Below are 44,411 nucleotides of genomic sequence, written 5' to 3'. Positions count from 1 at the left end.
GTTCCATCACCCGCCCCCTCCCTACCCTTGCAACCCGGCCCAGCCGGTCCGGTCGGGGGCTGATTGTCGGAGCCAGTGTCGCATTTCTAACGGGCCAGCGGCGTCGCAGCTCTAACCAGCTTTGACATTGTGTGTGGGCGGGTGGGTTCAAGAATGACGTGCGACAGTCTCGCCTTTCTATGTGTCCATCGACGTCGCAGGTACTCAGGAGTCATTCTCTGAACCGCCCCGATAAGTAAAGCAGGTCTGCCCTCTGTCGGCTTGCCCTGAAACTTGATGGATGTTCAATGGCTGTCCGAGCATGCCGCACAATGGCATCGTGCGAACAGCCAAAGCCGCAGGCATCGACCCCAATGATCGGCCTGAATGAGCAGCAGTCTCAAGCGGCGATCGCTGGCGGCCCTAATCAAAACTTCTTATGAGAAATCAATTATCTCTATATATTTCAATGTTCTAAGATCGATATTTCATCTTAATTCGATCTGACATATCACTCATTAGTCCAGCAATTGCGACGGGTCTTGAGCCGCACAGGACCCATCAGGACTTGCGGGCGGCGGCGATGAGGCCGTCCAGCCAGTCCTGATGACCGTTGATCATCGGGTTTGGTCTAGCTCTGGCGAGATCTTCCGCTGGCTTGCCCTTCTGGGTTTCCTGGGTGAGGATGCGCACGCGGCCGCCATCGAGATCTTCGACGAGCCAGGCGTGATGGACGTCAAGGCGTGTGTCGCCCTCACCGGCCCAGCCATGCCAGGCAATGCGACCCGGATTGCCTTTTACCGGCGCGACATATTCGACGACTTCTGCTTCGACGGGAAAGCCGAAGGTTTCGAAATAGAAACGGCGACCGGTTTCAAGCTGTGGCCCCATTTCGTCGTAGAAGCGCACATTGGCCGAGTTGCTGTAATATGTCGGCCATGCCGTGGCGACACTCAGCAGTGGCCATATGGTCGCGGCAGTCAAACCGGCGACAATGACTTCGTTCGAGCAAAAGTTGTCCGTGAAGCCGGGAATGTAGTCTTCGGGCCATTCAATCGCGCTCATGCTGGTCAAATCTCTCTCCTCGTCTCAGGTGCGTGCAGAACCGTTGCGGTTCGGTTGCCTCCTGATGCCAGATGTGCAGAAATAAGAATAATCGTGATTTGTGATTACGGATATAAGTATGCGCGATATCAAATCTCTCGACATCAATCTTCTGAAGGCATTTGACGCGCTTTTTGACGAACGAAGCGTCACACGCGCAGCCGATCGGCTTGGCCTGACGCAGCCCGCCGTCAGCGGCGTTCTGGGCCGCCTGCGCGACAGTTTTGATGATCCTCTTTTCATCCGCACGCAGCGCGGCATCATCCCGACAGCCAAGGCAAACGAACTTGCCGCCCCTGTTCGCCAGATCCTTGCAGACGTCGAAACATTGCTGCAGCCGCCGGTTTTCGACCCTGCGACGGCGCAGTTCACCATGTCTCTGGCGGCCACGGATTACGCGCTACAGGCGGTCGTTTTGCCGTTCCTGCCGAGGCTGCGTGCCGCCTCACCCGGCATCCGCGTTTCTGTCAGACCCGTCGACAATGACAATGCGCAGGTACAGTTCGAGCGCGGAGAACTCGACCTCGCTTTGGTGACACCGGAAACAGCGCCGCAGGACCTGCATGCCCGCCGGCTTTTCGATGAAACCTATGTCTGTGCGCTGAGACGCGATCATCCAGCCGCGCGAAACGGCACAATCGATCTTGATCGCTTTTGCGATCTCGACCACGTGCTCGTCTCCTTCTCCGGTCAGCGTTTTCGCGGCGTCACCGACGACGCGTTGGCCGCCATCGGGCGAAAGCGCAGGGTCGTGCTGTCGATCACCAGCTTTCTCGCCTTGCCCGAGGTATTGAAAACGACGGATTTGATTGCCGTTGTGCCGAGCCGGCTCGTCAGCAACGATCCAACCCTGACGACAATAGCGCCGCCTGTCGACATTCCGGGCTTTTCGAAGATCGCCATCTGGCACGAACGCACCCATCGCGACCCCGGGCATCAATGGTTCCGGGCGCTGCTGTTCGGCACGGTCCAGGCTTGAAGCTCAAGGTATGTACGAGAGGATGTTTATGATCTTTCCCATAGGATCAAGCACGTAGCAACGACGCACGCCCCAGGTTTCGTCAGACAGAGGATAGACGATCCTGAAGCCTGCGGATTCTGCGCGTCGGTGGATTTCGTCGACGTTGTCGACCTCAATCGACAGGTCGGGAACCGGGGTTCCTGAGCCGCCTTCGCTGGCGATGCTGAGCTGCGGCGGCATGGTTCCCTTGCCGGGGAATGTCAGTATCCAGCCATGATCCATGACGACCTCAAGGCCCAGAAGCTGCTCGTAGAAAGAGCGGGCAACATCCGGATCAGCAGCGGCGAGTCTGGCGACGATGCGCAATACGGCGGCAAGTCTCGGCATGCGTACTTCGGATGGAAAGTATGGGTGGTTTGAAAACCCATGGACGCCTCACGGAAATACGACAGAGAACGCCTATTGGAGGCTCGGCTATGGGCCTTCTTAGATTTGGGATCGATATCCCGTATTCCGCGTATCGCAATGGTGAGCCTGGCGTGTCCGACTACAAGGCTGGAAATCCACTACCGGGCCATTCCCTCTTGAGACAGGGACCGCGGTGGATGGATAAAACCTTCGGTTGGGAGAAATCAAAGAAGGGTCTAAAAGTAAAACAAAAGTAGTTTAGGTCAGCTATTGAATTATTTTCGACAACAGAAAAAATAAAATCCAGACACACAATATACGGATAAAAAATCCAATGATAATTCGGAAAGCCATAACAACAATCCAAGTCATTATAAAAAGTAATTTAGACTGGATACTGTTCATTTGACGCATTCTCCAAATAAACTTTGCCGCACCTTTACGCGCTTGGCATCGCCATCCAGATCACGTGTCTGGAAATGTCTTTTCTTCTCGTTCTGCATGCGTCTCTGCCCGCAAACTTCAGCTCGAGGTAGCATATATCACTGATGCAAGCCATTATTGCGATCCGGAAATGCTGGAGAGAATGATATTGTTTTGTATGCGCACGCCATGAAAGACGAGCTTATTTTTGAGTTGTGGCTTGATCCAGAACCAGATGGTCAGGTGCTTCCCGGACTTTGCCTGGCAACACCATGATTAAAAGGTCGAAAGCGTGGAGGTCACCGCCTGCACTTGCCCCTGCTTTCCCTTGCTATGGACGGGTTAGTGACCTGTGGCGTCGCAGTCATCTGGCTGACGGTGCAGCCTCGATCCGGCACAAGGCGATCGGCCGGGCGTCGAGCAGGCGGATTCCGCATGGCATCCAGCATTCTCTCGCCGTATGGCTTTGTCCTCCTGCACATCATGTCATTCATGACCTTGAACGACGGCCTGCTGTTTCCCAAATACAGGATCAACCCGCTGGTCCGGGCCCCTCTGGTGAAAGTCCCGGCGCTTTCACGATGTCGGACCTTATACCGACAATGACGCCGCACCACGAGGATGGATTATGATTGCAGATATTGCTGCATGGTTGTTCGCCACATTTGTTGTCGACCCGCTTCAGGCTGAAATGAAACAGCAGCTTGATCGCGGCAATGTCTCCATGGAGGCGGTTCAACAGTCACATCAGTGTTTGGCGACCCAGGTACCCCGTCTTATCGACAGAGCCGGAAATGAGTTGGGTTGGGCAATCGCAACGGCTGTCGGCATTTCGACGGGATGGACGTCTCCAGATAACCTCTTTGAGTCAAACGACCCCAAATGTGCGGCGCTGCGCGCCCTGATCAAATCCGATAACAACCGCGAAGCTGAGGGCTGACCAACAGGCGAAGTCATTGCGCTCTCAAGCGCATTGCTTCGCCGTTGGCTCGCAAGACGGATCGCTTTGAACGCATTCGCCGGTCCAGACAGATGGACCGCTCGCGTCAGTGTGATGCCGACTTGGCGATGAGGTTCATGATCAACACGCCGCCCACGATCATCGCGATCGGCCCGAGTGAGTATCCGTCTTCATCAGCGGACAGCTGACATAAAATCAAATAATAGTTATATATTACATTGACATACAGTCGATATTTAATCCAATTTTTGGCGTTCGTCTGGCGACATTGGAAGCTCTCCCGAAAGTAATCCCTGGCCTCAAATCGATCTCAACACCATCAATAAAAGATCGAAATCGAGGTGCTCTGTAACCTGCCCCTGCTCTATCTTGCCGTGAAAGGTAGAGTAACCTGCGACGTCGCAGCTTATCTGGCGTCTGACGCTTTGGGAAAACGATGCGCGTTACTGGTCGTCAGCGCGCAAAAATCCTCTGTAACAGGGCATCCACTTCGGCCGTTTCCTTCGCACTGAACTCGCGATCCAGACTTTCGCACAGGGGGCGTGCCTTTTTCATGGCGTCAGGCAGGCTGCTTACGGCCTCAAGCAGCTTGGTCGTCTTGACCGCGATGCAGCCCGCATAAAGTTCGACGCTGCTGACGGATTTTCCGGTTTTCCGTTCGCGGCCGGTCTCTTCGGAGCTGGCGGTTTTATCCTCACCGTCTTCTTCCGATTGCTCACGATAGATATCGTGCGTGGGTGCGCCGATCGACGTGAAGGTGACGCTGCCCTGGCCTTGGCCGACGGTTCCGGCCTTGCTGCCCGGTTTTCCGACCTGAAGATAGGCGCCAGCCTTGAAATAGAGGGATTTGCCCGGCCAGAAGCTGCTGATGGGATCGACGCCGACGTAATCAACACCTTTGTACGAGACCGTTACGCTCAGCCGTTCGGCATTCGCGTCTATGACGTAGGAAAAGCTGGCGCCCAGCGGGATTTTCGGTTCTTTGCCTTTGGACGATACCAGCCTGAAAACCGTTTCTTCGTGGTCGTCGCCCGCCTTGTCGTCGATGAAATAGAGCTCACCCTTGTCGGTATAATAAAGGCGGCAAAGCTCGTCGTCCGGTCCATGGATCTGGCCGATAACCACTCTGGCGGGCAGATCGCCATTGGCCTTCGGCAATTGATCGACCGTTAGCGTTGCCGAAAGCCGCCCGCCATCGCCGACCTGCCACTCGTACTCATCACCCTTGCCGTCCATCTCCCGCAATTCCGAGCGTGGGTAGTTCGAACCCTTGGTGCGCGCACCATTGGTTGGCGCCACGAAGGTGATCGAGTTCTGCTGCACCTCGAAATAGGGCGGTACGGAAAGACCCTTCAGCATCTTGAGTTCGACAGCATCGCCCTCACCGCTTCTCACGCCCTGCTCGTTCACCGGCAAGGTTACCTTCCACCGGCTCAGATCAATTGCGGTGGACCGGCCCGACAGGATGCCCGGCAGGCGTTCTTCGATCGGAATCTTCTTCTTTTTCGGTCTGTTATCGCCATCGATAGCCCCGTCCTGCGCCATCGCATGAGGCGCCGCATTCAGCAAAAGAACCAGTGTGGAGAGGCCGAAGATCAAAAACGCGCGCGCCGTAGCCAGAGGCATGGGATATCTCCGATTATCAAATCAAAAATTGGCAGCATCTGGTGTCGTCATGACGACGACTGAATCGGTGGGCAGCAGTTGGGCCATTGAGCCACGCAGGGTGGCATCGGTCAATTGGCTCTCGCCCGAAAATTGCACCCTACCCTTCGCCCCCTCGTTGCCCCGGCTGGCAACATGCGATGCTGCAGCATCGATCTGCGCATTTGCGCAGTACCGAATCCGTTGGTTTCGTGGTCTGTGTCGCGCAACCAGAAGGTCCGGGCCAAACCTCATCCCGACCGTTACCTCCAGACATCGACAGCAGAACAGCCTTGGAACAGAAACTCAATTCCCACATGTCGCGCAGGTCGCTGCTTACCCTTGCCGCCAGTTCGGTGCTGGCAGTCGGTTGCGTGCAGGCTCCAAAGGCAAAGCTTGAGACCGATGCCGGTTTCCTGCCCGAGAAGAAGGAAGAGCCGCAACCCCTCGTCAAAACGGCGAAAGAGAACAAGCCTGGGGATAAGGCTGCCGGTCTCGATTACGATATCATCTATGCCGCTTTGACAGATGGCGGATTTGATGTGCCTGCGGTCAACCACCGCGCCATCGATCCGCAATATCTGCGCCAGGAGGTCGCTTACGCCACGACCGAGCCGGCCTATTCCATTGTCGTCGATACCCGCGAGCGGTTCCTTTACTGGGTGCTGCCAAACGGCCGGGCCATACGTTACGGCGTCGGACTTGGAACACAGGGGCGCTCCTGGAAGGGACGCGCCGTCGTGCAATGGAAGCAGAAGTGGCCACGGTGGAAGGCGCCTGACGACATGATTGCGCGCAACCCCGAGCTTAAACCCTACAGTGTTGAAGCCGGCGGAATGGCCCCCGGCCCGAAGAACCCGCTTGGTGCGCGCGCCATGTATATTTTCCAGAACGGCAAGGACACGCTTTACCGCATTCACGGATCGCCAAGCTGGCGCACGATCGGCAAGAATTCCTCGTCGGGCTGCGTCAGAATGCTGATGCAGGACGCTATCGATCTCTACGACCGGGTAAAAGGCAAGACGCCTCTGCTGGTGATCTGATGGCGCCAAGGGTCAAACTTACGCCATAAACGGCACCATATCTCACGTCGTTCACGCCTGCCGAATGCCGGCGATGGACAAAACATATCGAGCAGCGGGAGAGATCGATGCCTCCCGATATCGGCGCCGACGGAGCAACCACCCCGGAAACTCTCAGGCAAAAGGACCGCTGCAAGATCCTGAAAACTCTGAAAAGCGGGCCGAGGCTCGCGCCGATGGTGTAAGTTCGCCCTGACGTGGTGAGCGAATCTCTCAGGCCAATGACAGAGGGGGTGCCAGAGGCCCGGAAAGACGGGCAAGGAGCACCTATGCCTGGAAGTCACCCTTCCTCATCGACAATCATGCGCGTTATCGCCATCTCGAGAGAGCGTTCATGGAAACCTGCTGCGCGGGCATTAACCCTGCATGGTTTACGCATGCCGGCTGAAAGCCAGCCAGCCGATGCGCATGGCGACCTGAAACAGCCACGGCGTTTCACCCCGCTTCCCTTCAGGAACTGAACGGCCCCGCGGCGTCCCGCGATAACGGCACCGGACTGGCGTGGCGGAAGCCATGCCGTAACCCTGCCCTGTCGTGACGATGGCCGACGCTCCTCCCGTTCCACAATCTCGCTATCAGGAATATCAAAATGGTCGATTGGGAAGATCTGCGCTTTTTCTCCGCCTTCGCACACCATGGCTCGATCACGGCAACCGCCAAGGCGCTGCGCGTTGACCACACCACCGTCAGTCGCCGCATCGCGTCACTGGAAACAGCGCTGTCGGTCAAGCTCGTGGATCGCAGGCCACGATCCTATGTGCTGACAACCATGGGCCGCGACGTGGCGAATTTTGCTGAGGAGATGAGCCAGTCGGCCTTTGCGCTGAGCCGCTGCGCCCGCAGCGGCCAGAGCGGCATAGAGGGGGACGTCGTGGTATCCGCCCCGCCCTCCCTGCTTTACAGTTTCATTGCCCCACATATCGCCACGCTGCAGATGCAGCACCCGGACGTTCGGCTTCGCCTGGTCGGCACCATGGAGGCCATGTCGCTTTCCAAGGGCGAAGCGGATGTTTCCATCAGCCTGAAGCGACCGAGCGAAGCCACGCTCGTGGCCCGCCGCCTCGGGCAACTGTCCTATTTCCTCTATGCCAGCCCCGCCTATCTGACGCGAAACGGCAGCCCGCTCTACATCAGCTATGACGACACGATGCGCGGGTCGGACCACCATCGCTGGCTGGATGACAGGCTTTCGGCCGACGAGGTGTTCATGTGCAGCAACGATCTGCGCATCCAGGCGGCCGCTGCCGCCGGTGGTGCCGGAGTGGCGCTGCTGCCCGCTTATCTCGCCGCCGAACACGGCCTCGTCAGGTTTGACGCGCTTGATCCCGGCGTCAGCATCGATGTCTGGCTGGTGATCCATGAAGACGTGCGCGATACGCCGCGCATCCGCGTTGCCATGGACTTCATCAGTGAAGGCCTCAAGCCGTTATGGCGTTCCTGATTATGCGCAGACTGGGCCTGCGCGATTGCCTAATTCTGCGCGATTTTCCGCCGTGTAGAATGCCTGATGACAGCCCCTGTCAGGCGCGTGTGAGGATGCCGGTTCGACCTGCCCACAGGCCACCCTGCCCCCGATGCATGAGCGTGGAGTAACTTCATGTCGCTGATCGCCCGCACCCGCAAAGGTGCCATTGGCAAGCTTGTTCTATCGCCCAAAAAACCTCGGCGAACATCGCCGGTCCGGCATCGTCAGCGTGTGGCGCTGCTGTTTGCCGCTTTCGCCATCGGTTATGGGGTGATTGCGGCGCGGCTTGTCCACTATGGTCAGGTCTCCGAGAGCGACACGACCGCGAGCATTCCGCGATCGCCCGGCGCCATTGCCTCACGCCCCGATATTGTCGACCGGCACGGCCAGCTCATCGCAACGGATGTCAATCTCGTGTCGCTTTATGCGGAACCGCGCCGCGTGGTGGACCCGAATGAGGCAATTGAAAAGCTTGCTTCGGTCATTCCCGGTCTCGACTGGGCGGATCTGCACCGCAAGCTTACCTCCGACACCGGCTTTCAGTGGATCAGGCGACAGCTTACCCCCCGACAGCAGGCCGAGATCATGCGGCTTGGCATTCCCGGTATCGGTTTCAGGCCGGAGAAGCGGCGCTTTTACCCCGGTGGGCCGGTGGCATCGCATATTGTCGGCCACGTCAACATCGACAATCAGGGGCTGGCAGGTATCGAGCGTTATCTCGACCGGCAGGGCCTGGCGGATCTGCGCGATATCGGCCTGGCGGATGCTACGGACCTGAAACCCGTCAGGCTTTCCATCGATCTGCGTGTACAGAGCATCGTGCACACCGTGGTTGTCGATGCCATGAGGAACTATCAGGCGGAAGCGGCAGGCGCGGTTGTGATCGATGTCGATACAGGCGAGGTGCTGGCGATGGCCTCCGCCCCCGATTACGACCCGAACGAACCCTCACGCCGCCTTGCGGATGGCGCAATCGACAAGGACTACGAAAAGGGGTGGTTTAACCGCATGAGCAATTCCGCGGTGGAAATGGGCTCGACCTTCAAGGCCTTTACGCTCGCCATGGGGCTGGATGCCGGTGTGGTGGGTCTCAATTCGGTGATCGATGCCTCTCGCCCCCTGAAAATGGGCGGTTTCCTTATCCGCGATTTTCACGGTCGCGGCCGACCGCTGACAATTCGCGAGGTGTTTCGGTATTCCTCCAACATCGGCACCGCCAAGGTCGCCGATCTGGTGGGACTGGACAATCACCAGCGGTTTCTTTCCAGGCTGGGCCTGTTGTCACGCCTGCAGACGGAACTGCCGGAGGTGGCCTCGCCCACGGCGCCCAGACACTGGAAGAAGATCAATTCCGCCACGATTTCCTTTGGGCACGGTCTGGCGACAACACCGCTGCAGACGGCCGCTGCCGCTGCGGCCCTCGTCAATGGCGGCATGTTCCGTCATCCGACCTTTATCGCCGGCAGCAATGCCCGCAGCCAGATGGACGGGACACGGGTGATCGAGGCCGCCACTAGCGCCAAGATGCGTGAGCTCTTCGCCTATAACGGCACGCAGGGCTCCGGCCGAAACGCGCAGGTCGCGGGATTCGATGTCGGCGGCAAGACCGGAACGGCGGAAAAGGTCATCAATGGCAGATACGCCAAGAACCTGAACTTCAACACCTTTCTTGCCGCCTTCCCCATGCACCGGCCCCGTTACGTGGTTCTCACGATCATCGACGCACCGCTTTCCGGCGAGCGCGGCGGGCGGCTGGCCGCTTACAACGCCGCGCCCATGGTGCGCGATATCATCACGCGGGCCGCGCCACTTCTCGGCGTTCGCCCCTCATTCGGAGACCAGAAGGCATCTCCGCTGATGAACTATTGAGGGTATCTGCAGACATGAGCGAATTTTCAGGTGGTTTTCGATGAGCGCGTCACCCGCCAGCGACATCGTCCATATTCTTTATCTCGTTGCCATCGTCGCGGAGGCGATGACCGCAGCCCTCGCCGCCGGGCGCCGCGAAATGGACTGGATCGGTGTCTTCCTGCTCGGCTGCATCACCGCTCTTGGCGGTGGCACGGTGCGGGATGTGTTGCTGAACCACCATCCCTTGTCATGGGTGGCAAACCCAAGCTACCTGCTGGTCACGGGCCTGTCGGCTTTGGCGACGATACCGCTGGCGCGCTACATGCATCATCTGCGCAAGATGTTCCTGTTTCTCGATGCGATAGGACTGGTGGTCTTCACCGTCATCGGTTGCCAGATTGCGCTGACCATGAACCAGCCGCTGGTTGTTGTGGTGGCGGCCGGCATGCTGACCGGGTGCCTTGGCGGCGTGTTACGTGACATCCTTTGCAACGAGGTGCCGCTGCTGTTCCGCTCGCAACTCTATGCCACCGTATCGGTGTTCACCGGCCTGATTTATCTGGCCGCACCGCATCTCGGGCTGTCGCACACGCTCTCCACCCTCCTCGCCATGGGGCTTGGCCTGGTGTTGCGTCTCCTCGCCATCCGCTTTGGCTGGAGCATGCCCAAATTCGTCTACACCAGGGATTTGCATTGACTGGCTGCCTCACCGGTTTAGGGTCCGGCCGTTCCGATATTCTGGCCAAAAAGGATGCAGGTCTTGGCGCCATTGATGTTTCGCAAAGCCGTAGAGACCGATCTGCCGGCGATTATCGACCTGCTCGCCAATGACGTGCTGGGCGCCAGCCGGGAATCGACCCAACCAGAAGATATGGAGCGATACCGAGCCGCGTTTCGTGACATCACCGGCGATGCCAACCAGTTCTTGTGTGTTGTGGAAGACGGCAACGAGATTGTCGGAACGTTTCAGCTGACCGTCATTCCCGGCCTGTCACGCGGCGGCGCAAAGCGCGCCCAGATCGAAGCCGTGCGTGTTGCCCGGAGCAGGCGAAACGAGCAGATTGGTGAAGCGATGTTCAAATGGGCCATCGATTACAGCCGCTCGCAAGGATGCGCGCTGGTGCAACTGACAACCGACAAGGCACGCCCCGACGCGCACCGGTTCTACGACCGGCTGGGCTTTGAACCAACCCATATCGGTTACAAGCTGCGTCTTTTGTGAGCGACCACAGTATGACCTCAAATCTAACTGGATCAGTGCAATCGGTTTCGCCCCGGCCCTATGTTCTTGAAGACAGTGTTGCTTGCCTTGCTGTCTTCGACAGCAATGTCCCGCATTTCTTCGCCGAAGCGGAACGCGCGCAGTATGCGGAATTCCTGACGGGACTTGCCCTGCAGCGCCCTTATCTGGTGTTTGAGGATGGCACTGGCATCATTGCCTGCGGTGGGCTGGAGACCTTACCGGAGAAGAGGACGGCGTTTTTGTCGTGGGGCATGGTGGCGCGCGATCATCATGGCAAGGGTGTCGGGCGACTGCTGACGCAGGCGCGGCTCGAGCTTGCCAGAAACCTACCCGATGTCGACAGCATTACCTTGAACACCAGCCAGCACACCAAAGGCTTCTATGAGAAGTTCGGCTTTGTCATGACCGAGGTTACGCCGGATTGTTATGCCGTGGGGCTGGATCGCTGGGATATGGTTCTGACGTTAAAATAAGAGCGATGGCTGAAGTCCCTCCTCGGTCGCGCAGGCAAAACCTCGCCATGAAGATGCTTCGAGGGGCATTCCCTGCCGCTCTTCCTCACATGCTGGGACGGAGCCGTCGCTCTGGACGCGGATTCCACACTCTCGCTGTGGCGTTAATGCTGTAAGCGATCATCGGCCTGACGGTCGTGCCTGTCGTTTGGAACGTCAGGCACGACCGTTGTTTTGCATCACCAGACGATGCGGGCGCCTACGCGGCCGGAGAAGAGGCGGAAGTCTTCGCCGCCGAGGTTGAACTCGTAGGACGCGTTCGCATAGATCGAGGCGTTTTCCGAGACCTTGGTGGTGAAGCCTACGCCGAGTTCGAGGCTGGTTTCTTCCCAGGATGGGCGAATGGCGGTTTCGTTGAAGTGGATCGTGTCGCTGGCCTTGAACTGATGCCAGACATTGGCCAGCACGAAGGGGCTGAACGGTCGCTCATTGATCGTGTAGTCGCCTTCCAGACGCATGCCGATACGGCCAGTCCAGGAATCGTTGTTATCGTAGCTGATCCGGCCGCCCGGATCGTTGGCCTCGTTGAAATTCTGGTACTGCCAGTAAATCTGCGCCTGTGGTTCGATAACCCAGTTTTCGGAAATATCGAACTTCTTGCCGGCCTCCAGCGAAGCAGTCCATTCCCGGCCGTGGAAGCTGGTGCTGTAATCGGCAACCGAGTCCGTATCGATGCTGAGCCAGGAATGCATGAGAATGGCGTCGATGTAGGACTCGTCTTCCCATGTGTGCGTCCAGTAGGCACCAAGGCTATAGGCGTCGACATCGATGTTGCCGATTTCAATGACCCGGTCGTAGATGTTTCTGGCGCGCATATCGCCCCAGCCGCGGACATAACCGGCCATCACACCAAAGGTATCGAGCTGGCCATCATCATGTTCGGCACGATAGACCGGCGCACCGAACTGCAGGCCCCACTGGTTGCCCTTGAAGCGCTGATCGGCAAAGGAGCTGAGGTCCTGACGGTATTGATCGCCGAAGAAGCGGGTCCAGACGATATCCTTGTCCGCTTCGTCACCGAACCAGGCCTGTTCGCCGTGACGCTCATGGAACGTGCCAAGCGCAACACGCAGCAGGCCGCGAACAACTGTTGGCGTCGCGCTGAGGATCGGGACTTCAGGACGGATCAGTGTGATGTCGCCGTCGTCACCGCCCCCGCCGCTACCGCCGCCGCCCGAACCGCCACCATTGTCACCGCCACCTTCTTCGCCACCGCCACCCGGCAGCAGCCAGTCAGGCAGGTTCGGGTTGCTGGCATCAATGCCCTGGAAGTTGTTGCGCAGGTACCAGTTGTTTTCGGTGCCGCTGGTCACGCCGCCCTGAATGAGCTGGTATTCATAGATACCGGCAGAGGCACGGCGAGCGAGATTGAAGGTACCCGAGCCTGTGGTCGCACCGTTAATGGCTTCCACGACGAGAATACCGTTCTGCGTCGTCTCCGCACCGGCGCCGCCGACATTCGTGACGACGAGGCCGGTGGTGCCCGATGTGGTGCCGTTGGAAATCACCAGTTTGTCGGAGGGGGAGCTGTCGCTCGCCAGCACGGTATTGAGCCAGAGCTGGCCGCCAAAACCGCGATAATTGCCGACGATGGTGAGGCTGTCCGAGGTCGAGTTGGAACCGTTGGTCAGATCGATGAAACCTGAGTTTTGCACCTGAACCAGATTGCCGCCAACCGCCGGGTTGATGCTCCACGTGCCGCTACCGGCTCGCAGATAGCTGGAACCGTCAATGACGAGACCACCTGTCAGGGTTCCAGTGTCCCCCAGTGTCAGGGTGTTGTTCATCGTCAGTTCGGAGCCGTTCGTCAGTTCGATACGTTCCCAGTTGATCAAACGTCCCGGATTGCTGCCCTTGGTATTCGACCAGGTCAGAATGTCTGTGCCGAGACCACCATCGATCTGAATGCCGCGGAGATGTTCATCGGTGAGACCGGAGAAGTAGGCCGTGTCGTTGTCGGTACCCATGTCGATACCGCCGATCAGGCCGCCGATCCAGACCATGGAATCGGCGCCGGAGCCCGCTACCAGCGATCCCGTGACTTCGCCGCCGGACAGCCGAAACTGGTCGTCGCCATCGTCCTGATTGACCGTTGCGCTGACGCGGCCGCCGCGCATGTCGAAAATATCGTTGCCGGAGCCTTGCGAAACGCTGCCGTTGATCTGACCCGGATCGTAGTTGATGATCGTATCATTGCCCGTTCCGAGCGAGATGTTGCTCTGGATCGTGCCGTAGTTCTGCACATAAGTCTGGCTGGCGCCGATCACGAAGATACCGCTGTTCAGCGACGCACCAGTGTTGTTGGTGATGTTGGTCTGGCCGTCGCCATTGACGGTAATGCCATTGTTCAGCGTGCCGTCATTGGTGATGACATTGGTGCTGTCGCCGGTGAAGCTGAAGGCTGAATTGATGAAGGAGTTGGCGTAGTTGTGGACGATGTAGGTGCCATCGCCATCCACCACCAGACCACCATTGATAGTGCCGCGGTTATCGAAGACGAGTCTGCTGACATCGGTGATGTCGACGCTCTGCAGATTGCCTGAGGAGTCGACCGTCAGAGTGCCCATGGTGCTGGCCGTGAACGGACCATTCAGGTTGGTGCCCTGTTGTATCTGGACATTCAGGCTGCCTAGCCCGCTTGTGGTGAAGCCCGCCGGATTGCCATCACAGACAACCGTATCGCCAGAAGACGGCGTGGTCGGTGTACAATCGGCAAGTGCCGTTCCCGTGTAGGGAAAGAAGAGCAAGGCGCTGGTTAGCGGCAGTCCAAGCTTCAACTGAAATGCACCGGAGTGCGAAAAGGAAAAGAAACCGGGTATTCTGTTCTGTCTCGAATTACGCATCAAACGTGCCCCCGCACAAGACTTGCAAATAATTGAAAAAGCAGAATTTTATCTGATCTGAAATCTCCCGTGCAAATCGGTGGATGCTTCAAACGCATCCCATGAATTTTGCGGCGGCAAGTCCCGATCCTCGCCGATGAGGCGAGTGAGGCGTGCCGACGATCTTCAATTTCCAGCCGATGAGGCTAAAGCGGGAGGAGAATTTTTCGCATCTCCCCTCCAGTCTTGCGCCACCCGGACAATCATGTCGGGGGTATGCGTGATCCGTGTGACGTCTCGTCGGAAATGCCGTCTCAACACGGAAATCGGAGCCTGGCGCCCCTATGTTTGTTATTGTTTCCGAATGTAAGTGACTGATAATAAAACGCAACCAAAAGACTATATGACTTATTCTAGATTGTTTTTTGCAACTTGACGATGGGGTAATTTGAAAGATTCGCGCTAACGTTTAGAAACTAATCTGCGCTGACGCTTTCAGACATCCTCGTATCCTGCATCGGTAACAACAGGTCGCAAAACCGTAGATGCGGGTCCACTCTAAGCGCATTTTGAAGCGACGAGCGAATAGGACATCGGCACCTGCGCCGCACGACCGGCGTAAATGTCATATTCAGGTTCGCGAATGCTATGAGGATATTCCGTCAACTCATGCAGTTGTAGACCGGCCTGAAGACAGGCGGTGACGATGTCGCCAAGCGTATGGATGAACCAGTAACTTGTCTCTACGCTGCCGTGGTCTTCGCCGTCATAGGTGATGGCTTGCGTCAGGAGGTGCGGCTCTTTCAAGAAATAACTGAATCCTGGCTCATGCGGACATTCCTTGTGCGGGTCAAACATTTCGAGAAAGGGATGGGTCTCGTAGATCACCAGAACAGCGCCTTCCTTCATCAATCCGGAGACAATCCGAAAGAACTCTGCGAGATCCGGCATCCAGCTCAATACGCCGATGGTAATCAAGACCATATCGAAATGGCCCAAATCCTCCGGCAGGTCGTAGATATTGGCTTCGAGTAGTTTCGGCTCAAGCCGTGCTGCGTCGGCCAGCTCACGTCCTTGTTGTAGGAAACTAGGCGATTGATCGATCCCAAGTGCGGGAATGCCGCCGAGAGAGGCAAGAGAGATAAGCTCTCGCGCATTGTTGCAACCGATCTGCACAGCTCGCCGCCCTTCAATGTGATATTTTTTGAGGAGCGCTGTGATCGTTTCATCAAGAACCGAGAAGCCGGGCTGACCTGCCGCCTCCACCAGCTTTGCCCAGCCATCACCGAATTTATGGAGATGCGCTGATGCTTCCCATGCAACCTTATTGGCTGCTGTCACTGATGCGAGAGTAGTTTTTCTCATGATACTGTCGATTCAATATTTTCCGGTTTTCTCACGCCGAAATACAGCGACGGGTACGAAAATATGATGACAGTTAGAATGGTTGCTCACGGCCGGCAATCATTCACCCCAGCAGAATGCCCCCTGCTCCCATCAGCACCACCACCAGCCACGGCGGGGCTTTCCAGATGACGAGGAGTATGAAACCCGTGAGTGCCAGGGTGAAGTCGTAGGCGTTCAGGATGGCGCTGGTCCAGACAGGGCTGTAGAGCGCGGCGCCGAGAATGCCGACGACGGCGGCGTTGGCGCCGCGCATGGCGGCCTGGGCCATGGGGTGTTTGCGAAAGCTGTTCCAGAATGGCAGGGCACCGACCAGCAGAAGGAAGCCCGGCAGGAAGATGGCGACAAGACAGATGAGCGCGCCGGTGATGCCGTTCGGTTGCGGCTCCATGGCCGCACCGAGATAGGCGGCGAAGGTGAAGAGCGGTCCGGGAACGGCCTGTGCTGCGCCATAACCGGTCAGAAAGGCATCGTTGCCGAGCCAGCCGGGATTGACGACCTCAGCTTGCAACAGCGGCAGCACGACATGGCCGCCGCCGAACACCAGCGAACCGGACCGATAGAAGGCATCGAAAAGGTCCAGCCCTTGCGAACCTGCCACGGAGGCGATGACCGGCAGGCCGACGAGCAAACCGAAAAACGCAATGAGCGAGGCAACGCCGACGCTGCGGGACACCCGAAACGCCAGATGCGGCGTGCCGGTAACGACGCCATTACGACAAAACACCAGACCCGCCAGCGCGCCAAGACCAAGGGCGGCGATCTGGCCGATGGCGCCTGCGGCGAACACCACGATGGCGACAGCGGCAAGCGCGATGCTGGCCCGTTGCCGATCCGGCGTCAGGCTGCGCGCCATGCCCCAGACCGCCTGCGCCACCACGGCAACCGCGACGATCTTCAGGCCGTGCAACAGACCGGTGCCGATGGGACCGTCAAAGGCTGTGGCCAATAATGCGAAGGCCACCAGCAAGATCGCCGATGGCAGGGTAAAGGCGGCCCAGGCGGCAAAGGCACCGAGCGGCCCGCCGCGCAAAAGACCAAGAGCAAACCCCACCTGACTGGATGCCGGGCCGGGAAGAAACTGGCAGAGCGCAACGAGATCGGCATATCCGGCTTCATCGATCCACTTTCGGCGCACCACAAGCTCGTCGCGGAAATAACCGAGATGGGCAATCGGGCCGCCGAAAGAGGTCAGACCAAGTTTGAGGAAGGCAAAAAATACCTCCGCCGGCGTGCCATGCGGCTGTCCTGCCATGCCTTCACTGCCCGTCTCTGCCGAAGATGTCACAACTGCCCCTCGCCCATGCTGCCCGCAACGCTATGCGGATGCCCGATGACAGTTTTATGAAGGCAATGGCTTCAAATGCAAAGCAGCACTGGAAGATCAGCGGGCGCGCACCTCTTTTATGGCATTCTGCAACGGTGCGGGGTTGGTAATCCCTTGTAATGACGATAAAAGCGCCTGAAACGCCAAAAACAGCGAAGAAGTGTTCATGCCGCAAATCTATGTCGATGCCGATGCCTGCCCGGTGAAGCCGGAAATTCTGAAGGTTGCGGAACGGCATGGGCTGGAAGTGACCTTCGTGGCCAATTCCGGCCTGCGCCCGTCACGCGATCCGATGGTGCGCAATGTCATCGTGTCCAGCTCCTTCGATGCAGCCGACGACTGGATTGCCGAACATGCCGGCGAAGACGACATCGTCGTGACCGCCGACGTGCCGCTGGCGGGGCGCTGCGTCGCCAAAGGCGCGCTCGTGACCGGACCGACCGGACGTGTGTTCGACAAATCGAATATCGGCATGGCCACAGCCATGCGCGATCTTGGCGCGCATCTGCGCGAAACCGGCGAAAGCAAGGGTTACAACGCGGCATTTTCACCGCGCGACAGATCGGCGTTTCTGGAGACGCTTGACCGGTTCTGCCGTCGTGTCAAAAAATGACCGGCAAGCCGGAGCGCGCCCATGACAACAACCACCCAGAAGAGCAGTTCGTATCGTCGGCACCAGCCGTTTTATGTCGCCTTTCTCGTCGGCATCGTCGGGCTTGTTCCAGCGGTGATCTTCATGCCGTCGCTGGCGGTTGAAATTGCCGCAATCCTGTTTTTCCTGACCTATCTGGTCATGATCGCCGTGCGGCTGCCGCAACTGACGGCACGGCACCTGAAGGCGCATGCCGATACCGATGACCTGCCGGCACTTGCGATTACCGGTGTCACGCTTCTCGCTGTCGGTGTTGCCGTGGTCTCGCTGTTTCTGGCATTGAACCATGCGGCTGGACAGACCGTGTGGACACTCTGCCTCGCCTTCGGTTCGGTAATCCTCGGCTGGCTGACCATCCACACTATGACGGCGCTGCATTACGCCCATCTCTACTGGCGCCCGACGACCGTGGACGGCAAGCCGCAGCACCGTGGCGGCATGGATTTTCCCGATACCAAGGAACCCTGCGGTTTCGATTTCCTCTATTACGCGGTGGTCATCGGCATGACGGCGCAAACCTCCGACGTCGCCCTGACCACGACCTCCATGCGCAAGGTGACCTTGCTGCATTCCATCGTTTCGTTTTTCTTCAACACGATCCTCGTCGCCGCTGCCGTGAATGCGGCCGTCGCGCTGGCGGGCTGATCCTTTTTACATTCAAGCATCATCAAGGACTGATCTCATGAATATCATTTCGCAAAATACGGCGTTCGGCGGCATGCAGGGCGTATTTTCCCACACGTCGGAAGCCTGCAAGAGCGAAATGACCTTTGCCGTTTACGTGCCACCGAAAGCGATCAACGAGCCCTGCCCGGTTGTCTGGTATCTTTCCGGCCTGACCTGCACCCATGCGAACGTGATGGAAAAGGGCGAGTACCGCCGCATGGCATCCGAACTCGGCCTGATCATCGTCTGCCCGGACACCAGCCCGCGCGGCAATGACGTGCCGGACGAACTGACCAACTGGCAGATGGGCAAGGGCGCGGGCTTCTACCTCAACGCCACCGAAACGCCCTGGGCCGAGCACTACCAGATGTATACCTACATCACCGAGGAGCTGCCGGCTTATATCGCCACGCATTTCCGTGCGGACATGAACCGCCAGGCGATTTTCGGTCACTCGATGGGCGGACATGGCGCGATGACGATTGCGCTCAAGAACCCGGAGCGCTTCAGGAGCTGCTCGGCTTTCGCACCGATCGTCGCACCGTCTTCCGCCGACTGGTCGGAACCGGCCTTCGAAAAATATCTCGGCGCTGACCGTGCCGCATGGCGCCAGTACGATGCCTGCTCGCTGGTGGAAGACGGCGCGCGTTTCCCCGAATTCCTCATCGATCAGGGCAAAGCCGATGGCTTCCTGGAAAAGGGCCTGCGTCCGTGGCTGTTCGAAGAGGCGGTGAAGGGCACCGATATCGGCCTGACGCTGCGCATGCATGAGCGCTACGACCACTCCTATTACTTCATCTCGACCTTCATGGACGAACATCTGAAGTGGCACGCCGAACGTCTCGGCTAAGACGCCAGAGCGCAGCGCTCTTTTTCACGCGATTTTCGAATTGTCAGGGAAAGAGCGCGGTTGCCAGAGTTGCCGGACCGGGATGATTGAGGCGGAATTCGCGGATCACCCGTTCGGCAACGCCATAGGCCAGTTCCTGCTCGAGCGACTGGCCGTTCAGCCCCACCACCGTCGCGGTGAATTTTGCCTCGGCAATCACCTCGCCCGTAGAGACGGCCGCGGCGCGAACGATGACGCGGGCGGATGCCCTTTCGCCAAACAGCATCGAGGCGCGGGTTACCGATGCAAGGCGGATGGTCAGCACCACGCGCGGCCGCATCTTTTCACGCGCCGTCATCTTGATGGCATTCAGCACCTGCGCATGAATGGATTGCATGAGAGGCGCGGAGACATCGGGCTTTGCCGCCACGAACGCACCGCGCACATCGTAAAGAAGCCGCCCAGCGTCAGTCGCTTCCGGCTCCAGCCGGAAAGACATGAGCGCGAAACACGCCAGCACAAAAATGCCAAGGCGCCCTGGACGAATGGACATGACCTGCGGCTCCCCTAACGTAAGGTAGCCACATATTCGATCATCAGGGTTAAAAAAGCGTCAAGCAGCCGCTTCCAGCGCCGCCAGAAGCCCGGCCGCAGCCCGCATCTCCACCAGCTTGTAGGCGCGGCGTTCCAGCGCTTCTTCGTCTTCGCCCCACTGTTCCGCCGTCCAGTCCTCGTCGAGATGGGCGAGCGCCCAGGCTTCTTCGAGCGTCAGCTCCTCTTCCGCCACGGCCAGCGCCAGAATGGCGGAGCCGGTCAGCGTCGTCATGGTGTGGAGAGCGGCAAGCGCGATCGGCGTATCGTATTTGCGCAGCGTGAAGGCGAAGGCCGACACCGCCTCTTTCGGCTGCTCCTGATGCATGACGCCTTCGATCAGGATGAAACGTGCACCAAGCGTGTTGGCCGCCCAATCCAGAACCGGGTCCCAATGCGTGGCCTGACGTTCCACCAGACGGGCGGGATCGCTGGCGCGATAGCAGAGGAGATCGCTGGAGGAGAACCGCAGGATATCTTCGAACACGGCCTGTGTGTCGCTGGCAATGCCGTCGATTGCCGTATTCACATGGCGCGAAATCGGCATGATCGCCGGATTGACGACCTCCGTCTGCGCGTCCCATTCGTCGCGCAACAGATCGGCCGCAGCCTTCGTCGGCACCGTCAGGCTTTGCTTGGCGGGTGTGCGCAGGGTCTTGCCATCGAGAAGAATGGCAAAACCGCCCTCTTCCGCCTCGACAATCGTCACGTCCTTGTAAAAACGCTTCGGCAAGGGGCGCTGCATCTGCTTTTGGGCGCGCAGGATCGGATCGGGGTGGCTCAGCCCCTCGGAAAGATCGTTCAGGAGATCGCGCATCACACGTCCTTCTTGGTCTCTGGTATCGGCTTAGTCGGGAACATAGGCCGGAATTTCATTGGGATGGCTGACGACAGCGTCTGCGCCGGCTTTCCAGAGATCGTCAACCGAGGCATAACCCCAGGCAACGCCGATCGCCGTTGCGCCCGCAGCCTTGGCCATCTGCATGTCGTAGATGGCATCGCCGATGACGATAGTATCGGCCGGAACCATGCCGGTTTCATGGCAGCATTCCGTGACCATGCCCGGATGCGGCTTGGACGGGCAATCGTCTGCCGTGCGCGATACGATGAAGTGCTGGCGCAAACCGTGCGTGTCCATGATGAGATTGAGGCCACGCCGCGACTTGCCGGTGACAGCGCCCATCAGCACGTCGTCACGGGTTGCCAGCCGGTCGATCATCGGAGCGATGCCGTCAAACAGCGGCTCCTGAAAACCGGCTTCGGCGCGGGTTTCCTGAAAGATCGCCTTGTAATGCGCGGTCATCGCCGTTGCCTCTTCATCGACATGCGGTTTGCCCTGCATGCGGGCAATGGCGATATCGAGGGTGAGGCCGATGATTGCCTTCGTCTCGGAAATATCCGGACGATCGTAACCGAAATGCACGAAGGTGCGCGCCATGACCTCGTGGATCAGGCGCGCGCTGTCGACCAGCGTGCCATCACAATCGAACAGGACCAGTTTCATTCGTCGTCCTTGTCGCCATCAGCCTGGTCGAAACCGAGCAGGTTCCAGGTCTGCACCATGTGCGGCGGCAAAGGTGCCGTGATGCGCAGACGCCCGCCCGAAGGGTGCGGAATGTCGATGTGGCGCGCATGCAGATGCAGACGCTTCTGCACGCCGCCGGGGAAATCCCAGTTCGGATCGTCGATGTAATATTTGGGGTCGCCGATGATCGGGTGGCCCATATGCAGCGCGTGTACGCGAAGCTGGTGCGTGCGGCCGGTGTAGGGCTCCATTTCCAGCCAGGCAAGGTTCTGCGCGGCGGTGTCGATGACCCGGTAATAGGACACGGCATGATCCGCACCGTCTTCGCCATGCTTGGCGATACGCATGCGGTCGCCATCCGGCGTCTGCTCCTTGACCAGCCAGGTCGAAATCTTGTCCTGGTGCTTGCGCGGCACGCCCCTCACCAGCGACCAGTAGGTCTTCTTGGTGTCGCGCTCGCGGAAGGCAGCCGTCAGCTTCTGCGCAGCACCTCGGGTGCGGGCAACCACCAGCACGCCGGAGGTATCACGGTCGAGACGATGCACCAGACGCGGCTTTTCGCCCTTCTGGCTTGTCCACGCTTCCAGCAGGCCGTCAATGTGACGGGTCACACCCGAGCCGCCCTGCACGGCAATGCCGGCCGGCTTGTTGAAGACGAAAACCTTGTCATCTTCATGCAGCAACATGCGCTTCAGGAGATCGCCGTCTTCGGAGTGCTTGAGGTCCTTCGAACCGATCGGGCCGGTCTTGACCTTCGCATCTGATTCCAGCGGCGGAACGCGCACCATCTGCCCCGGCTGCACGCGCGCGTCGGTCTTGACGCGGCCGCCATCGACACGCACCTGTCCGGATCGCATGAGCTTCTGCAACTGACCGAAGCCCAGCCCCGGATAATGTACCTTGAACCAGCGATCGAGGCGCATACCGGCCTCATCGGCCTCGACCTTGATATGCTCGATACCTGCCATAAAAATTCCAGTCTTTCTGTCTGATCGCGCGCTCACGTCATCGGCGCGCCGTTTGGATCAGCCTTTAGAGCAAACTGCGTCCCAAGGCCAGCCCGGCAAAAACAGCAACGATCGAAACAACCAGTGTGGCGATGATGTAAACTGCCGAAAGGCTGAGGGCGCCGCGTTCGAACAGGGCAACAGCATCGAGCGAGAAGGACGAAAATGTCGTGAAGCCACCGAGCACTCCGGTAACGATGAACAGGCGCATTTCCGCCGATGCATTCAGGCGCCGGGCGATCAGTTCGACCAAAAAGCCGATCAGGAACGATCCCGCGACATTGACCACCAGCGTACCCCAGGGGAAGGCAGGCCCGGCAACGCGCATGCTCCACACGCCGACGAGGTAGCGAAAAACCGAACCGATGGCGCCACCTGCAGCGACGAGTGCGATATTCAGCATCGATAATGTCTCCGGTCTAAAAAAAGATATGGCACGCCCGGACCATGGATGGAGAGCGCGGAAGGCGCCAACGACTTACCGTGCCGACGCGCCGATTTCACTAAAATTCAATTAAACAACCGCCTCCCGATTTAGCTTCACGGCAAGAGGTCATCGGTATTGTTAAGCTTTCATGACATCGGCAGCAGGGGCCGGAGGGTGAATGACACAGGTTCTTTCAGTTTCGGCGACCACGGCCGCCTATGCTCTTGAAGCACAAAAGCCCGTACAGCGCGTGTCGCGCAAAAGCGAAGTAGAGCACGCCATTGAAGAACTGGCGCGCAAGGCCGAAACGGGCGACGACTTTCAGCTCAGAGGATTGATGACAGCCGTGCGCCCACCGGCGCTGACGCTCTACTTCCTCACCGCCGCCAGTCAACGGCAGGAACCGCAGACGACGCTCTCAGAGGCCGTGGAGGCTTACGACGACAACAGCGGCAACAAAAACCCTGAAAGCGACGGCTCCAATCAGGATATCGCAGAGATCTTATAGCCCGATCTCCGGGCACTGTCTGACGCCAGGATCGAGACCGCCGCAGCCATGCTCCGGCGGTCGTTTTGTTTCAATCAATTGTGCTGATGCTGGTGTTCATCGCCACCCTTGGCCGAACCGACAGACAAAATGACCTCTGCCTTGCCTGCCTTTTCAAAGGTCAGCGTCAGCGGGATCTTGTCGCCATCGGCGAAAGGCTTCTGTACGTTGAAGAACATGAAGTGCAGACCGCCGGGTTTCAGCTCCACCGTCTGACCGGCCGGGATAACGATACCGTCGTCGAGCTTGCGCATCTTCATGACGTCATTGACCATAGCCATTTCGTGCATTTCCGAGCGACCGGCTGCAGCGGTTTCGACCGCAACCAGCTTGTCATCGGCCGTGCCGGTGTTCTTGATGGTGACGTAACCGCCGCCGACCGGCTGTCCCGGCAGCATGGCCCTGGAGACGCCGCCCGACAGTTCCAGGCTGCCGACGGTGACGACATCGGGTGCCGCCGCCATCGCCGCGTGGTCATGGTGCCCCTCGCCTTCGGTCTTCGCGGTCACGCGGATCACCGGTGCCGGGTTCTTCAGCGAATGGGGATCGACGCCCGCTGCCGCGACCTCATCCCAGGCGACCTTACTTTTGTCGCCGCAAAGCTGCGTGACCTTGAAGGCGAGGTTGCCGCCGGCCTCTACGCCGGAAACCTTACCCTGCACATTGAAGGTGTCGTAAAACTCATCCGGCAGTTCGCCGCCCTTCCAGCGGATTTCCACCGGACCGCTTTTGATCTCCTGCCCATGGTTCTTATAGGCCTTCTGGTAATCGCCCTTGATGATTTCCAGTTCCCAGCCGGCCTTGGGCTGCGGCTTGGCGGCAATGAAACCTTCCGGCAGCACCATGCGCACTTCCGTGGTGGCAAGGCCGCCATCGCAGCCGTGCGGCACCTGCAGCGCTGCAACGATGGTGCTTTCCTGCTCTGCCGAGCCATTGACGAAAGACGTGTGCGCAAATGCCTGCGCGGTGGAGGCTGCGGCGACAAGTGCTGTGCAGGCGATGATCTTGTGTGTTCTCATTTTCCGGTCCTTTGACTGCCGCCATATCAAGGTTCTGGCAGTCTCCCCTATGCCGCAAACGGGCGGCGTTTCTGATCGTTATGCGAGGTCAGGAGAAGAGAACGGGAGGGCCGCGCGCCTTTGGCGTTTCCAGGTTCTGATCATTGTGGACACCGCGCTCGACAGAGAGGCCGTTTTCAAGCCAGGCGAATTCGGTCTGCAGCCAGCTCTCGCCATCCGGCACGGGAACGAGAATGGACGAGGCGAGAAGGCAGGCTTCGCAAAACAGGATGGCGTCGCCGGAGTGATCGCTTTTGCCGTGGTCGACCTTGACGCCTTCGTCGTGCCCGAAGCAGATTTCGGCGAAGGTGCCATCCGGCAGTCTGTAGGTCTCATCCAGCACCGGCTGGGCTGGCGGAAGGGCGAACGACTTGTGGGAAAAACCGAGCGACAGCATCAGCACGGCGCAGAGGATGCGCAGCACCTTTTCCGTCGATGTCAGCCGAGCGTTCCATCCCATCGTCATGATCAAGGCGATACAGCGCTTTGCGGCGCGGAGCAAAGGGGAAATTGCCGCAAAGGGCCTGTCGGCGTGGGAACAATCGTCGCAGGGGAGCATTTTAATGGCGGCATCGCTCTTTCAGAGGAGGCAGACACATGCCGGCAAAATCCAAGGCACAACAGAAAGCCGCAGGCGCGGCACTGGCCGCAAAACGTGGCGAAACCAGCAAATCCAGTTTACAAGGTGCTTCAAAAGACATGGCTAAGTCCATGACAGAAAAAGAACTTGAAGATCTGGCATCGACCAAGCGCAAGGGCCTGCCGGAGCGAAAGGGCGACTGACCGTAAAGCGCCTGAGAATGGGGCATTCGCCGTTTTTTTGGGCGATGGCGCAGATAGAGCAAGAATCTGTTCAGTTGCGGCATTTGGTCCTTGCCAAGAGAGGGCCTTCGCAGATAATGAGCGTCGCATCATCGTTGGGAGAAACCGCTTGAGTGCGGTGCCGAAGGAGCAACCGCCCCGGAAACTCTCAGGCAAAAGGACCAGCGAAGATGACGGAACTCTGGAGAGAAGCCACCTTTCACAAGGACGGCTCGCCGAAGGGATAACAATCTCAGGCGACAAGGACAGAGGGGGCTCTTGAAACCGGCGCTTTTGCGTCACGACCTGAGCCCGCGCGTTTTCCGCGCAACCCTGGAGGCGTCCTTGGACGATACCGCCGCTCTTAAAGTTACCCCGCTTCATTCGTTGCACCTGTCGCTTGGCGCCCGCATGGTTCCATTCGCCGGTTACGACATGCCTGTGCAGTACCCGGCCGGCGTTTTGAAAGAACATATCCAGACGCGCACAGCCGCCGGTGTGTTCGATGTGTCCCACATGGGCCAGGTCATCGTCAAAGCCAAATCCGGCAACAATGCCGACGCGGCGCTGGCGCTCGAAAAGCTGGTACCGGTCGATATTCTCGGCCTGAAGGAAGGTCGCCAGCGCTACGGTTTCTTCACCGACGAAAACGGCTGCATTCTTGACGACCTGATGATCACCAATCGCGGCGATCATCTGTTCGTTGTCGTCAATGCTGCCTGCAAGGACGCCGATGTCACCCACATGAAGGCGCATATGAGCGAGACCTGCGACATTACCCTTCTCGACGATCGGGCGCTGATTGCGCTGCAGGGACCGCGTGCGGAAGAGGTTCTGGCCGAACTCTGGGCCGGCGTTTCGGAAATGAAATTCATGGACGTGCAGGAAGTGCCGCTGCATGACGTTGCCTGCATCGTCTCGCGCTCCGGTTACTCCGGCGAAGACGGCTTCGAGATTTCCGTGCCGGCCGACAAGGCCGAAGAAATCGCCAGGGCGCTGCTCGAACATCCCGATTGTCATCCGATTGGCCTTGGCGCGCGTGACAGCCTGCGCCTTGAGGCCGGTCTTTGCCTTTACGGCAACGACATCGACACCACGACCTCGCCGATCGAAGCATCACTCGAATGGGCGATCCAGAAGGTGCGCCGCCTCGGTGGCGACCGTGAAGGCGGCTTCCCCGGTGCCGAGCGCATTCTGGGCGAACTGACCAGCGGCACAACGCGTCGCCGTGTCGGCCTGAAGCCGGAAGGCAAGGCACCGGTGCGCGGCCATTCGAAGCTGTTTGCCGATGCGGAAGGCAAGACCGAAATCGGCGAAGTGACCTCCGGCGGCTTTGGCCCCACGGTCGAAGGCCCGGTTGCCATGGGTTACGTGCCCACCGACTACGCTGTTGCCGGCAAGGCGATCTTTGCGGAAGTGCGCGGCAAGTATCTGCCGGTGACCGTTGCCGCCCTGCCCTTCATCACGCCCACCTACAAACGATAGTCTTTCTTCAAAACTCCCGGAGATTACCCGATGCTGAAATTTACCGAAGAACACGAATGGCTGAAGATCGAAGGCGATGTCGCCACCGTGGGCATCACCAGCCATGCCGCCGAACAGCTCGGCGACCTCGTATTCGTCGAACTGCCGGAAGTCGGCTCCACCTTTGCCAAGAACGGCGAAGCAGCCACTGTTGAAAGCGTCAAGGCGGCATCCGACGTCTATTGTCCGCTTGACGGCGAAATCACCGAAATCAATCAGGCCATCGTTGACGATCCTTCTCTCGTCAACTCCGATCCGCAGGGTGCCGGCTGGTTCTTCAAGCTGAAGCTTTCCAACGTTGCGGATGCCGATGCGCTGCTCGACGAAGCAGCCTACAAGGAGCTGATCGCGTAATGACGACGCCCACCGAATTCCATTTCACCGACTATCAGCCCTATGATTTCGCCAACCGGCGTCACATCGGGCCGTCGCCGTCGGAAATGGCCGAGATGCTCAAGGTTGTCGGCTACAAGAGCCTCGACGCCCTGATCGACGCGACCGTTCCGGCTTCCATCCGCCAGAAGACGCCACTCACCTGGGGTGCGGCTCTGACCGAGCGCGAAGCTCTCGACCGCCTGCGCGAAACGGCCAACAAGAACCTCGTCCTGACCTCGCTGATCGGCCAGGGCTATTACGGCACCATCACGCCGCCGGTCATCCAGCGCAACATTCTGGAAAACCCGGCCTGGTACACGGCCTACACGCCCTACCAGCCAGAAATCTCCCAGGGTCGTCTTGAAGCGCTGCTGAACTATCAGACGATGGTGTGCGACCTGACCGGTCTCGACGTTGCCAACGCATCGCTTCTCGATGAGGCGACCGCGGCTGCCGAAGCCATGGCCATGTGCCAGCGCGTCGCGAAGTCCAAGGCGACCGCCTTCTTCGTGGATGCCAACTGCCACCCGCAGACCATTGCCCTGATCGAAACCCGTGCAGCACCGCTCGGCTGGAAAATCATCGTCGGCAACCCCTTCACCGATCTCGATCCGGTGGACGTGTTCGGCGCGATCTTCCAGTATCCCGGCACGCACGGCCATGTCAGCGACTTCTCCGGCCTGATCGCCCGTCTGCACCAGACCGGCGCCATCGCTGCCGTCGCTGCCGACCTTCTGGCCCTGACGCTGCTCAAGTCCCCCGGTGAAATGGGTGCGGATATCGCCATCGGCTCGTCGCAGCGCTTTGGCGTTCCCGTCGGCTACGGTGGTCCGCATGCGGCCTACATGTCGGTCAAGGACGCGCACAAGCGCTCCATGCCTGGCCGTCTGGTCGGCGTTTCCGTCGATGCACGCGGCAACCGCGCCTATCGTCTGTCGCTGCAGACCCGCGAACAGCACATCCGCCGCGAAAAGGCGACGTCGAACATCTGCACCGCACAGGTGCTGCTGGCTGTCATGGCCTCGATGTACGGCGTGTTCCACGGCCCACAGGGCATCAAGGCGATTGCCCAGCAGACCCACCAGAAGGCGGTTCTGATGGCCAAGGGTCTGGAAAAGCTCGGTTACAAGATCGAGCCGGAAACCTTCTTCGACACCATCACCGTGGATGTCGGCCACATGCAGGGCGTTATCCTGCGTTCGGCCGTGGCGGAAGGCGTGAACCTGCGCAAGGTCGGCGCCACCAAGATCGGCATGAGCCTTGACGAGCGGACCCGCCCGGCAACGCTGGAGGCCGTCTGGCGTGCCTTCGGCGGCAACTTCGAGATTGCCGATTTCGAGCCGGATTATCGTCTGCCGAAGGATCTGCTGCGCACCAGCCAGTACATGACGCATCCGATCTTCCACATGAACCGCGCCGAAAGCGAGATGACCCGTTACATCCGCCGTCTTTCGGACCGTGACCTGGCGCTCGACCGCGCGATGATCCCGCTCGGTTCCTGCACCATGAAGCTGAACGCGACAGCGGAAATGCTGCCGATCACCTGGCCGGAATTCTCCGACATCCATCCCTTCGTGCCGGCCAACCAGGCGCTCGGCTACAGGGAAATGATCGACGATCTCTCCGAAAAGCTGTGCTCGGTCACCGGTTACGACGCCTTCTCCATGCAGCCGAATTCCGGCGCGCAGGGCGAATATGCGGGTCTTCTGACCATCCGTAACTTCCACCTTGCCAATGGCGACACGCACCGCGACGTCTGCCTGATCCCGACGTCGGCGCATGGCACCAACCCTGCCTCCGCACAGATGGCCGGCATGAAGGTGGTTCCAGTCAAGGCACGCGAAAACGGCGACGTCGATATCGACGATTTCCGTGCAAAAGCAGAGCAGTACGCAGAAAACCTCTCGTGCTGCATGATCACCTATCCTTCCACGCACGGCGTGTTCGAGGAAACGGTGCGCGAGATCTGCGACATTACCCACAAGTATGGCGGCCAGGTCTATCTGGACGGCGCGAACATGAACGCCATGGTCGGTCTTTCCCGTCCCGGCGACATCGGTTCGGATGTCTCGCACCTCAACCTGCACAAGACCTTCTGCATTCCGCACGGCGGCGGCGGTCCCGGCATGGGCCCGATCGGCGTCAAGGCGCATCTGGCGCCGTTCCTTCCCGGCCATCCCTCGACGGACGGACGCGAGGGTGCGGTTTCGGCAGCACCGTTCGGCTCTCCGTCGATCCTGCCGATCTCCTGGAGCTACTGCCTGATGATGGGCGGCGAAGGTCTGACGCAGGCAACCAAGGTTGCGATCCTCAACGCCAACTACATCGCGGCACGGCTGAAGGGCGCTTACGACGTGCTCTACAAGTCGGAAACCGGTCGCGTGGCGCATGAGTGCATCATCGACACCCGGCCGCTGGCCGATAGCTGCGGCGTGACGGTGGACGATGTTGCCAAGCGTCTGATCGACTGCGGTTTCCACGCGCCGACCATGAGCTGGCCAGTTGCCGGCACGCTGATGATCGAGCCGACGGAATCCGAAACCAAGGCGGAAATCGACCGCTTCTGCGATGCCATGCTGGCCATCCGCGAGGAAGCCCGTGACATCGAAGAAGGACGCGCGGACAAGCTCAACAACCCGTTGAAGAATGCCCCGCACACCGTCGAAGATCTGGTCGGCGAATGGGACCGCCCCTACAGCCGCGAACAGGCCTGCTTCCCGCCCGGCTCGTTCCGCGTCGACAAATACTGGTCCTCGGTCAACCGCATCGACAACGTCTTCGGCGACCGCAACCTGATCTGCACCTGCCCGCCAATGGAAGCTTACGCCGAAGCGGCAGAATAAGGTCTGAAACCTTCACCTTGGAAGGCCCGGAGCGATCCGGGCCTTTTTCGTTCTGGATGAGCATTCCGTGCTACAGGTGACTTCGGGAGTTTTGCGGTGATGGAGGGGGAATGCGTCTGATTTGCCTGAACGGCTGGGGTGGAAAACTGCATGGGGAGATGATTGCCTATCTCGCGGCGGCCGATCCGGATATTCTCTGCCTGCAGGAAGTCATTCATACGCCAGCGGCGACGCAGGCGTGGTTGATGTATCGCGATCATGGCACCGATCTGGTGCAGCGGGCCAATATGCTCCGTGATGTGGCCGCTACCCTGCCCGATCATCTGGCCGTGTTCTGCCCGGCAGCACAGGGCGATCTCTGGGAAGGCGAGACGCGATATGACGCGCAATGGGGACTGGCGACCTTCGTGCGCAAATCCATTGCCGTGATCGGACAGGCACAGGGTTTCGTGCATGGGGCGTTTTCCGCCGATGGATATGGCGCGCATCCGCGCTCACGTACCGCACATGCCATTCGTGTTTTCGATTTTGCGACGGGACGGCCGGTCGTGATCGCCCATATGCACGGGCTCCGGGATCTCCAGGGCAAACACGACACGCCGGAGCGACTGGCGCAGGCACAACGCCTCGTCCGGCTCGTGCGGAACGTGGCGGAGGATGGCGACCGGATCATCGTCTGCGGCGATTTCAACGTTCTGCCAGACAGCGAGACCTTCGCCGTGCTGAAAGAACTCGATCTTGTGGAGCTGGTCACGGGGCGTGGTTTTACCAGCACGCGCACCTCCCACTACACCAAACAGAACCGTTATGCTGACTACATGCTGGTCAATCCGGTTGTAAACATCGACAATTTCGATGTCGTGACCTGTCCGGAAGTCTCGGATCATTGTCCTCAACTGATTGATTTAACTTAGAAATCACCCGTCTGCTCTGCGCATCATTGACGCAGGACAATACTGTGAACAGAGAGCGGATTGTCATTCGCCCAGGTCTGACGATATAAGGGCGCCTCGCTACGGCGTTTTTCCCATTTACAACCTGTCCAACGGCTTATGCTTTCCACCGTCGTCACATCGCTGAGCATTGTTGTCGTGAGCCTGCTTTTTGGCGTCGCGCTTCTGGTGGCGTGGCGTCAGTTCGGGTTGAAGCAACACGCGATGATCTGGGCGCTGTCCTTCATGTCGTCGGCCATCGGCCATGGTTTGCGCATCGTTGGCGGGCTGATGCCGGAGCAGCAATATCTGACGGCGATGCTGGCCTGCCATGCCTCCATCGGCAGTTTCGCACTGCTGGCCTGGGGTTTCCGTCTCAGGGCTGGCAGGGATAATCGCGGTGTCGCGATCACCTGGATCGTCTCGACGCTGTTCATTCTGGTAGCCTGGGCGTTCCAGCTGACCGAATGGCGCATGTTTTCGCGCATGGCGACCGCCATTGCCGACGCCGCCTTCGTGGGCATCATCGTTTACACCCTGCGCGGCGCCACCGGCATTGCGCTCACTGTCCGGCGCATTCTCACCGTTTACGGCCTCTACATCAGCAGTGTCGCAATTGCCGCCTGGCTTGCGCGGGTGGGCGGCGAAATCGCCGACGCCAGCTTTATCGTCGTATTGTCGATCGGCACGCCGACCGGCATGATCGGAACCGGTATTCTGACGCTGATGATCGTGGCGGCCGATCTTGCCAAGGAACTGAAACGCCAGGCCCGCCATGACTACCTGACGGGTGTGTTGAACCGGCGTGGTTTTGAAGAAGAAGTGGAAAGGCGGATTGCACTTCGCCACACTCCACGCGGAATTGTCGTCGTCACCGATATCGACCGGTTCAAGACCGTCAACGACCGCTTCGGCCATGCGGCCGGTGACACCGTGATCAAGCGTTTTGCCGACCATATTGATAGCTTTGCGGGCGTGGATCACCTTGCCGCACGTATGGGTGGGGAAGAGTTTGCGCTGTTCCTGTCCAGGGCGGACATGAAGGATGCCCTGAAACTGGTCGAGACGATCCGTGAAGGTGTTCCGGCGCTGTTTGCCGATTGCGAGAGCGATCTGCCGATTACCGCAAGCTTCGGTCTGGCCTTCATCAATCCCGGCGAAAGCTTTTCCTCCGCCTATGCACGCGCCGATGTTGCGCTTTACCAAGCCAAGAACACCGGCCGCAACAGGACAATGGTTGCGGACGCGCTTGCCGCGTAAGGCTTACCGCACCAGTCGGATATCGCTTGTCACCACCGTCTTGCCGGTCTTGCCGTCCTTGTCGGTTGTGCGCAGTCTGAGGCCGTTCGCACCGACCTTTTCGATGGTCATTGCGGCCACGCGGTCACCATTGATATCGCGGTTCCAGCGCACAGTCAGGTTGATGGCATTTCCCCGGCGATTGCCTGACAGCGCCGAAGGGCGGCCGGACGGACCGGTATAGGTGCCTGTGTAGCGCGCCCCGCTGGCGGTCAGGTCAGCCGCGATGGCGCGGTTGACGACAACCAGTCCACGGCAATTGCCTGACATGCTCAGGGCAGCACTTCGGGCATCCGAATTCAACGTGCAATTCACTGAAATGGCCGGTGCACCGATGCGGGTGATGACCGTTCCCTTGCCCGTCCACGTGCCTTCAAGGGACGAGAGAAATGCGCTTTCGTCAGCGGCGGCGGGCTGGGCTGCCACGATACCGGCGAGTGTTAACAGGACTGCGGCTGTGCGTTTCATGGCGTCGATCCGTAAGTTTAGACGGACGGTAACTCGCTGAACCGGACAAATGTTCCTGTGCCACGGCAGGCTTTTCACCGGTTTTTACAAGCAACATGCGCGATCAGGCTTTTTAGTTTTCCAATGCAACCAAATCCGGCGGCATCTGTTCTTCGCGAACCTCGATGACGCCAAGCATCACCACCGCTATATTTCCGGAGCACTTCTCATGACGGCCCTCAGCGTTTCTGCGCCGCAAGGCAGCCCCTCGGCCGGTCATTCCTCTGGCGGTGCGCCGCGAGCCGGCGGCCTCTCCGACCGCACCCTGTTTGCGCTTGCTGCGCTGAACTTCTTTCTTGCCGATGCGCGGGATGGGCTCGGTCCGTTTCTCGATGCCTTTCTTGCCACGAACGGCTGGTCTTCGCTGTCTCTCGGTCTCATTGCCACGGTTGGCGGCCTGGTCGGCCTGATCGCCACGCCGCTCTGCGGTGCACTGGTGGATGGCACGAGCTGGAAACGGATGCTGATTGCCGTGCCTGTGGTGCTGGTCACCATCGGCGCCCTTATCACGCTGATTTTTCCCGATGTCTGGATCGTCTGGACGGGACAGATCATGACCGCCGTGGTGGGTGCTGTCGTCGCACCTGCCCTTGCCGGTCTCACACTTGGCCTTGTCGGTGAGCGCCTGTTTTCACACCAGATATCGCGCAACGAGTTCTGGAACCATGGCGGCAACTTCGCCTCGCTGTTTGCGACCTATGTCGCCGTGTCCTTCTTCGGCCTGCATGGGGTCATCGGCCTGATGTTGCTCACGGCTGTTGGCGCACTCATCGCCACCGCCGCCATAGATCCGCACCGTATCGATCACAAGGTGGCGCGCGGTCTTGGCGAGGACAAGGGCGAGCCCGGCCCTTCCGGTTTCAAGGTGCTGCTGCAGGAACGCGGCCTGATCTTCCTCGCCATCATTCTGCTGGTCTTTCATTTCGGCAATGCGCCAATGGGCCGGCTGATCGCCCAGGACTTTGCCATCGAGCTGCAGACGCCGTTCCGCACCACCGCGATCATCACCGGCGTCGCGCAATTCGCGATGATCTTCGTTGCTGCCCTGGCACCCTGGCTGATCCGCCGTTTCGGACTTGCAACGGTGTTTCTGATTGCGCTGATTGCCCTGCCGCTCCGGGGTTTTCTGGCATCGGCCTTCACGGATTTCTGGGTGATCTTTCCGGTGCAGTTTCTGGACGGTATCGGTGCTGGTCTGCTCGGCATCGTCACACCTGTGGCAGCCGAGCGCATTCTCAAGGGTACCGGACGCTTCAATGTCGGCCTTGCCAGCGTCATGACGGTGCAGGGCATCGGTGCGTCACTCAGCAACGTGGTGGCAGGCTGGCTGGTGACGCAGGGCGGCTACTCCCTGTCCCATCTCGTCGGCGGCGGAATCTCGGCCATCGCCATTGGCCTCTTTCTTATCTACCGCAACGAAATCGCGCCGAAGGAGCATGATGAGGCGGCAGAGGCTTCACACGGCCAATAAAAAAGGAGGCCGTGGGGCCTCCTTCAAAATCTCGGTCTGTGGCGCGGCTTAGCCGACGAATGCACGTTCGATGACGAATTCTGCCGGCTTGTTGTTGGCGCCTTCCGTCAGGCCCGCTTTTTCGAGCAGCGCCTTGGTGTCCTTCAGCATGGCCGAGGAACCGCAGATCATGCCGCGGTCGATCGCCGGATCGAAAGCAGGCACGCCAAGATCGGCGAACACCTTGCCGTTTTCGATGAGGTCGGTAATGCGGCCGGTGAAGGCGTAATCTTCACGGGTGACCGTGGAGTAGAGCTTCAGCTTGTCGCCGACGATTTCGTTCAGGAACTCGTGGTTCTTGATTTCTTCGACCAGATCGAAACCGTATTTCAGTTCGGCCACATCGCGGCAGGTATGGGTCAGAATGACCTCATCGAACTTTTCGTAGGTTTCCGGGTCACGGATCAGGCTTGCGAAGGGCGCAATGCCGGTACCGGTGGAAAGCATGTAAAGACGCTTGCCGGGGGTCAGCGCGTCGAGAACCAGCGTGCCTGTCGGCTTCTTGCGCATCAAGACCGTGTCGCCGGGCTTGATGGCCTGCAGGTGTGAGGTCAAAGGACCATCGGGAACCTTGATCGAGAAGAATTCCAGTTCCTCATCCCAGGCCGGGCTTGCGATGGAGTAAGCACGGTAGATCGGCTTTTCGCCAACCATCAGGCCGATCATGGCAAACTCGCCCGAACGGAAACGGAAACCGGCCGGCCGCGTCATGCGGAAGCAGAACAGGTGATCGGTGTAATGCTCCACCGAAAGAACCGTCTCGGCGTAAACACCATCAGGTATCTTGATCGCGAAATCTTCCGTCTTGGCTGGCGCGTTCATTTCTAGTTCCGTCCATATTCGATAAGCGACATTCTCCGACCGGGCAATTATACCATTTCTGCCCGGTTTTGAAGGCATGAGAATGCCAATACTGCCATGCATTCAGGAAATATGTATCTAAAACTCATATTTCCATGGCGACGCGTCACACAGCGACGCGGCGTCGCCAGCTATAGGTCTCGTTACCGGTCGCGGCACGGGCCGTCGGCTGGTAATAGACGTCGATCGCCGGAAGCCGGTTTTCCGACAGGCGGCGGATAGCGGTTTGGTTGGTCACTGCAAAGCTGGTGAAGCCGGTGCGCAACATCAAGGGCACCTGGTCGATCAGCACATCGCCAACCGCCCTCACCTCGCCGGTAAAGCCGAGACGGCTGCGCAGCAGCGAGGCATGGCTGAAACCACGCCCGTCGTTGAAGGCCGGGAAGCTGACCGCCACCAGGCCAATACGGTCGAGATATGGCTCAAGCTTCGTCACGTCGTCGGCGGGCGCAATCAGCACGCCCAGACCAACATCGTTGCTTTCGCCCACGCGCGTCAGAAAGGCGTCGAGCGGCAGAAGAACCTTCTGGCCGTCCTCGGCCTTCACCTCTTCCGTTTCGATCACCCAGGGATCGTTTTCGACGAAACCGCTTTCGTTCCAGATCTTTGTCATCGTCTTGGTCTCCTCAGGCGGCTTCGGCGGCAGAGCCATAGAGCGCATCCTTGAACGGCTGCGGGCCCACACGGCGGTAAGCTTCGAGGAAGGTTTCTTCCTTCGACTGGCGAAGACCGAGATAGGTATCGACGATGGTTTCCACCGCGTCGGTGACCTTTTCCGGTTCGAAACCGCGACCGATGATTTCGCCGATCGACGTGTTTTCGTCTCCGGAACCGCCAAGCGTGATCTGGTAGAGCTCAGCACCCTTCTTTTCCACGCCAAGCAGGCCGATATGGCCGACATGGTGGTGACCGCAGGCATTGATGCAGCCGGAAATCTTGATCTTCAGTTCGCCAATTTCAGCCTGACGCTCCGGTGCGCCGAAACGCAGCGAAAGTTCCTGGGCAACCGGAATAGAGCGCGCATTGGCGAGCGCGCAATAGTCCAAGCCGGGACAGGCAATGATATCGGTAATGAGACCGGCATTGGCGGTTGCAAGATCCGCACCGACGAGCGCGCGGTAAACCGGCTCCAGATCGGCCAGCGCCACATGCGGCAGGATGATGTTCTGCTCGTGGCTGATACGGATTTCGTCGAAAGCGTATTCTTCGGCGATATCGGCCACCAGATCCATCTGCGCATCCGAGGCATCACCCGGAATACCGCCGATCGGCTTCAGCGAAATCGTCACCATGCCGTAGTCGGGATGCTGGTGCGGCGCGACGTTCTGCTCGACCCAGCGTGCGAAACCTTCGTCGGCACGCTTCCAGCGGGCCAGGCTTTCCCAGCCTTCCGAACGGTCCTTCAGTTCCGGCGGCGCGAAATAGGTGGTGATCGCGGCGATATCGGCGTCGGGCAGCTTGAGTTCGCCGTTCTTCAGTTCGGCAAATTCAACCTCGACCTGGCGCGCCAGTTCTTCGGCACCGGTCTCATGTACCAGGATCTTGATGCGCGCCTTGTACTTGTTGTCGCGACGGCCATGCAGGTTATAAACGCGCATGATGGCCGTGGTGTAGGACAGCAGGTCTTCTTCCGGCAGGAAGTCGCGGATCTTCTTGGCGATCATCGGCGTGCGGCCCTGACCGCCGCCGACGTAAACGGCAAAACCGATCTCGCCCTTGTCGTTCTTTTTCAGATGCAGACCGATATCGTGGACCTGAATGGCGGCGCGGTCACGCTCCGCACCCGTGACGGCAATCTTGAACTTGCGCGGAAGGAACGAAAATTCCGGGTGAACCGACGACCACTGGCGCAGGATTTCGGCGTAAGGACGCGGATCGGCCACTTCATCGGCGGCTGCACCGGCAAAATGGTCTGCGGTGACGTTACGAATGCAGTTTCCGGAGGTCTGCAGCGCGTGCATTTCCACACTGGCCAGCTCGTCAAGAATATCCGGCGTGTCGGCCAGGCGCGGCCAGTTGTACTGGATGTTCTGGCGCGTGGTGAAATGGCCGTATCCACGGTCATACTTGCGGGCAATGTGCGCCAGCATACGCATCTGCTTTGAATTCAACGTGCCATAGGGAATGGCAACACGCAGCATGTAGGCGTGCAATTGCAGATAGACACCGTTCATCAGGCGCAGCGGCTTGAAGGCATCTTCAGCGAGTTCTCCGGACAGGCGGCGGGCCACCTGATCGCGAAATTGCTCAACACGGCCCTGAACGAAAGCGTGGTCGAACTCGTCGTAACGGTACATCGTATTCCTCAGACTGCGATAAATGCTGCATCGGCCGGCTTGAAGCCGGTGGCGTATTGAACGGTGGGGCCGGCCGCACGGATGCGTTCGCGCAGGCGGGTCGGCCACAGGCGACCATTTTCCTCGACGACATCGACAATGTTGACGTCAACGACCTTGTTGGCGGAAAAATCGCGTTTGCCGATTTCCTCCAGCGAAGCAATGGCTTCCGCATGGCGCGCCACCAGGGAGTTCTGGAGGTTTTCCGTCCATTCTCCGTTGGCATCCAGCCAGACGGCAATGCCATCGTCCAGACGGTTGGCGGTCAAAACCTTGTCAGCCATTCTCATACTCCCGCTTAAGGTCCCTGGTACTTGCCGAAAGAGCAAGAGCCTCAGACCTGTCAAAATTGGCGCCCGCGACGGCATCGCCGATGATAACCATGACCGGGCCGGTCAGTTCATCACGATGTTCCAGATCGGGCAAATCCTTCAATGTGCCATGCAGCAGCTTGCGATCGGCACGGCTGGCGTTCTCGATCACGGCAACCGTGGTTTCAATGCCAAGACCGGCATCCATCAGGCGGGTCGCGACCGAAGCGGCAACGCTGCGGCCCATGTAGACAGCAATCGTCGCACCCGAGACGGCCAGTCGTGCCCAGTCGGGCAGCACGTCGCCGGTCAGGTCGTGACCGGTGGTGAAGATCAGCGACGAGGCAACGCCACGCAGTGTCAGCGGCAATTCGAAATCGGCAGCCGCAGCAAAGGCCGAGGTGATACCGGGTACGATCTCGTAACCGATACCGGCATGGCGCAGAGCCGCCATTTCTTCACCTGCACGGCCATAGACCAGGGGGTCGCCGGATTTCAGACGGACGACGCGTTTGCCTTCCTGTCCCAGGCGCACCAGCAGGCGATTGATCTCGTCCTGCGACTTGGTGTGACAGCCCTTGCGCTTGCCGACAGAAAGACGCTCCGCGTCACGGCGGCCCATATCGACAATGGCCTGCGGAACCAGCGCATCATAAACGATGACGTCGGCTTCCATCAGAACGCGCTGGGCGCGCAGCGTCAGAAGATCTTCCGCGCCCGGACCTGCACCGACCAGCCAGACATGGCCTTCACTGCGCTCAGGCAACTGCAGCAGGCTTTCCGCGCTACGGCGAGCAGCGGTTTCATCACCCACGGCAACCGCATCCGCGACGCGGCCGGAGAAGAACCGACGCCAGAAGTTGCGGCGCAGAGCGCCCTTCGGAACATTGTCTTCGGCAGCATCGCGATAATCGACGGCAAGGCGTGCGAGCCTGCCAAGCGACGGTGACAGCATCTGGTCGATACGCGCCCGGATCATCTGCGCAAGAACCGGGCCGGCGCCTTCCGTGCCGATGGCAACGGCAACAGGTGCACGTGTGACCAGAGCGGGCGTGAAGAAATCGCAAAACGCAGGCTGATCGACCGCATTGGCCGGAATTTTTCTGCCGCGCGCTTCCGTCACGATCTGGCGGTCGAGGCTTTCATCGCCGGTCGCGGCAAAGACCAGCGTTGCGCCATCGATCAACTCGGCGGAAAAGGCGAGCGGGCGATGGTCTATGCCGTTCTCCACGAGATAACGCTTGAATGCGTCCTCAGGCTGATCGGCAAAAGCGACGATATGCGCGTTGGTGTTGGAGAGCAGCCGGACCTTGGCGAAAGCTTCGTCGCCATTTCCGAACACGATAACGACCTTGCCTTCAACGCGGAAAAACGCGGGGAAAGTGGAGAGCCGTTCATCAGCTTGCGGAAAGCGGATATGATTATTCATGCCACATGTATCCCGCATTTGCCGCGAGGAATGAAGAAACAGAAATTCATGCCGTTCGCGCGGTTGGATTTTTATTTCTCGACCGGTGGGGTTTTTGAGGAAATCCAACCGCAAGGGTTTTTACCCAAGACGAATCCCGCCTTGCATCCCTTGACAAAAGCGGCTTCGAGCCAAAAAAGAGGACATTGTTTTCTAACGGCATTCCGCTCGGAAGCCGCTTTCCGTTCCGCCGGCACAAAGGACGATCACCGTGGCCAGCAACACCATCGCCGCCCGCCTTCTCGACGTTATCGAACACGACATCCTGCCGCTGACGGCGCGCGGTGTCAGCCTTGGCAACAAGGTCTTCGGCGCCGCCATTCTGCGCAAGTCCGACCTGTCTCTGGTCATTGCCGAGACCAACAACGAGCTGGAAAATCCGCTCTGGCACGGTGAGGTCCACACCCTCAAGCGCTTTTATGAACTTGGCGAAAAGCTCAACACCAAGGACCTGATCTTCCTGTCGACGCACGAACCCTGCACCATGTGCATGTCGGCGATCACCTGGGCCGGTTTCGACAATTTCTACTCGTTCTTCAGCCACGAAGATTCGCGCGACGCTTTCGCCATTCCGCACGACCTGAAAATCCTCAAGGAAGTGTTCGGTCTGGAGCCCGGCGGATACCGCCGCAACAATGCCTTCTGGAACTCCTATTTCATTTCCGACCTGGTGGAGAGCGAAGCCGACCCGCTGAAAAGCGAACTGAAGGCGCAGACGGCCCGCATCAAGGCCGCCTATGACGATCTTTCGAACAGCTACCAGGCATCGAAGACCGACAACAACATTCCGCTCAACTGAATCGGGAAGTAAAGACATGCCGATGGAAGCCTCGAAGGATATTTCCCGTCTGATCGAGATCATGGAGGCCCTGCGCCAGCCGGAAACCGGCTGCCCGTGGGACATCGTGCAGACCTTCGAAACGATCAAGCCCTACACGATCGAAGAAGCTTACGAAGTCGCTGACGCCATCGAGCGCAAGGATACGGACGATCTTTGCGAAGAATTGGGGGACCTGCTGCTGCAGGTGGTTTTCCATGCCCGCATCGCTGAGGAGATGGGTGAATTCTCCTTTGGCGACGTGGTACATGCCGTGACCTCGAAAATGATCCGTCGCCATCCGCATGTCTTCGACGTTTCGGATGCCGACACGCCTGACACCGTGAAACTGCAGTGGGACCGGATCAAGGCCGAAGAAAAACGCGAACGTGCCGAACGGCGCCTGCGCCGCGGCATTACCGAGGATTTCAAGGCCGGTTTTCTCGGCGGCGTGCAGCGCAGCCAGCCCGCCTTGACCGAGGCGCTGAAACTGCAGGAACAAGCCGCACGCGTCGGCTTCGACTGGTCGGACCCTGCCCCGATCCTCGACAAGATCGAAGAAGAGATCGCGGAGCTGCGCGAGGCGCTGGCGGAAGGCAAACCGGAGAAAGTCTCCGATGAGCTCGGCGATCTGATTTTCGCGCTCGTCAACATCGGCCGTCACGTCAAAACCGACCCGGAAAACGCGCTGCGCGGCACCAACACGAAATTCCGCAGACGTTTCAATCACATCGAAACATCGCTCACAACAAATGGTGAAACCCTGGAAGCGGCGACGCTGGAGCGCATGGAAGATCTGTGGCAAGCGGCCAAGCACATCGAGCGTTCGCTCGCAGGCTGAGCCGGTCTATGACCTTATCCCGCCTGGCGCACGGCCTGCGGGGCGATGCGGTTGAAATCTTCCGGGCGGTAAAATGTCAGTCGATCGCGGCCCGCAGCCTTCGAGGCATAGAGCGCCGTATCGGCCATCTTGATCATGGCCTGTGCTGACAGGCTTTTCTCCTCACAGACCGCCAGGCCGGCGCTCAGCGTTACGGCGACAGCCTGTTCGTCGAGGTCGTGGACGATGGCGCTGACTTCGGCGCGTAGCTTTGCGACGAAGGCCATCGCGTCTTCCTTGCCGATGCCCGGCATGAACAGCACGAATTCCTCACCGCCGAAGCGGGCGAGAATATCGTTGGCGCCGACCCGTTCGCGCAATCCGGCCGCAACCGATGCCAGCACGTCGTCTCCGGCCAGATGGCCGAACCGGTCATTGATGCGCTTGAAGTGGTCGATGTCGATCATGGCGATCGCGTCGCCCGGCAGCATGGTGTCGCGCAGCCGGGTGGAAAAGGAACGCCGGTTGGCAATGCCGGTCAGAAGGTCGAGATCGGCCAGACGGCGCAGCCCCTCTTCCGCCCGTTCCTTGACCAGCGCCAGAACGAAGACGGCAATGGCAAAGTGGCAGATGATGGACAGGAAGAACGCATTGCGCGGCGCGATGATGGCGACGGTCGGAAACTGCAGGCCTATGACCACGACGAAACTCAAGAATGCCGTCAGCCCGATGGTGACGCCAAGCGGACGGCGGACAGGGAGCGGCTCCTTCTTGCGGTCGGCGATAACGGTGTAGGCGGCTGCGGCCAGCAGCAAACCGGCCGTGAACTGGAATACGGAGGCTCGTGCCACCAGGTCGCCATACCAGCCCGCCAGCGCAAGGATCGCACCGACGAGGACCGGCAGAAGCAAGATCCACCACTCGCCTGCCCTTTTGCGCTGACTGCTGATGCGGCACATGCCGATCCAGAAGATTGCATAACCGCACATTCCGGCAAGATTGCCGGTGACGATCAGCGCGCAGTTCAGGCCGGGAACGATCTTGCCGAAACCGATGAGGGTGGAGGATGTTGCGACCAGCAGGAAGCCGAGGGACAGAAAGCCGAGACCGACACTCTCTTTCGATTGCGAACGGGCATAAAGGAAACAGACAGCGGCAACGAAAAACGACAGTTTATGCAGCAGCAGGACAGTTTCGAGATCTAACGGTGGCAACATCGGCTGGCTCATATCTAGGATGAGCACTATCACATCAACAGACTGAGGAAATGCTAACAGTGACCATCACGAGCCGATCTTTCGCGCATATCTGCCATGCGCGAAAGCTGTCTTTTGGGGTATTCGGTTCTATAAAGTGATGTTTTTGCGCAAATGCGCTTCACTTTTCCCAGTCTTCAGGCTCAACTTTTGCAGAGATGCCCAGCTTGCGGTTGAGTTCCGCCGCCTGCGTTTCCGACAGTCTGACATCCAGCGAAACCGAACCGTCCTCGTTGTCTTCACGGCCATCGACGATGGAGTTGTTGTAGACCCACGAGAGCAGCGGCAGCTTGTCGACGGGCAGCGTCACAGTGGTTTCCGTGAGCACGCCGGAAAGACGACGGGAAATTTCGTCCATCAGGGCATCGACGCCCTCACCCGTGATTGCCGAAACGGCACGGATATCTGACCGGCCTTCGGCCCGCTGCATGATGGCGTCATGGGCTTCTGGCTCCAGCCGGTCGACCTTGTTCCAGACCTCGATAATGCGCTCCTGCGCTTCCTTCTCACCGATGCCGAGATCGCCGAGAATACGCAGGACATCGGCCGACTGTGCGGCGTTGTCAGGATCGGCCATGTCACGAACATGCAGAACGAGGTCGGCTTCCAGAACCTCTTCCAGCGTTGCGCGGAAGGCGGCAACAAGGTGGGTCGGCAGGTCGGAGATGAAACCGACGGTATCCGAAAGGATGACTGTTCTGCCATGCGGCAGCTTCATGCGACGCAGCGTCGGATCGAGTGTGGCGAAGAGCATGTCTTCAGCCAGCACGCCCGCACCGGTGATGCGGTTGAACAGCGTGGATTTGCCGGCGTTGGTGTAACCAACCAGAGCAACAATCGGGTGCGGCACCTTGCGGCGCTTGGCGCGGTGAAGCTGGCGGGTGCGGACAACCTGTTCCAGCTCACGCTCCAGCCGCACGATGCGTTCCTGCAGCAGCCGACGGTCGGCTTCGATCTGCGTTTCACCCGGACCACCCATGAAGCCCGCACCGCCGCGCTGACGCTCAAGGTGAGTCCAGCTTCGGACCAGACGGCCCTTCTGGTAGTTCAGATGCGCAAGATCGACCTGCAGCGTGCCTTCCTTGGTGGAAGCGCGGCGGCCGAAGATTTCGAGAATGAGACCCGTGCGGTCGATGACCTTCGAGTTCCACTGCTTTTCGAGATTGCGTTGCTGCACCGGTGTCAGCGGGTGATCGATAATCACCAGACCCGAATTGGTCTCTTCCAGGAGATGACCGATTTCCTCGATCTTGCCGGTGCCAAAAAGGGTGGCCGGACGCGGCTGGTTGACCGACACGATCAACCCCTGCGTGACCTCGAGATCGATCGCCAGTGCCAGACCCTTGGCCTCTTCCAGCTTGGCCTCGACGGAGCGAGACGGTGCTGCGGGCGCCTGAGCGGCATCGCGATTTTCACGCGTGGGCTTGAGGACCGGGATGATAACAACCGCGCGCATGTCGTCGCGGTGCTTTTCCAGCTCCGGAATGATCGATTCGTTTGAGGTGTCGCGCGTCGAAATGGGCTCAGCCTTATCCAGAAACACAGGTAACACCGACCGCAGCGATGCGGGCGGTGTATCAATCAAAACTTGGTAAGATCACAAACGTTCCCGACATCATCAAGAGAATATCGGAAAACGAGCGTTACCCTCAGGCAGCGTTCTCTTCGCTTTCGAACATCTGCATCGGCTGGCCGGGCATGATGGTGGAAATCGCGTGCTTGTAGACAAGCTGCGAATGACCGTCGCGACGCAAGAGGACACAGAAATTGTCAAAAGAGGTGACAACACCCGTCAGCTTGACACCGTTGATGAGAAAAATCGTCAACGAGATCTTCTGTTTGCGAACGGTATTGAGAAAAAGATCCTGAAGGTTTTGAGAACGTTCCGCCATGGCGCCGCTTCTTTCTTTTTTGCCGGTCGGGATACCGGAAAATAATCAATCAATAATCAACCAGCCAAGTCTCGTCCCCAGCTTGGCAGGCCAGAAAACTCTGGTATCAAATCGCGCCTAGTTCCGCAACGATGAAAACACCCGAACATGCGCAAGTATTGAACGATCGCGCTGATTCTAAACAGTCAGAAATATTGTATCGAGACGCGGAAAAGCTGTTCCACATCGCGAACCGCCTCGGCCGCGGCAAACAGCACGACACGGTCCCTCGCCTTGATTTTGGTATTGCCGTCGGGACGGATGACCACGCCGTCGCGGAAGATCGCGCCGATGCGGATTCCATCCGGCATATCCATGTCGCGGAAGGCAAG

At 59.1% G+C, this 44,411-nt stretch carries 44 protein-coding genes and 3 riboswitches (1 of these 47 cut by a window edge); of the genes, 21 read left to right on the top strand and 23 right to left on the bottom strand.

Annotation, left to right across the window (positions count from 1 at the left end):
* Positions 1-540 precede the first annotated feature (540 nt).
* Complete coding sequence (locus HWX89_RS02225) at positions 541-1,053, bottom strand: SRPBCC family protein (protein WP_502707568.1); 513 nt, start codon at positions 1,051-1,053, stop codon at positions 541-543.
* 109 nt (positions 1,054-1,162) lie between these two features.
* Between HWX89_RS02225 and HWX89_RS02220 the strand changes: the two genes are divergently transcribed.
* Positions 1,163-2,062: a LysR family transcriptional regulator gene (locus HWX89_RS02220; RefSeq protein ID WP_138791563.1), complete on the top strand. Its 900-nt coding sequence runs from the start codon at positions 1,163-1,165 to the stop codon at positions 2,060-2,062.
* Positions 2,063-2,065: 3 nt separating this feature from the next.
* On the opposite strand, the gene HWX89_RS02215 is transcribed toward HWX89_RS02220, so the two are convergent.
* On the bottom strand, positions 2,066-2,431 hold the full coding sequence (locus HWX89_RS02215) for a VOC family protein (RefSeq protein ID WP_138791564.1): 366 nt from the start codon (positions 2,429-2,431) through the stop codon (positions 2,066-2,068).
* 1,072 nt (positions 2,432-3,503) lie between these two features.
* On the opposite strand from HWX89_RS02215, the gene HWX89_RS02210 reads away from it, so the two are divergent.
* A complete protein-coding gene (locus HWX89_RS02210; protein WP_138791565.1) occupies positions 3,504-3,815 on the top strand; it encodes a hypothetical protein in 312 nt (103 codons plus the stop codon).
* Between the two features lie 474 nt (positions 3,816-4,289).
* Here the strand turns inward: HWX89_RS02210 and HWX89_RS02205 are convergent, their stop codons facing one another.
* Entirely contained in the window at positions 4,290-5,462 is a 1,173-nt protein-coding gene (locus tag HWX89_RS02205) for a polysaccharide lyase family 7 protein (RefSeq protein WP_138791566.1), read from the bottom strand.
* 335 nt (positions 5,463-5,797) lie between these two features.
* Here HWX89_RS02205 and HWX89_RS02200 point away from each other — a divergent pair, with 335 nt between their 5' ends.
* From HWX89_RS02200 to HWX89_RS02175, 6 genes are all read left to right on the top strand, one after another.
* Positions 5,798-6,523 (top strand): L,D-transpeptidase, encoded by a 726-nt coding sequence (locus HWX89_RS02200; protein ID WP_138791571.1) that lies wholly within the window; start codon positions 5,798-5,800, stop codon positions 6,521-6,523.
* 85 nt (positions 6,524-6,608) lie between these two features.
* Positions 6,609-6,702: riboswitch (glycine riboswitch) on the top strand.
* Position 6,703: 1 nt separating this feature from the next.
* Positions 6,704-6,798, top strand: a riboswitch (glycine riboswitch).
* A gap of 353 nt (positions 6,799-7,151) precedes the next feature.
* Entirely contained in the window at positions 7,152-8,003 is an 852-nt protein-coding gene (locus HWX89_RS02195) for a LysR family transcriptional regulator (protein ID WP_138791567.1), read from the top strand.
* A 156-nt stretch (positions 8,004-8,159) separates the two neighbouring features.
* The gene (locus HWX89_RS02190; RefSeq protein ID WP_138791568.1) at positions 8,160-9,896 is read left to right on the top strand and encodes a peptidoglycan D,D-transpeptidase FtsI family protein; all 1,737 of its coding nucleotides are present in this window, start codon (positions 8,160-8,162) and stop codon (positions 9,894-9,896) included.
* A 40-nt stretch (positions 9,897-9,936) separates the two neighbouring features.
* Positions 9,937-10,575: a trimeric intracellular cation channel family protein gene (locus HWX89_RS02185; protein ID WP_138791569.1), complete on the top strand. Its 639-nt coding sequence runs from the start codon at positions 9,937-9,939 to the stop codon at positions 10,573-10,575.
* Between the two features lie 75 nt (positions 10,576-10,650).
* On the top strand, positions 10,651-11,100 hold the full coding sequence (locus HWX89_RS02180; RefSeq protein ID WP_246705072.1) for a GNAT family N-acetyltransferase: 450 nt from the start codon (positions 10,651-10,653) through the stop codon (positions 11,098-11,100).
* A gap of 11 nt (positions 11,101-11,111) precedes the next feature.
* Entirely contained in the window at positions 11,112-11,594 is a 483-nt protein-coding gene (locus HWX89_RS02175; RefSeq protein ID WP_138795412.1) for a GNAT family N-acetyltransferase, read from the top strand.
* 218 nt (positions 11,595-11,812) lie between these two features.
* Here the strand turns inward: HWX89_RS02175 and HWX89_RS02170 are convergent, their stop codons facing one another.
* From HWX89_RS02170 to chrA, 3 genes are all read right to left on the bottom strand, one after another.
* Positions 11,813-14,476 (bottom strand): autotransporter family protein, encoded by a 2,664-nt coding sequence (locus HWX89_RS02170; RefSeq protein ID WP_138795413.1) that lies wholly within the window; start codon positions 14,474-14,476, stop codon positions 11,813-11,815.
* A gap of 537 nt (positions 14,477-15,013) precedes the next feature.
* Positions 15,014-15,820 (bottom strand): class I SAM-dependent methyltransferase, encoded by an 807-nt coding sequence (locus HWX89_RS02165; RefSeq protein ID WP_138795414.1) that lies wholly within the window; start codon positions 15,818-15,820, stop codon positions 15,014-15,016.
* 103 nt (positions 15,821-15,923) lie between these two features.
* Entirely contained in the window at positions 15,924-17,114 is a 1,191-nt protein-coding gene (chrA, locus tag HWX89_RS02160) for a chromate efflux transporter (RefSeq protein WP_138795788.1), read from the bottom strand.
* Positions 17,115-17,352: 238 nt separating this feature from the next.
* Between chrA and HWX89_RS02155 the strand changes: the two genes are divergently transcribed.
* The 3 genes from HWX89_RS02155 to fghA are packed head-to-tail and all read left to right on the top strand — an operon-like array spanning position 17,353 to position 19,354.
* The gene (locus tag HWX89_RS02155; protein ID WP_138795415.1) at positions 17,353-17,799 is read left to right on the top strand and encodes a YaiI/YqxD family protein; all 447 of its coding nucleotides are present in this window, start codon (positions 17,353-17,355) and stop codon (positions 17,797-17,799) included.
* A gap of 21 nt (positions 17,800-17,820) precedes the next feature.
* Positions 17,821-18,483 carry a DUF1345 domain-containing protein gene (locus HWX89_RS02150; RefSeq protein ID WP_138795416.1) on the top strand — a complete coding sequence of 221 codons (663 nt, stop codon included), beginning with the start codon at positions 17,821-17,823 and terminating at the stop codon, positions 18,481-18,483.
* A 37-nt stretch (positions 18,484-18,520) separates the two neighbouring features.
* Positions 18,521-19,354: an S-formylglutathione hydrolase gene (fghA, locus tag HWX89_RS02145; RefSeq protein WP_138795417.1), complete on the top strand. Its 834-nt coding sequence runs from the start codon at positions 18,521-18,523 to the stop codon at positions 19,352-19,354.
* A gap of 43 nt (positions 19,355-19,397) precedes the next feature.
* Here the strand turns inward: fghA and HWX89_RS02140 are convergent, their stop codons facing one another.
* The 5 genes from HWX89_RS02140 to crcB all read right to left on the bottom strand — a co-directional run bounded on the left by HWX89_RS02140 (position 19,398) and on the right by crcB (position 22,859).
* Positions 19,398-19,886, bottom strand: coding sequence for a hypothetical protein (locus HWX89_RS02140; RefSeq protein ID WP_138795418.1), 489 nt, complete (start codon positions 19,884-19,886; stop codon positions 19,398-19,400).
* Positions 19,887-19,946: 60 nt separating this feature from the next.
* Entirely contained in the window at positions 19,947-20,741 is a 795-nt protein-coding gene (locus HWX89_RS02135) for an ATP12 family chaperone protein (RefSeq protein ID WP_138795419.1), read from the bottom strand.
* Positions 20,742-20,771: 30 nt separating this feature from the next.
* Positions 20,772-21,428, bottom strand: coding sequence for an HAD family hydrolase (locus HWX89_RS02130; RefSeq protein ID WP_138795420.1), 657 nt, complete (start codon positions 21,426-21,428; stop codon positions 20,772-20,774).
* A complete protein-coding gene (locus HWX89_RS02125) occupies positions 21,425-22,417 on the bottom strand; it encodes an RluA family pseudouridine synthase (protein WP_138795421.1) in 993 nt (330 codons plus the stop codon). Before HWX89_RS02125 ends, HWX89_RS02130 begins: the two co-directional genes overlap by 4 nt.
* A 64-nt stretch (positions 22,418-22,481) precedes the next feature.
* Positions 22,482-22,859: a fluoride efflux transporter CrcB gene (crcB, locus tag HWX89_RS02120; protein ID WP_138795422.1), complete on the bottom strand. Its 378-nt coding sequence runs from the start codon at positions 22,857-22,859 to the stop codon at positions 22,482-22,484.
* A gap of 202 nt (positions 22,860-23,061) precedes the next feature.
* Between crcB and HWX89_RS02115 the strand changes: the two genes are divergently transcribed.
* Positions 23,062-23,391 carry a hypothetical protein gene (locus HWX89_RS02115; protein ID WP_138795423.1) on the top strand — a complete coding sequence of 110 codons (330 nt, stop codon included), beginning with the start codon at positions 23,062-23,064 and terminating at the stop codon, positions 23,389-23,391.
* Between the two features lie 74 nt (positions 23,392-23,465).
* Here the strand turns inward: HWX89_RS02115 and HWX89_RS02110 are convergent, their stop codons facing one another.
* Entirely contained in the window at positions 23,466-24,449 is a 984-nt protein-coding gene (locus tag HWX89_RS02110; RefSeq protein ID WP_138795424.1) for a copper chaperone PCu(A)C domain-containing protein, read from the bottom strand.
* Positions 24,450-24,537: 88 nt separating this feature from the next.
* The gene (locus HWX89_RS02105) at positions 24,538-24,954 is read right to left on the bottom strand and encodes a hypothetical protein (RefSeq protein WP_502707567.1); all 417 of its coding nucleotides are present in this window, start codon (positions 24,952-24,954) and stop codon (positions 24,538-24,540) included.
* A gap of 131 nt (positions 24,955-25,085) precedes the next feature.
* On the opposite strand from HWX89_RS02105, the gene HWX89_RS02100 reads away from it, so the two are divergent.
* The 6 genes from HWX89_RS02100 (at position 25,086) to HWX89_RS02075 (ending at position 32,223) form a co-directional block, all read left to right on the top strand.
* Positions 25,086-25,271, top strand: coding sequence for a DUF3008 family protein (locus tag HWX89_RS02100; RefSeq protein ID WP_138795426.1), 186 nt, complete (start codon positions 25,086-25,088; stop codon positions 25,269-25,271).
* A gap of 125 nt (positions 25,272-25,396) precedes the next feature.
* A riboswitch (glycine riboswitch) is annotated at positions 25,397-25,484 on the top strand.
* Between the two features lie 150 nt (positions 25,485-25,634).
* On the top strand, positions 25,635-26,774 hold the full coding sequence (gene gcvT, locus HWX89_RS02095; RefSeq protein ID WP_138795427.1) for a glycine cleavage system aminomethyltransferase GcvT: 1,140 nt from the start codon (positions 25,635-25,637) through the stop codon (positions 26,772-26,774).
* 30 nt (positions 26,775-26,804) lie between these two features.
* Positions 26,805-27,167 (top strand): glycine cleavage system protein GcvH, encoded by a 363-nt coding sequence (gene gcvH / locus HWX89_RS02090; RefSeq protein ID WP_138795428.1) that lies wholly within the window; start codon positions 26,805-26,807, stop codon positions 27,165-27,167.
* Positions 27,167-30,031 carry an aminomethyl-transferring glycine dehydrogenase gene (gcvP, locus tag HWX89_RS02085; protein ID WP_138795429.1) on the top strand — a complete coding sequence of 955 codons (2,865 nt, stop codon included), beginning with the start codon at positions 27,167-27,169 and terminating at the stop codon, positions 30,029-30,031. Before gcvH ends, gcvP begins: the two co-directional genes overlap by 1 nt.
* Before the next feature lie 110 nt (positions 30,032-30,141).
* The gene (locus HWX89_RS02080; protein WP_138795430.1) at positions 30,142-30,945 is read left to right on the top strand and encodes an endonuclease/exonuclease/phosphatase family protein; all 804 of its coding nucleotides are present in this window, start codon (positions 30,142-30,144) and stop codon (positions 30,943-30,945) included.
* Positions 30,946-31,122: 177 nt separating this feature from the next.
* Complete coding sequence (locus tag HWX89_RS02075; RefSeq protein WP_353505651.1) at positions 31,123-32,223, top strand: GGDEF domain-containing protein; 1,101 nt, start codon at positions 31,123-31,125, stop codon at positions 32,221-32,223.
* 3 nt (positions 32,224-32,226) lie between these two features.
* Here the strand turns inward: HWX89_RS02075 and HWX89_RS02070 are convergent, their stop codons facing one another.
* A complete protein-coding gene (locus HWX89_RS02070) occupies positions 32,227-32,730 on the bottom strand; it encodes a hypothetical protein (protein ID WP_138795432.1) in 504 nt (167 codons plus the stop codon).
* A gap of 208 nt (positions 32,731-32,938) precedes the next feature.
* Here HWX89_RS02070 and HWX89_RS02065 point away from each other — a divergent pair, with 208 nt between their 5' ends.
* Positions 32,939-34,240: an MFS transporter gene (locus HWX89_RS02065; RefSeq protein ID WP_138795433.1), complete on the top strand. Its 1,302-nt coding sequence runs from the start codon at positions 32,939-32,941 to the stop codon at positions 34,238-34,240.
* A gap of 48 nt (positions 34,241-34,288) precedes the next feature.
* On the opposite strand, the gene HWX89_RS02060 is transcribed toward HWX89_RS02065, so the two are convergent.
* The 5 genes from HWX89_RS02060 to cysG form a co-directional block, all read right to left on the bottom strand.
* On the bottom strand, positions 34,289-35,101 hold the full coding sequence (locus tag HWX89_RS02060) for a ferredoxin--NADP reductase (RefSeq protein WP_138795434.1): 813 nt from the start codon (positions 35,099-35,101) through the stop codon (positions 34,289-34,291).
* Between the two features lie 145 nt (positions 35,102-35,246).
* Complete coding sequence (locus HWX89_RS02055) at positions 35,247-35,753, bottom strand: DUF934 domain-containing protein (protein WP_138795435.1); 507 nt, start codon at positions 35,751-35,753, stop codon at positions 35,247-35,249.
* Between the two features lie 13 nt (positions 35,754-35,766).
* A complete protein-coding gene (locus HWX89_RS02050; RefSeq protein WP_138795436.1) occupies positions 35,767-37,437 on the bottom strand; it encodes a nitrite/sulfite reductase in 1,671 nt (556 codons plus the stop codon).
* A gap of 8 nt (positions 37,438-37,445) precedes the next feature.
* Positions 37,446-37,760, bottom strand: coding sequence for a DUF2849 domain-containing protein (locus HWX89_RS02045; protein WP_138795437.1), 315 nt, complete (start codon positions 37,758-37,760; stop codon positions 37,446-37,448).
* The gene (cysG, locus tag HWX89_RS02040; protein WP_138795438.1) at positions 37,753-39,216 is read right to left on the bottom strand and encodes a siroheme synthase CysG; all 1,464 of its coding nucleotides are present in this window, start codon (positions 39,214-39,216) and stop codon (positions 37,753-37,755) included. The genes HWX89_RS02045 and cysG overlap by 8 nt, the downstream gene beginning before the upstream one ends.
* A 250-nt stretch (positions 39,217-39,466) precedes the next feature.
* On the opposite strand from cysG, the gene HWX89_RS02035 reads away from it, so the two are divergent.
* A complete protein-coding gene (locus tag HWX89_RS02035) occupies positions 39,467-40,054 on the top strand; it encodes a deaminase (RefSeq protein WP_138795439.1) in 588 nt (195 codons plus the stop codon).
* 22 nt (positions 40,055-40,076) lie between these two features.
* Positions 40,077-40,913, top strand: coding sequence for a nucleoside triphosphate pyrophosphohydrolase (gene mazG / locus HWX89_RS02030; protein ID WP_138795789.1), 837 nt, complete (start codon positions 40,077-40,079; stop codon positions 40,911-40,913).
* A 14-nt stretch (positions 40,914-40,927) separates the two neighbouring features.
* Here mazG and HWX89_RS02025 read toward each other — a convergent pair whose 3' ends face one another.
* The 4 genes from HWX89_RS02025 to trkA all read right to left on the bottom strand — a co-directional run.
* Positions 40,928-42,109, bottom strand: a complete 1,182-nt coding sequence (locus HWX89_RS02025; RefSeq protein WP_178340586.1) for a GGDEF domain-containing protein — start codon at positions 42,107-42,109, stop codon at positions 40,928-40,930.
* Positions 42,110-42,269: 160 nt separating this feature from the next.
* Positions 42,270-43,604 (bottom strand): GTPase HflX, encoded by a 1,335-nt coding sequence (hflX, locus tag HWX89_RS02020; RefSeq protein ID WP_138795790.1) that lies wholly within the window; start codon positions 43,602-43,604, stop codon positions 42,270-42,272.
* A 193-nt stretch (positions 43,605-43,797) separates the two neighbouring features.
* Positions 43,798-44,040 (bottom strand): RNA chaperone Hfq, encoded by a 243-nt coding sequence (hfq, locus tag HWX89_RS02015; RefSeq protein ID WP_037155370.1) that lies wholly within the window; start codon positions 44,038-44,040, stop codon positions 43,798-43,800.
* 185 nt (positions 44,041-44,225) lie between these two features.
* On the bottom strand, positions 44,226-44,411 hold the final stretch of the coding sequence (gene trkA, locus HWX89_RS02010; protein WP_138795441.1) for a Trk system potassium transporter TrkA. Its footprint extends 1,191 nt past the window's final position; 186 of the gene's 1,377 nt are visible here — the last part of the coding sequence; its start codon lies beyond the right edge, outside the window — the gene reads right to left on this strand; it ends in the stop codon at positions 44,226-44,228.

Origin of the sequence: Rhizobium sp. RM, from assembly GCF_013390595.1 — a bacterium.
Classification (GTDB): Bacteria; Pseudomonadota; Alphaproteobacteria; order Rhizobiales; family Rhizobiaceae; genus Agrobacterium.
This window is presented reverse-complemented; position numbering and strand designations above follow the sequence as displayed.

Coding starts and splice junctions, on each gene's coding strand:
- HWX89_RS02220 (WP_138791563.1), top strand. CDS start 1,163: ATGCGCGATATCAAATCTCTCGACATCAATCTTCTGAAGGCATTTGAC.
- HWX89_RS02215 (WP_138791564.1), bottom strand. CDS start 2,431: ATGCCGAGACTTGCCGCCGTATTGCGCATCGTCGCCAGACTCGCCGCT.
- HWX89_RS02210 (WP_138791565.1), top strand. CDS start 3,504: ATGATTGCAGATATTGCTGCATGGTTGTTCGCCACATTTGTTGTCGAC.
- HWX89_RS02205 (WP_138791566.1), bottom strand. CDS start 5,462: ATGCCTCTGGCTACGGCGCGCGCGTTTTTGATCTTCGGCCTCTCCACA.
- HWX89_RS02200 (WP_138791571.1), top strand. CDS start 5,798: ATGTCGCGCAGGTCGCTGCTTACCCTTGCCGCCAGTTCGGTGCTGGCA.
- HWX89_RS02195 (WP_138791567.1), top strand. CDS start 7,152: ATGGTCGATTGGGAAGATCTGCGCTTTTTCTCCGCCTTCGCACACCAT.
- HWX89_RS02190 (WP_138791568.1), top strand. CDS start 8,160: ATGTCGCTGATCGCCCGCACCCGCAAAGGTGCCATTGGCAAGCTTGTT.
- HWX89_RS02185 (WP_138791569.1), top strand. CDS start 9,937: ATGAGCGCGTCACCCGCCAGCGACATCGTCCATATTCTTTATCTCGTT.
- HWX89_RS02180 (WP_246705072.1), top strand. CDS start 10,651: ATGTTTCGCAAAGCCGTAGAGACCGATCTGCCGGCGATTATCGACCTG.
- HWX89_RS02175 (WP_138795412.1), top strand. CDS start 11,112: ATGACCTCAAATCTAACTGGATCAGTGCAATCGGTTTCGCCCCGGCCC.
- HWX89_RS02170 (WP_138795413.1), bottom strand. CDS start 14,476: ATGCGTAATTCGAGACAGAACAGAATACCCGGTTTCTTTTCCTTTTCG.
- HWX89_RS02165 (WP_138795414.1), bottom strand. CDS start 15,820: ATGAGAAAAACTACTCTCGCATCAGTGACAGCAGCCAATAAGGTTGCA.
- chrA (WP_138795788.1), bottom strand. CDS start 17,114: ATGGCAGGACAGCCGCATGGCACGCCGGCGGAGGTATTTTTTGCCTTC.
- HWX89_RS02155 (WP_138795415.1), top strand. CDS start 17,353: ATGCCGCAAATCTATGTCGATGCCGATGCCTGCCCGGTGAAGCCGGAA.
- HWX89_RS02150 (WP_138795416.1), top strand. CDS start 17,821: ATGACAACAACCACCCAGAAGAGCAGTTCGTATCGTCGGCACCAGCCG.
- fghA (WP_138795417.1), top strand. CDS start 18,521: ATGAATATCATTTCGCAAAATACGGCGTTCGGCGGCATGCAGGGCGTA.
- HWX89_RS02140 (WP_138795418.1), bottom strand. CDS start 19,886: ATGTCCATTCGTCCAGGGCGCCTTGGCATTTTTGTGCTGGCGTGTTTC.
- HWX89_RS02135 (WP_138795419.1), bottom strand. CDS start 20,741: ATGCGCGATCTCCTGAACGATCTTTCCGAGGGGCTGAGCCACCCCGAT.
- HWX89_RS02130 (WP_138795420.1), bottom strand. CDS start 21,428: ATGAAACTGGTCCTGTTCGATTGTGATGGCACGCTGGTCGACAGCGCG.
- HWX89_RS02125 (WP_138795421.1), bottom strand. CDS start 22,417: ATGGCAGGTATCGAGCATATCAAGGTCGAGGCCGATGAGGCCGGTATG.
- crcB (WP_138795422.1), bottom strand. CDS start 22,859: ATGCTGAATATCGCACTCGTCGCTGCAGGTGGCGCCATCGGTTCGGTT.
- HWX89_RS02115 (WP_138795423.1), top strand. CDS start 23,062: ATGACACAGGTTCTTTCAGTTTCGGCGACCACGGCCGCCTATGCTCTT.
- HWX89_RS02110 (WP_138795424.1), bottom strand. CDS start 24,449: ATGAGAACACACAAGATCATCGCCTGCACAGCACTTGTCGCCGCAGCC.
- HWX89_RS02105 (WP_502707567.1), bottom strand. CDS start 24,954: ATGACGATGGGATGGAACGCTCGGCTGACATCGACGGAAAAGGTGCTG.
- HWX89_RS02100 (WP_138795426.1), top strand. CDS start 25,086: ATGCCGGCAAAATCCAAGGCACAACAGAAAGCCGCAGGCGCGGCACTG.
- gcvH (WP_138795428.1), top strand. CDS start 26,805: ATGCTGAAATTTACCGAAGAACACGAATGGCTGAAGATCGAAGGCGAT.
- gcvP (WP_138795429.1), top strand. CDS start 27,167: ATGACGACGCCCACCGAATTCCATTTCACCGACTATCAGCCCTATGAT.
- HWX89_RS02080 (WP_138795430.1), top strand. CDS start 30,142: ATGCGTCTGATTTGCCTGAACGGCTGGGGTGGAAAACTGCATGGGGAG.
- HWX89_RS02070 (WP_138795432.1), bottom strand. CDS start 32,730: ATGAAACGCACAGCCGCAGTCCTGTTAACACTCGCCGGTATCGTGGCA.
- HWX89_RS02065 (WP_138795433.1), top strand. CDS start 32,939: ATGACGGCCCTCAGCGTTTCTGCGCCGCAAGGCAGCCCCTCGGCCGGT.
- HWX89_RS02060 (WP_138795434.1), bottom strand. CDS start 35,101: ATGAACGCGCCAGCCAAGACGGAAGATTTCGCGATCAAGATACCTGAT.
- HWX89_RS02055 (WP_138795435.1), bottom strand. CDS start 35,753: ATGACAAAGATCTGGAACGAAAGCGGTTTCGTCGAAAACGATCCCTGG.
- HWX89_RS02050 (WP_138795436.1), bottom strand. CDS start 37,437: ATGTACCGTTACGACGAGTTCGACCACGCTTTCGTTCAGGGCCGTGTT.
- HWX89_RS02045 (WP_138795437.1), bottom strand. CDS start 37,760: ATGGCTGACAAGGTTTTGACCGCCAACCGTCTGGACGATGGCATTGCC.
- cysG (WP_138795438.1), bottom strand. CDS start 39,216: ATGAATAATCATATCCGCTTTCCGCAAGCTGATGAACGGCTCTCCACT.
- mazG (WP_138795789.1), top strand. CDS start 40,077: ATGGAAGCCTCGAAGGATATTTCCCGTCTGATCGAGATCATGGAGGCC.
- HWX89_RS02025 (WP_178340586.1), bottom strand. CDS start 42,109: ATGTTGCCACCGTTAGATCTCGAAACTGTCCTGCTGCTGCATAAACTG.
- hflX (WP_138795790.1), bottom strand. CDS start 43,604: ATGCGCGCGGTTGTTATCATCCCGGTCCTCAAGCCCACGCGTGAAAAT.
- hfq (WP_037155370.1), bottom strand. CDS start 44,040: ATGGCGGAACGTTCTCAAAACCTTCAGGATCTTTTTCTCAATACCGTT.